Source organism: Epibacterium sp. Ofav1-8, from assembly GCF_022348185.1.
Lineage (GTDB): Bacteria > Pseudomonadota > Alphaproteobacteria > Rhodobacterales > Rhodobacteraceae > Epibacterium.
Genome location: NZ_JAKRFD010000015.1, coordinates 1 through 53,255, shown reverse-complemented (window position 1 = coordinate 53,255; position 53,255 = coordinate 1). Strand labels below are relative to the sequence as shown.

64 protein-coding genes, 1 tRNA gene and 1 pseudogene (1 of these 66 running past the window's edge) are annotated in these 53,255 nt (G+C 61.7%); 35 read left to right on the top strand and 31 right to left on the bottom strand.

Translation table 11 applies throughout. The features are described from left to right. Nucleotides 1-335, bottom strand: the 5' portion of a protein-coding gene (locus MHM97_RS19790) for a CatB-related O-acetyltransferase (RefSeq protein ID WP_239324766.1). The gene continues 307 nt to the left of window position 1, outside the view; 335 of the gene's 642 nt are visible here — the first part of the coding sequence; it begins with the start codon at nt 333-335; its stop codon lies beyond the left edge, outside the window. 1 nt (nt 336) lies between these two features. Beyond that, a complete protein-coding gene (locus MHM97_RS19785) occupies nt 337-942 on the bottom strand; it encodes a flavin reductase family protein (protein ID WP_239324765.1) in 606 nt (201 codons plus the stop codon). A 111-nt stretch (nt 943-1,053) separates the two neighbouring features. Between MHM97_RS19785 and MHM97_RS19780 the strand changes: the two genes are divergently transcribed. The 6 genes from MHM97_RS19780 to rpiB all read left to right on the top strand — a co-directional run bounded on the left by MHM97_RS19780 (nt 1,054) and on the right by rpiB (nt 4,984). Further along, nucleotides 1,054-1,554: a GNAT family N-acetyltransferase gene (locus MHM97_RS19780; protein WP_239324757.1), complete on the top strand. Its 501-nt coding sequence runs from the start codon at nt 1,054-1,056 to the stop codon at nt 1,552-1,554. A 90-nt stretch (nt 1,555-1,644) separates the two neighbouring features. Next, the gene (locus MHM97_RS19775) at nt 1,645-2,421 is read left to right on the top strand and encodes an EcsC family protein (protein WP_239324755.1); all 777 of its coding nucleotides are present in this window, start codon (nt 1,645-1,647) and stop codon (nt 2,419-2,421) included. Between the two features lie 220 nt (nt 2,422-2,641). Further along, a complete protein-coding gene (locus MHM97_RS19770; RefSeq protein WP_239324753.1) occupies nt 2,642-3,100 on the top strand; it encodes an NUDIX hydrolase in 459 nt (152 codons plus the stop codon). A gap of 98 nt (nt 3,101-3,198) precedes the next feature. After that, on the top strand, nt 3,199-3,687 hold the full coding sequence (locus tag MHM97_RS19765; RefSeq protein ID WP_239324751.1) for a DUF1178 family protein: 489 nt from the start codon (nt 3,199-3,201) through the stop codon (nt 3,685-3,687). A gap of 79 nt (nt 3,688-3,766) precedes the next feature. Further along, nucleotides 3,767-4,408, top strand: a complete 642-nt coding sequence (locus tag MHM97_RS19760) for an SDR family NAD(P)-dependent oxidoreductase (RefSeq protein ID WP_239324749.1) — start codon at nt 3,767-3,769, stop codon at nt 4,406-4,408. 126 nt (nt 4,409-4,534) lie between these two features. After that, entirely contained in the window at nt 4,535-4,984 is a 450-nt protein-coding gene (rpiB, locus tag MHM97_RS19755) for a ribose 5-phosphate isomerase B (RefSeq protein WP_239324747.1), read from the top strand. Between the two features lie 112 nt (nt 4,985-5,096). Here the strand turns inward: rpiB and MHM97_RS19750 are convergent, their stop codons facing one another. Further along, on the bottom strand, nt 5,097-6,869 hold the full coding sequence (locus tag MHM97_RS19750) for a trypsin-like peptidase domain-containing protein (protein ID WP_239324745.1): 1,773 nt from the start codon (nt 6,867-6,869) through the stop codon (nt 5,097-5,099). A gap of 296 nt (nt 6,870-7,165) precedes the next feature. Between MHM97_RS19750 and MHM97_RS19745 the strand changes: the two genes are divergently transcribed. The 8 genes from MHM97_RS19745 (at nt 7,166) to glmM (ending at nt 18,038) form a co-directional block, all read left to right on the top strand. Beyond that, nucleotides 7,166-8,116: a glycine--tRNA ligase subunit alpha gene (locus MHM97_RS19745; protein ID WP_239324743.1), complete on the top strand. Its 951-nt coding sequence runs from the start codon at nt 7,166-7,168 to the stop codon at nt 8,114-8,116. A gap of 22 nt (nt 8,117-8,138) precedes the next feature. Beyond that, nucleotides 8,139-8,666: a DUF6446 family protein gene (locus tag MHM97_RS19740; RefSeq protein WP_239324741.1), complete on the top strand. Its 528-nt coding sequence runs from the start codon at nt 8,139-8,141 to the stop codon at nt 8,664-8,666. 76 nt (nt 8,667-8,742) lie between these two features. Then, nucleotides 8,743-11,025, top strand: a complete 2,283-nt coding sequence (gene glyS / locus MHM97_RS19735) for a glycine--tRNA ligase subunit beta (RefSeq protein ID WP_239324739.1) — start codon at nt 8,743-8,745, stop codon at nt 11,023-11,025. Between the two features lie 162 nt (nt 11,026-11,187). Beyond that, entirely contained in the window at nt 11,188-13,752 is a 2,565-nt protein-coding gene (locus tag MHM97_RS19730) for a putative PEP-binding protein (RefSeq protein WP_239324737.1), read from the top strand. Nucleotides 13,753-13,923: 171 nt separating this feature from the next. Next, nucleotides 13,924-14,568: a cell wall hydrolase gene (locus tag MHM97_RS19725; RefSeq protein ID WP_239324735.1), complete on the top strand. Its 645-nt coding sequence runs from the start codon at nt 13,924-13,926 to the stop codon at nt 14,566-14,568. A 152-nt stretch (nt 14,569-14,720) separates the two neighbouring features. Continuing rightward, nucleotides 14,721-15,641, top strand: coding sequence for a dihydroneopterin aldolase (locus tag MHM97_RS19720; protein WP_239324733.1), 921 nt, complete (start codon nt 14,721-14,723; stop codon nt 15,639-15,641). After that, the gene (folP, locus tag MHM97_RS19715) at nt 15,638-16,633 is read left to right on the top strand and encodes a dihydropteroate synthase (RefSeq protein WP_239324731.1); all 996 of its coding nucleotides are present in this window, start codon (nt 15,638-15,640) and stop codon (nt 16,631-16,633) included. Before MHM97_RS19720 ends, folP begins: the two co-directional genes overlap by 4 nt. A gap of 61 nt (nt 16,634-16,694) precedes the next feature. Further along, a complete protein-coding gene (gene glmM, locus MHM97_RS19710) occupies nt 16,695-18,038 on the top strand; it encodes a phosphoglucosamine mutase (RefSeq protein ID WP_239324920.1) in 1,344 nt (447 codons plus the stop codon). A gap of 151 nt (nt 18,039-18,189) precedes the next feature. Here the strand turns inward: glmM and MHM97_RS19705 are convergent, their stop codons facing one another. Together MHM97_RS19705 and ilvC are read right to left on the bottom strand one after the other, a co-directional pair. After that, entirely contained in the window at nt 18,190-19,089 is a 900-nt protein-coding gene (locus tag MHM97_RS19705; RefSeq protein ID WP_239324729.1) for a DMT family transporter, read from the bottom strand. A 194-nt stretch (nt 19,090-19,283) separates the two neighbouring features. After that, a complete protein-coding gene (gene ilvC / locus MHM97_RS19700; RefSeq protein WP_239324727.1) occupies nt 19,284-20,306 on the bottom strand; it encodes a ketol-acid reductoisomerase in 1,023 nt (340 codons plus the stop codon). Nucleotides 20,307-20,443: 137 nt separating this feature from the next. On the opposite strand from ilvC, the gene MHM97_RS19695 reads away from it, so the two are divergent. The 3 genes from MHM97_RS19695 to MHM97_RS19685 all read left to right on the top strand — a co-directional run bounded on the left by MHM97_RS19695 (nt 20,444) and on the right by MHM97_RS19685 (nt 22,601). After that, nucleotides 20,444-20,899: an Lrp/AsnC family transcriptional regulator gene (locus MHM97_RS19695; RefSeq protein WP_009176894.1), complete on the top strand. Its 456-nt coding sequence runs from the start codon at nt 20,444-20,446 to the stop codon at nt 20,897-20,899. Then, nucleotides 20,896-21,354, top strand: a complete 459-nt coding sequence (locus tag MHM97_RS19690) for an Lrp/AsnC family transcriptional regulator (RefSeq protein ID WP_009176804.1) — start codon at nt 20,896-20,898, stop codon at nt 21,352-21,354. Before MHM97_RS19695 ends, MHM97_RS19690 begins: the two co-directional genes overlap by 4 nt. A 122-nt stretch (nt 21,355-21,476) precedes the next feature. Beyond that, nucleotides 21,477-22,601 (top strand): aminotransferase class V-fold PLP-dependent enzyme, encoded by a 1,125-nt coding sequence (locus tag MHM97_RS19685; protein WP_239324725.1) that lies wholly within the window; start codon nt 21,477-21,479, stop codon nt 22,599-22,601. Nucleotides 22,602-22,670: 69 nt separating this feature from the next. Here MHM97_RS19685 and MHM97_RS19680 read toward each other — a convergent pair whose 3' ends face one another. From MHM97_RS19680 to MHM97_RS19670, 3 genes are all read right to left on the bottom strand, one after another. Next, entirely contained in the window at nt 22,671-23,867 is a 1,197-nt protein-coding gene (locus tag MHM97_RS19680; protein ID WP_239324722.1) for a UbiH/UbiF family hydroxylase, read from the bottom strand. A gap of 83 nt (nt 23,868-23,950) precedes the next feature. Further along, complete coding sequence (locus tag MHM97_RS19675; protein ID WP_239324720.1) at nt 23,951-24,199, bottom strand: hypothetical protein; 249 nt, start codon at nt 24,197-24,199, stop codon at nt 23,951-23,953. 84 nt (nt 24,200-24,283) lie between these two features. Then, nucleotides 24,284-24,928 (bottom strand): pyrimidine 5'-nucleotidase, encoded by a 645-nt coding sequence (locus MHM97_RS19670; protein ID WP_239324718.1) that lies wholly within the window; start codon nt 24,926-24,928, stop codon nt 24,284-24,286. A gap of 121 nt (nt 24,929-25,049) precedes the next feature. Here MHM97_RS19670 and MHM97_RS19665 point away from each other — a divergent pair, with 121 nt between their 5' ends. Then, a complete protein-coding gene (locus MHM97_RS19665; protein ID WP_239324716.1) occupies nt 25,050-25,700 on the top strand; it encodes a GntR family transcriptional regulator in 651 nt (216 codons plus the stop codon). 3 nt (nt 25,701-25,703) lie between these two features. Here MHM97_RS19665 and MHM97_RS19660 read toward each other — a convergent pair whose 3' ends face one another. Continuing rightward, nucleotides 25,704-27,500 (bottom strand): glycosyltransferase family 2 protein, encoded by a 1,797-nt coding sequence (locus MHM97_RS19660; protein WP_441316276.1) that lies wholly within the window; start codon nt 27,498-27,500, stop codon nt 25,704-25,706. A 151-nt stretch (nt 27,501-27,651) separates the two neighbouring features. After that, on the bottom strand, nt 27,652-28,812 hold the full coding sequence (carA, locus tag MHM97_RS19655; protein ID WP_239324712.1) for a glutamine-hydrolyzing carbamoyl-phosphate synthase small subunit: 1,161 nt from the start codon (nt 28,810-28,812) through the stop codon (nt 27,652-27,654). Between the two features lie 186 nt (nt 28,813-28,998). Between carA and MHM97_RS19650 the strand changes: the two genes are divergently transcribed. Then, nucleotides 28,999-29,472 carry a GatB/YqeY domain-containing protein gene (locus MHM97_RS19650; RefSeq protein WP_239324710.1) on the top strand — a complete coding sequence of 158 codons (474 nt, stop codon included), beginning with the start codon at nt 28,999-29,001 and terminating at the stop codon, nt 29,470-29,472. An 80-nt stretch (nt 29,473-29,552) separates the two neighbouring features. Here the strand turns inward: MHM97_RS19650 and MHM97_RS19645 are convergent, their stop codons facing one another. Both MHM97_RS19645 and MHM97_RS19640 read right to left on the bottom strand, forming a co-directional pair. Next, entirely contained in the window at nt 29,553-30,062 is a 510-nt protein-coding gene (locus MHM97_RS19645) for a DUF2244 domain-containing protein (RefSeq protein WP_239324708.1), read from the bottom strand. Nucleotides 30,063-30,206: 144 nt separating this feature from the next. Continuing rightward, a complete protein-coding gene (locus MHM97_RS19640; protein WP_239324706.1) occupies nt 30,207-31,865 on the bottom strand; it encodes a cytochrome c oxidase subunit I in 1,659 nt (552 codons plus the stop codon). Nucleotides 31,866-32,151: 286 nt separating this feature from the next. Here MHM97_RS19640 and MHM97_RS19635 point away from each other — a divergent pair, with 286 nt between their 5' ends. Next, on the top strand, nt 32,152-32,568 hold the full coding sequence (locus tag MHM97_RS19635) for an HIT family protein (RefSeq protein WP_239324704.1): 417 nt from the start codon (nt 32,152-32,154) through the stop codon (nt 32,566-32,568). Nucleotides 32,569-32,666: 98 nt separating this feature from the next. Here the strand turns inward: MHM97_RS19635 and MHM97_RS22915 are convergent, their stop codons facing one another. After that, entirely contained in the window at nt 32,667-33,455 is a 789-nt protein-coding gene (locus MHM97_RS22915) for a LytTR family DNA-binding domain-containing protein (protein WP_239324702.1), read from the bottom strand. 141 nt (nt 33,456-33,596) lie between these two features. Here MHM97_RS22915 and MHM97_RS19625 point away from each other — a divergent pair, with 141 nt between their 5' ends. Continuing rightward, complete coding sequence (locus MHM97_RS19625; RefSeq protein ID WP_239324700.1) at nt 33,597-34,097, top strand: DUF2306 domain-containing protein; 501 nt, start codon at nt 33,597-33,599, stop codon at nt 34,095-34,097. Between the two features lie 19 nt (nt 34,098-34,116). Here the strand turns inward: MHM97_RS19625 and lipB are convergent, their stop codons facing one another. Next, on the bottom strand, nt 34,117-34,791 hold the full coding sequence (gene lipB, locus MHM97_RS19620; protein WP_239324698.1) for a lipoyl(octanoyl) transferase LipB: 675 nt from the start codon (nt 34,789-34,791) through the stop codon (nt 34,117-34,119). Between the two features lie 123 nt (nt 34,792-34,914). On the opposite strand from lipB, the gene MHM97_RS19615 reads away from it, so the two are divergent. The 3 genes from MHM97_RS19615 to MHM97_RS19605 all read left to right on the top strand — a co-directional run bounded on the left by MHM97_RS19615 (nt 34,915) and on the right by MHM97_RS19605 (nt 37,912). Beyond that, nucleotides 34,915-36,540, top strand: a complete 1,626-nt coding sequence (locus tag MHM97_RS19615) for a peptidoglycan-binding domain-containing protein (protein WP_239324696.1) — start codon at nt 34,915-34,917, stop codon at nt 36,538-36,540. A gap of 153 nt (nt 36,541-36,693) precedes the next feature. Then, a tRNA-Leu gene (locus tag MHM97_RS19610) sits at nt 36,694-36,780 on the top strand. A gap of 163 nt (nt 36,781-36,943) precedes the next feature. Then, nucleotides 36,944-37,912 carry a tyrosine-type recombinase/integrase gene (locus tag MHM97_RS19605; protein WP_239324694.1) on the top strand — a complete coding sequence of 323 codons (969 nt, stop codon included), beginning with the start codon at nt 36,944-36,946 and terminating at the stop codon, nt 37,910-37,912. On the opposite strand, the gene MHM97_RS19600 is transcribed toward MHM97_RS19605, so the two are convergent. The 16 genes from MHM97_RS19600 to MHM97_RS19525 all read right to left on the bottom strand — a co-directional run bounded on the left by MHM97_RS19600 (nt 37,892) and on the right by MHM97_RS19525 (nt 46,584). After that, nucleotides 37,892-38,158 (bottom strand): helix-turn-helix domain-containing protein, encoded by a 267-nt coding sequence (locus MHM97_RS19600; RefSeq protein ID WP_239324692.1) that lies wholly within the window; start codon nt 38,156-38,158, stop codon nt 37,892-37,894. The genes MHM97_RS19605 and MHM97_RS19600 overlap by 21 nt on opposite strands. 49 nt (nt 38,159-38,207) lie before the next feature. Then, on the bottom strand, nt 38,208-39,179 hold the full coding sequence (locus MHM97_RS19595; protein ID WP_239324690.1) for a phage Gp37/Gp68 family protein: 972 nt from the start codon (nt 39,177-39,179) through the stop codon (nt 38,208-38,210). Continuing rightward, on the bottom strand, nt 39,172-39,396 hold the full coding sequence (locus MHM97_RS19590) for a hypothetical protein (RefSeq protein ID WP_239324687.1): 225 nt from the start codon (nt 39,394-39,396) through the stop codon (nt 39,172-39,174). The genes MHM97_RS19595 and MHM97_RS19590 overlap by 8 nt, the downstream gene beginning before the upstream one ends. Beyond that, the gene (locus MHM97_RS19585) at nt 39,396-39,956 is read right to left on the bottom strand and encodes a hypothetical protein (protein WP_239324685.1); all 561 of its coding nucleotides are present in this window, start codon (nt 39,954-39,956) and stop codon (nt 39,396-39,398) included. The genes MHM97_RS19590 and MHM97_RS19585 overlap by 1 nt, the downstream gene beginning before the upstream one ends. A 267-nt stretch (nt 39,957-40,223) precedes the next feature. Beyond that, on the bottom strand, nt 40,224-40,442 hold the full coding sequence (locus tag MHM97_RS19580; RefSeq protein ID WP_239324682.1) for a hypothetical protein: 219 nt from the start codon (nt 40,440-40,442) through the stop codon (nt 40,224-40,226). A 24-nt stretch (nt 40,443-40,466) separates the two neighbouring features. Beyond that, the gene (locus MHM97_RS19575; protein WP_239324680.1) at nt 40,467-40,667 is read right to left on the bottom strand and encodes a hypothetical protein; all 201 of its coding nucleotides are present in this window, start codon (nt 40,665-40,667) and stop codon (nt 40,467-40,469) included. Beyond that, nucleotides 40,664-40,843, bottom strand: a complete 180-nt coding sequence (locus tag MHM97_RS19570; protein ID WP_239324678.1) for a hypothetical protein — start codon at nt 40,841-40,843, stop codon at nt 40,664-40,666. The genes MHM97_RS19575 and MHM97_RS19570 overlap by 4 nt, the downstream gene beginning before the upstream one ends. A gap of 27 nt (nt 40,844-40,870) precedes the next feature. Next, nucleotides 40,871-41,671, bottom strand: coding sequence for a phosphoadenosine phosphosulfate reductase domain-containing protein (locus tag MHM97_RS19565; protein WP_239324676.1), 801 nt, complete (start codon nt 41,669-41,671; stop codon nt 40,871-40,873). Between the two features lie 47 nt (nt 41,672-41,718). Further along, the gene (locus tag MHM97_RS19560) at nt 41,719-42,021 is read right to left on the bottom strand and encodes a Gp49 family protein (protein WP_239324674.1); all 303 of its coding nucleotides are present in this window, start codon (nt 42,019-42,021) and stop codon (nt 41,719-41,721) included. A 91-nt stretch (nt 42,022-42,112) separates the two neighbouring features. Then, nucleotides 42,113-43,111, bottom strand: a complete 999-nt coding sequence (locus MHM97_RS19555; RefSeq protein ID WP_239324672.1) for a DUF2303 family protein — start codon at nt 43,109-43,111, stop codon at nt 42,113-42,115. Between the two features lie 36 nt (nt 43,112-43,147). After that, nucleotides 43,148-43,564, bottom strand: a complete 417-nt coding sequence (locus MHM97_RS19550; RefSeq protein WP_239324670.1) for a hypothetical protein — start codon at nt 43,562-43,564, stop codon at nt 43,148-43,150. 34 nt (nt 43,565-43,598) lie between these two features. Further along, nucleotides 43,599-44,285, bottom strand: coding sequence for a hypothetical protein (locus tag MHM97_RS19545; protein ID WP_239324668.1), 687 nt, complete (start codon nt 44,283-44,285; stop codon nt 43,599-43,601). Continuing rightward, complete coding sequence (locus tag MHM97_RS19540; protein WP_239324666.1) at nt 44,278-44,571, bottom strand: hypothetical protein; 294 nt, start codon at nt 44,569-44,571, stop codon at nt 44,278-44,280. The genes MHM97_RS19545 and MHM97_RS19540 overlap by 8 nt, the downstream gene beginning before the upstream one ends. Before the next feature lie 590 nt (nt 44,572-45,161). Further along, complete coding sequence (locus MHM97_RS19535; protein WP_239324664.1) at nt 45,162-45,431, bottom strand: hypothetical protein; 270 nt, start codon at nt 45,429-45,431, stop codon at nt 45,162-45,164. A gap of 344 nt (nt 45,432-45,775) precedes the next feature. Further along, nucleotides 45,776-46,090, bottom strand: a complete 315-nt coding sequence (locus tag MHM97_RS19530) for a hypothetical protein (protein ID WP_239324662.1) — start codon at nt 46,088-46,090, stop codon at nt 45,776-45,778. A 134-nt stretch (nt 46,091-46,224) separates the two neighbouring features. Then, nucleotides 46,225-46,584: a helix-turn-helix domain-containing protein gene (locus MHM97_RS19525; RefSeq protein ID WP_255730001.1), complete on the bottom strand. Its 360-nt coding sequence runs from the start codon at nt 46,582-46,584 to the stop codon at nt 46,225-46,227. A gap of 97 nt (nt 46,585-46,681) precedes the next feature. Between MHM97_RS19525 and MHM97_RS19520 the strand changes: the two genes are divergently transcribed. Then, nucleotides 46,682-46,885, top strand: a complete 204-nt coding sequence (locus MHM97_RS19520; protein WP_239324660.1) for an XRE family transcriptional regulator — start codon at nt 46,682-46,684, stop codon at nt 46,883-46,885. A gap of 325 nt (nt 46,886-47,210) precedes the next feature. Here MHM97_RS19520 and MHM97_RS19515 read toward each other — a convergent pair whose 3' ends face one another. Continuing rightward, nucleotides 47,211-47,642: a hypothetical protein gene (locus MHM97_RS19515; protein WP_239324658.1), complete on the bottom strand. Its 432-nt coding sequence runs from the start codon at nt 47,640-47,642 to the stop codon at nt 47,211-47,213. 112 nt (nt 47,643-47,754) lie between these two features. Here MHM97_RS19515 and MHM97_RS19510 point away from each other — a divergent pair, with 112 nt between their 5' ends. The 10 genes and pseudogenes from MHM97_RS19510 to MHM97_RS19465 all read left to right on the top strand — a co-directional run. Then, complete coding sequence (locus MHM97_RS19510; RefSeq protein WP_239324655.1) at nt 47,755-48,081, top strand: hypothetical protein; 327 nt, start codon at nt 47,755-47,757, stop codon at nt 48,079-48,081. 26 nt (nt 48,082-48,107) lie between these two features. Next, on the top strand, nt 48,108-48,749 hold the full coding sequence (locus MHM97_RS19505; RefSeq protein WP_239324651.1) for a hypothetical protein: 642 nt from the start codon (nt 48,108-48,110) through the stop codon (nt 48,747-48,749). Continuing rightward, the gene (locus MHM97_RS19500) at nt 48,743-49,144 is read left to right on the top strand and encodes a hypothetical protein (RefSeq protein WP_239324649.1); all 402 of its coding nucleotides are present in this window, start codon (nt 48,743-48,745) and stop codon (nt 49,142-49,144) included. The genes MHM97_RS19505 and MHM97_RS19500 overlap by 7 nt, the downstream gene beginning before the upstream one ends. 205 nt (nt 49,145-49,349) lie before the next feature. After that, nucleotides 49,350-49,760, top strand: coding sequence for a hypothetical protein (locus MHM97_RS19495; RefSeq protein WP_239324646.1), 411 nt, complete (start codon nt 49,350-49,352; stop codon nt 49,758-49,760). Continuing rightward, the gene (locus MHM97_RS19490; protein WP_239324644.1) at nt 49,757-50,374 is read left to right on the top strand and encodes a hypothetical protein; all 618 of its coding nucleotides are present in this window, start codon (nt 49,757-49,759) and stop codon (nt 50,372-50,374) included. Before MHM97_RS19495 ends, MHM97_RS19490 begins: the two co-directional genes overlap by 4 nt. A 193-nt stretch (nt 50,375-50,567) precedes the next feature. Then, on the top strand, nt 50,568-51,146 hold the full coding sequence (locus MHM97_RS19485) for a hypothetical protein (protein ID WP_239324643.1): 579 nt from the start codon (nt 50,568-50,570) through the stop codon (nt 51,144-51,146). Continuing rightward, nucleotides 51,143-51,922: a hypothetical protein gene (locus tag MHM97_RS19480; protein ID WP_239324642.1), complete on the top strand. Its 780-nt coding sequence runs from the start codon at nt 51,143-51,145 to the stop codon at nt 51,920-51,922. Before MHM97_RS19485 ends, MHM97_RS19480 begins: the two co-directional genes overlap by 4 nt. Next, entirely contained in the window at nt 51,892-52,410 is a 519-nt protein-coding gene (locus tag MHM97_RS19475) for an HNH endonuclease (protein WP_370645770.1), read from the top strand. Before MHM97_RS19480 ends, MHM97_RS19475 begins: the two co-directional genes overlap by 31 nt. Nucleotides 52,411-52,524: 114 nt before the next feature. Further along, nucleotides 52,525-52,962 (top strand): P27 family phage terminase small subunit, encoded by a 438-nt coding sequence (locus MHM97_RS19470; protein WP_239324641.1) that lies wholly within the window; start codon nt 52,525-52,527, stop codon nt 52,960-52,962. Beyond that, nucleotides 52,949-53,255, top strand: a pseudogene (locus MHM97_RS19465) (terminase large subunit); the annotation flags it as partial. The gene MHM97_RS19470 and the pseudogene MHM97_RS19465, both read left to right, overlap by 14 nt.

Below are 53,255 nucleotides of genomic sequence, written 5' to 3'. Positions count from 1 at the left end.
GGCTGAAACCCGGCCATCTGCGCCGGATCAAAGACCGGGAAGGGGTAACAGCTGAGGCCCTCCTGAGCATGGTTGGCCGAGGCGGTGATGAATTTCACCCCATGGGCGATCTGGCAGAACCGGCCGATCTTGAGCCGCTCGCGCGCCCCCGCAAACAGATAGGGTGCAAGGTGGCTGCCCCAGTCGCGGGGTGGGTCGAAATCCGACGCATAGGTGTAATCGCCGACAATGAAATTCGGGTTGTCGACCGCCTGTGCCAGCTGCACGGTCCCTGCATGGGGTGTCCCGTCCGGCAGCACAATCGGATGGCGTTGTTTGGGATCAGGAAGCGGCATCTCAGTCGTCCGGGCGCGACAGGGAGAACAGGTCGTTGACCTTGGCATAGTCACGATAGCCAAGGCGCGAGAGCGGCTGGTATTTGGTCACGTCAAAGATCCCGTCCACAAGGCAATCATCGCGCAAATGCACGCCAACCACCTCGCCAAAGGCCACCTTGTTGGCTTCGCCGGGCAGGTCGATGATCTGCGTGAGTTTGCACTCCAGAGCAGCAGGCACGCCTGCGACACGGGCGCAATTGATCGTTTCGCACTCGACCGCCTCAAGCCCCGCATGGGCAAACTCGTCGACGCCCTTATCAAGCGCTGCAGAGGATTTGTTCATTTGATCGCGCATGGCATATTCAACGATATTGACGCAAAAGACGCCAGTCTCGCGGATATTGGCCATGGAATCCTTGGTACCGTCCTGATCCGCCTTGGTCGAGGTGGAGGCAAACATCACCTGTGGCGGCACATAGGCGACGGCGTTGAAAAAGGAATAGGGCGCGAGATTGTTGACGCCGGCGCCGGAGCGGGTGGAGATCCAGCCGATGGGGCGGGGGGTCACGACGGCGTTAAACGGATTGTGGGGCAGGCCGTGGCCATCCTCGGGGCGGTAGAACATTCTATGTCTCCAAGTGTTTGCCCCAGACTTACGCCCGTGCTAGGGCGAAATCCACCCCCGCGTCGAGTTGGCCCCGTGGTCGCAGAGCGCAGCTGACGGAGCCAGAGACACGTGATCACCATCGCGCCGGAGATGCCGGAGGATTCCTGGGAGGTGGAAGCCCTCTATGACCTGTGCTTTGCGCCGGGGCGGACGGCCTTGTCGTCCTATCGGTTGCGCGACGACGTCGCCCCGGTGCGCGCGCTCAGTCAGGTGGCGCGCGACAGTGGTGGCATTCTGGCAGGCGCGATCCGGTTCTGGCCGGTGCATGTGGGGGATCGTGACGCGCTGCTGTTGGGGCCGGTGGCGGTCCATCCGACCCGGCAGGGCGAAGGCATCGGTGCCTCGTTGATCCGCGACAGCCTGTGGAAGGCGGAGCACAGCCACTGGCAGCGAGTAATCCTGGTTGGCGATGCGCCCTATTACCGGCGGTTCGGTTTTGAGCGGCTCGAAGGCGTTGAAATGCCGCCTCCGACCAACCCGGAACGGGTGCTGGGGCTCAGCCTCTCGGAGGCGGGGTGGCACGGGGTGCAGGGGCCGGTCACCCGCTGGCACGGTGCGGCGCAGGGGTAACGCGTGTGCCCGGTTGCGATGGCCAGACCTTGAAACCGTGCCCTAGGCTGCTGATCTCTTGTAGCAGGCGCAATGGGGACGAGGTCGCACATGGGCGAACTGCCGGGTGAAATTCTGGAACAGAGCGGGCGCAGCCTGACGGTACGGGACGTCGAGGCCGAGCTGACTGCAATTGCCGCGCGCTACCGGGCGGCGGGCAGTTTTGGCATGCGGCTGTTGAATGCGCTGGGCGGGCAGGGCGAAGACCTGATGCGTCGACTGCCGGGCCCCATGCGTGGCGCGGTGGAAGGCGCGGTGTTGCAGGCGCTGCATCTGTCGGTGCGCGGCGCGGCGCTCAGTCGGCGGATGGTGCCGGACCAGCCGGCCCAGACCAATCGCTGGGTCAGTACCACGATGGGTCTGGTGGGCGGCGCGGCCGGGCTGCCGGGGGCACTGGTGGAATTGCCCGCGACGACGACGTTTTTGATGCGCAGCATTCAAGGCGTCGCAGAGGAATACGGCTTTGATCCCGATGCCAAAAGCGTGCGGTTCGACGCGGTCGAGGTCTTTGCCGCCGCCGGTCCCATGGCCCATGACGATGGCGCGGACACCGGGTTCCTGACCCTGCGGCTGGGGCTGTCGGGGGCCGGGCTGTCGCAGTTGATCGCAGTGGTTGCCCCGCGTCTGGCGGTGGCGCTTGGGCCCAAGCTTGCAGCGCAGATGGTGCCGGTGCTTGGGGCCGTGGCGGGGGGCAGCGTCAACTACGTCTATTCCGGGTATTATCAGGAAATGGCGCATGTACATTTCGCGTTGCGCCGGTTGGCAATCGAGGCGGATGTGCCTTATCCCGACATGGTGAACCGGCTCCGGCAGAGGCTGTCGCCGTGATCCGCGCGCCCCGGGCCCGCGGGTGTCATCCCGATGTCATACAGGGCTGTCAGAGCGGGCGAGATATGCCACCGGCGTGTCGCCATGCGCCTCGACCGGAGTGGTGGTAAAAGAATTGTTAACCAATGCTAGGCACGCTCTGGCTGCGGCCCGGGATGTCGGCGCGCCGGGCTGACACCGCTCCGCCGGTGCCGCTGGGCGAGAGAGGATGGGACCCGCCATGGCGTTGGTCTTGGATGTGAGTGATCCGCAGGACGACCGGCAGCTGCACCCGCAGGTGGGGGCATTGTGCTATCGGATCACCGCCAAGGGGCGGGTCAAGGTGCTGCTGGTGACCTCGCGGCGGACCGGTCGCTGGATCATCCCCAAGGGCTGGCCGATGGACGGCAAAACTGCCGCCGAAGCGGCCACGATCGAAGCCTGGGAAGAGGCTGGCGTGCGTGGGCAGGCGCTGGACGGGCGGATCGGCAGGTTCAGCTATGTCAAAACGCGCGAGAACGCGACCGCACTGGCCTGCCGGGTTGATGTTTTTCCGCTCCGCGTGCGCGGTCTGGCGACGCAGTTCCCCGAGCGGGGGGAGCGCAGGCGGGCATGGATGTCGCTGCGGCGTGCGGCGAAACAGGTGGCCGAACCGGAGCTTGCGGCGCTGCTGTCATCCTTCGCGCCACCGGGGCCGTGACGTCACCTGCGGTGGCAGAAGCCGGGGCGGATGGCAGGGGGGCCTTGCAAACGCCGCTCAGCCGTATTTAATCGGCGCCTCTGAGGACGAGACAGAACATGATACGTTACGCACTGAAATGCGCCGAAGGGCATGGGTTCGAGAGCTGGTTCCAGTCCGCCGAGGCCTACGAAAAACTGCGCGGCGCAGGCCTGGTTGCCTGCACCGAATGCGGTTCGACCAGCGTCGAGAAGGCTCTGATGGCGCCCAGAGTGCGCTCTGGGCGCGCGGCCACCACCGTCGCCACCCCCGAAGAGCCGGGCGAGACGCAACCGGCGGTGGCGGGAACGGCGCCGCCCGCGCCGACGTCGCTTGCCGCACCCGCAAACGAGCTGGAGGCCGCGATCACCGAGCTGAAAAAGCAGGTCGAGGCGAATTCAGACTATGTGGGCACCGATTTTGCCAAACAGGCGCGTGACATGTATCTGGGCGAGACGCCGAAACGCTCGATCCATGGCGAGGCAAAACCCGAAGAGGCCAAAGCCCTGATCGAAGACGGGGTGCCGGTGCTGCCGTTGCCCTTCGCCCCGACACGCAAGACAAATTGAGGCATCTCCGTCCCGCAGATTGGTGGACCCGATCGCTGGCCGGTGTATACAGGCAAAGCAGACAGGAAGGAGACCGCCAATGCATGTGGTCGTGACAGGCAGCAGCCGCGGGATCGGACGCGAGCTGAAAACAAGGCTGGCCGCCCGCGGCGACCGGGTGACCGGGACCTCGCGGGATCATTCCTCGGGCACGCGGCTCGATGTGAGCGACCCGGGCCAGCAGGCGCGCTTTGCGGCGCAGATCAAGGGCGATCCGGTCGACCTGCTGATCTGCAACGCGGGGGTGTATCTCGATAAATCCATGGCGTTGAATGACTATACTGCCGAAGTCTGGGCAAAATCCCTGGCGGTCAATGTGACCGGCGTGTTCCTGACCGTGCAGGCGATGCTGCCGAACTTGAAGCTGGCAGAGGCGCCGAAGATCGCGATCATTTCGTCGCAGATGGCCAGCCACGCCCGCGCACCGGGGGGATCCTACGCCTATCGCGCGTCAAAGGCGGCGGCGCTCAATATCGGGCGTAATCTCGCCACCGACCTGAAACCCGAAGGCATCGCCGTGGGCATCTATCACCCGGGCTGGGTGCGTACCGATATGGGCGGGCAGGACGGCGAGATCACGGCGCAGGAGAGCGCGGTGGGGCTGATCCGTGAATTCGACGTGCTGTCGCTTGATACAACGGGGTGTTTCCACACCTGGGACGGGCGCGTCCACGCCTACTGATCGGGCGTGGCGCGGCGGATTGGGGGCTTTGCCCCTGTGTTGAATCCGGGTAAGGGACGGGTGAACCCCACCTGATCCACCTAAACCGGGGCCGGGATCGGCCCTGGACCATGGGATGACCGCATCATGACTGCCAGTAACCGCATCGTACTTTCCAGTGATCACGCCGCCATTGCGCTGCGCCAAACCATCGCCAAACACCTGGAGGCGCGTGGCTTCAGCGTGACCGACCTCGGGCCGACCTCTCCGGAAAGCACCCATTACCCGACCCATGGTGAGGCCGCCGCACGTCATGTGGCCTCAGGCGAGAGCGACCTCGGAATTGTCCTCTGTGGCACCGGTCAGGGCATCATGATGGCCGCAAACAAGGTCAAGGGCATCCGCTGCGGTGTCTGCTCTGATACATTCTCTGCGCAGATGATCCGTGCCCACAACAACGCCAACATGCTGTCGATCGGCGCACGCGTCGTTGGCGAAGGCGTGGCGCTTGAGATCGTCGACGCCTTTGTCGATGCCGAGTTCGAAGGCGGCCGCCACGGCACCCGTGTCGACATGATTACCGCCATCGAAGGCTGATCGCGGCCATAAGAGCCGGGGCTGCCCCCGGTCTCTTCGGTGATCGTGCATAATAAAAGAGGCTCCCGAAGTTCGCTTCGGGAGCCTCTTTTTTATTTGTTGTTGTGCGGAATCAGTCCCAGCAGCTCACCAGGGTGGTGAGGCCGGTGGCCTCTTTTTGCAGCAACGACATCGGCAGCTCGCCGGTGGCTGCGGCCTGGGTGGCTGGCATGCCGACGCCGGCCTTGTCGAGCGCCATGCGGATCACCTCGCCCTTGAGCGCAAAGCGCACGCCCTCGGGCAGGGTCGGCCCGTCCGTGGCTTCGGGCAGCAGCATGCCATGCACGGTCCCGTCCTTGTCCAGCAGCGGCCCGCCGGCATCACCGGGCTGAGCGGTCAGTTCCAGACGGGCCAGGTGGCTCTCGCCCTGAAGGCCGCTGAGGTCGCTGAGCGCGCCCCAGGTCAGGCTGGGAGCACCAAGCACACCACCGTAGGAATAGCCCGATACCGCAAGCGCGCTGCGCAGGCGCGGGGCCGTGGCCGCAAGCGGGGCCGTGGCCATCGGCGTCAGCGCCTGCTGCGGCTTCAGGACCGCGATGCCCGCCTCGGCATCCGCCAGCAGCACATCGGCAGTCACGTCGCGGTCGATGGTGACGCGGCCACATCCGTTCACGACGTCTGCCGTGGTGACGGCGATCCCGTTTGCAGTCACGAAGAACCCGGAGCGCGACAGGCGCGGCTTGCGCACCTCCAGGCCGGAGACGAGGTCGATCGACTGCGCGTCATCCATGCCGGCGGCCGGGTCGAGAACGTTGTCCAGCCGGGTAAAGCTCTGTTGCATGGCCGACAGCACCCGGGTGCGGCGTGCCTCGTCACCGGCGGGCCAGACCAGAGTGAAGCCCTTGATCTCGCCATTGTCCAGACGCGCTTCGGTATAAGAGACGATCTCGTCGTTGCGCCCCTCCAGGGTGAAGCGATCACCGGAGCGTTCGCGCGGACCGTCCAGCGGCACGATTTCCAGCGTCTGCATGATGTCATAGAGACCATAGAGCGTGCGGCGGTTGCCCGGCTGGGAAATCAGCAGAACCTGCACGCCGAGGTCTCCGGCGGGTTCGAAATGCGCAAAGGGCGGCTCGTAGCGGCTGAAAGCAACCTCGCCCAGGGGCAGGTCCAGTGCGATGCCGGCACGCGCATCGGTGTGGCGCGCCATCCCGGTGGAGATCAGCGGCGCATTGTATTCATCCATGAGCGCCTGGCGCTGCCCGGTGGTGAGCACGCCGGTGGGCTCATAGCCGCGCGCGGCCTGCCAGTCGGACATGGAGGCCCGGGTGCCACGGCCAAAGGCACCGTCGATGCCCGCGGTATAGAACCCTGCGGCCTTCAGCGCGATTTGCAGATCCATCCGTTCGTCACGGGTGAGGGCGCGTTCGCTCTGGCGGGCTTGTGCCGGGGTTTCATCCGGCACCGTGGTGTCCACGGGCGCAGCCTCGGCAACAGGGGCGACCTCTTCCTCGGTCTCGGTGTTGGTCAGCGGCGCGGTAGACGGCACGTCCGCCTCGGCCCCGACCGGGTAGAAGCGGGTGCGCAGATTGCCCGAAAAGGTGATGAAACTGTCACGTGGGATCTGGCCTTCGGCGCGGTAGACGCGCAGCACCTGTTCGGCGTCGGGGCGGGCATAGGGGCCGATGACGATGCCGTACCAGCCGCCACCGAGCGCATATCCCGACACATCGGGCAGGCGAGAAGCGAAATCGCGGGCCTCTTCCTGCGCTTCCTGGAGCGAGGGGCGGGCGGCCACCTGGATCCAGACGCCGCCAACGCCCGACTGTTGGGCCTGCGAAACGCCCGGAAGTGCTGCGAGGCACATGGTCAATGCCCACAACACCGAGGCAATTAGGTTCTTCATTGCTCAACCTCTGTACGAAGAAACGGATTTTGTTCGCCGCGCAGGTAACCACTTTGTGACCCCAAAGGGAACGGCGATGATCCGCACATTGACGTGTAAAGTGTAAATGTTTCTCATCTTCGACACATCCCCGGGATTTTTCCCCGTGTCATGGTGGCCACAGTGCCCTGCGGCGCACGGGGCCGTTGACCCCGCCGGGGGGCTTGCATAGGAAGACGGTCGAACATTGCACCGTCCATGCGGGGCCCCTGCGGTCCGGCCAGGGCGGGCGCGCCGATGCCCTAAAGGGAAGAGACATGACCCAGACCACCGCCCCGCGTTCGTTTCAGGAGATCATCCTGCGTTTGCAGACCTATTGGGCCTCCAAGGGCTGCGCCATCCTGCAGCCCTATGACATGGAGGTGGGCGCGGGCACCTTTCACCCGGCAACCACGCTGCGCTCGCTCGGCTCCAACGCATGGGCCGCGGCTTACGTGCAGCCCTCGCGCCGCCCCACGGACGGGCGCTACGGTGAAAACCCGAACCGCTTGCAGCATTACTACCAGTATCAGGTGCTGATCAAACCCAGCCCGCCGGACTTGCAGGAGCTGTATCTCGGCTCCCTGGAGGCCATCGGCGTCGATATGGAGCTGCACGATATCCGCTTTGTCGAGGACGACTGGGAAAGCCCGACGCTGGGGGCCTGGGGGCTGGGCTGGGAAGTCTGGTGCGACGGTATGGAAGTCAGCCAGTTTACCTATTTCCAGCAGGTCGGCGGCCATGATTGCCACCCGGTCTCGGGCGAGCTGACCTACGGTCTGGAACGTCTGGCGATGTATATTCTGGGCATCGACCACGTGATGGACATGCCCTTCAACGATCCGCAGTCGCCACAACCGCTGACATATGGCGATATCTTCAAGCAGACCGAAGAAGAATACGCGCGCTGGAATTTTGACGTGGCCAATACCGAGGTGCTCTTGCGTCATTTCGAGGAAGCCGAGGCCGAATGTGCCGCGATCCTCGCCCAAGAACATATGGACCCCAAGACCGGCAAGCGCATCATCATGGCGCATCCGGCCTATGACCAGTGCATCAAGGCCTCGCATATCTTTAACCTCTTGGATGCGCGCGGTGTGATCTCCGTGACCGAGCGTCAGGCCTACATCGGGCGCGTGCGCACGCTGGCAAAGCAATGCGCCGATGCCTTTGTGCTGACCGAGGCGGGCGGACACACCGGCGAGACTGCGGGCGAAACAGCGGCCTGAGCGGCGCAAGGGAGCATCTGACATGACCGGAAAGATCCTGTCGATCATCCTCGTGGTCTCTGGCCTCGTGGCGGGGATCGCGATGTATTATCTGCAAGTCTACGGCTACTACGACGAGGTCGCCGCGCAGCCCGGGCAGGACGTGGTGTTGATGCCTCTCGGCGGCGAAACCCCGGAGCCCATCGCCTATGGCGATTTCCAGGCCATTGACGCCGACAGTTCCCCGATCCGCTATCGCGCCTGTTTCACCACGCCGCTGAAACCGGCAGAGGTGGCGCAGCTCTATCAGCTGTCGGAAGCGCAGGATCCGCGCAATGCGCCGGGCTGGTTTGACTGTTTTGATGCCGCAGAGATCGGCGCGGCCCTGAAAGACGGGCGCGCGCAGGCGTTTATCTCTGAAAAGAACATCGAATTTGGTGTCGACCGGATCGTGGCCATCACCGAGGATGGGCGGGGTTACGTCTGGCACGAACTGAACAACTGTGGCGAAAAGGCCTATGACGGCACCATTGTGGGCGAGGAATGCCCCAAACGGCCGCAAACCAACTGACGGGCGCAGGCGCGTCTGTTGCCACATCCCTTATTGCCGTGAACGCACGGCAGATCCGAACCGTTGAGGACTCGTAATGGCTGATCTTCTGATCGAACTTTTCTCCGAGGAAATCCCCGCCCGCATGCAGGCGCGCGCGGGCGAAGATTTGAAGAAGCGGATGACCGACGGTCTGGTCGAGGCGGGTCTGACCTATGCCGGCGCACATGCGCTGACCACGCCGCGCCGCCTGACGCTGGCCATTGAGGGGCTGCTCGATCATTCCCCCACCGTGCGTGAAGAGCGCAAAGGCCCCAAAGTAGGCGCGCCCGACAAGGCGATTGAGGGTTTTTTGCGGGGCGCAGGTCTGAGCCGCGATCAGCTTGAGGAGCGCGACACCCCCAAGGGGGCGGTCTATTTCGCAATCATTGAGAAACCGGGACGGCCTGCGGCAGAGATCATTGCCGAGGTGCTGGAAGACACCATTCGCAACTTCCCATGGCCCAAATCCATGCGCTGGGGTGCTGGGTCTTTGCGCTGGGTGCGGCCCCTGCATTCGATTCTGTGCGTGTTGACGCGCGAAGACGGCAACGAGGTGGTGCCGCTGGATATCGACGGCATCACATCCGGCGATACAACCTGCGGCCATCGCTTCATGGCGCCCGCGCGGGTGTCTGTCACCGGATTTGAGGACTACGCCGCCAAGCTGAAACGCGCCTTTGTGCTACTCGACCCAAAAGAACGCGAGGCGGCGATCTGGCAGGATGCCACCAATCAGGCTTTTGCCTCGGGCCTTGAGGTCGTCGATGACAAGGGCCTTCTGGCTGAGGTTGCAGGGCTGGTGGAATGGCCGGTGGTGCTGATGGGCTCGATTGATGCGGAGTTCCTCGACCTGCCGCCGGAGGTGCTGCAAACCTCGATGAAGGAACACCAGAAGTTTTTCTCGGTAAAGAACCCCAAGACCGGGCGGATCGAGAAGTTCATCACCGTGGCCAACCGCGAAACCGCCGACAATGGCGCCACCATTCTGGCGGGCAACCAAAAGGTGTTGAGCGCGCGTCTGGCGGATGCGAAGTTCTTCTGGGAGAACGACTTGCGCATCGCGAAATCCGAGGTCGGCATGGAAGGCTGGCTGGAGAGCCTGTCCAATGTGACGTTCCACAACAAGCTCGGCACGCAAGCCGCACGGATCGACCGGATCGCGGCGCTGGCGCGCGAAATCGCCCCCGTTGTGGGCGCGGATGCGGATCTGGCGGAACAGGCGGCGAAGGTCGCCAAGGCGGACCTCAGCTCCGAGATGGTCTATGAGTTCCCCGAACTGCAGGGTCTGATGGGGCGCTATTACGCTCAGGCCGCCGGGCTGCCGCAAGAGGTCGCCAAGGCCTGTCAGCTGCATTATTCGCCGCTGGGCCCCAGCGATGAGGTGCCGACAGAGCCAGTATCTGTGGCTGTGGCGCTCGCGGACAAGATCGACACGCTCACGGGGTTCTGGGCGATTGATGAAAAGCCCACCGGGTCCAAAGACCCTTACGCGCTGCGCCGTGCCGCGCTTGGTGTGATCCGCTTGGTGCTATCGAATAATGTGCGGTTTACTCTATCCAGTACTCTCTTTTCGCTAATTCGAAGCACTGAGACCAATCAAAGACGTTTAAAGTGCTCCAGCAAGGAACGTGACTTGGAAGCTGCCATAGAGGTATTGAGAAAGCGCGAAGAGTTGCCACTAGCCTTTCCAAATAAGGAAGTCTTGGTGGATGAGGCTGCCTCCTCGGTCGAGTTTGCGAAGACAAAAGTTAAAGAGGCGAAAGCTCACCTTGAAGATACCCCAAGCATCAAAGAGGTATCATCATGCAAATCGAACCACCTCCTCTCCTTCTTCCACGACCGCCTAAAAGTCTTCCTGCGCGATCAGGGAATTCGTCATGATGTGATCGACGCCTGTATTGCGATGGAGGGCAATGACGACCTGACGCTCTTGGTGAAACGGGCGCGCGCGCTGGAGGCGTTCATGTCGTCGGAGGATGGCGAGAACCTGCTGCAAGGGTTCAAACGCGCCAACAACATCCTGTCGCAGGCCGAGGAAAAGGACGGGGTCGAATATTCCTACGGGGCCGACAAGAAATTCATCGAGGATGCGGCGGAAGCAGCGCTGTTTGATGCGCTTGCAGCGGGCGAGGGGGCGATCTCCTCGGCCATCGAGGCCGAGGATTTCGCGGCCGCCATGGGCGGCATGGCCGCATTGCGCGCGCCGGTGGATGCGTTTTTCGAGGCGGTGCAGGTGAACTCCGACAATCAGGTGGTGCGCCGCAACCGGCTGAACCTGCTGAGCCAGATCCGCAAGGTCTGCGGTCAGGTTGCCGATCTCAGCCGTATCGAGGGCTGATCCTCCGCGCCTTTTTGCCAGACCAGCGGCCCTCTCCAGTCTTGGTGAGGGCCGTTTTTGTCACAACAGCGGCGCGCTTCCCCCTTGCGGGCGTGTGGGCGCGCCTTATGCTCGGGGTCAGGGAGGATTGCTGCATTGCAGAAGCACAAAGGGGACGCACCGATGGAGACTACCCCGAAGGCCACTTTGATCACCGCGACCGCGCCGATTGCCAATCAGACCCATGGCGGACGGGCGAAATGCTTGCAGCGGCTGGTGCGGCTGGACCTGCCGGTGCCGCAGACCGTGGCGCTGTCCTTTGACGCGGTGCATGAAATCGCCGAAGGCTACATGGTCGACGTCAAGGCGATCCTTGCCGATCTGCGCCCCGATGCGCTGCTTTGTGTGCGCCCGTCGTCGGAAGATCCCGATTGGGGTGGCCCCGGTGCGGTGCTGAACATCGGCATGAATGATGCGCGCTATGTGGATCTGAGCGACACGCTTGGCCCCGAGGCGGCGGCGGCGCTTTATCTGCGGTTTGTACAATCCTACGCGGTGCATGTGGCGCGGCTGGATCCGGATGTGTTCGAGGATGTCGAGGACGGCGGCCCGGATGCGCTGAGCGAAATGTTGCAGGCCTATGAGGCCGAAGCCGAAGAGCCGTTCCCGCAGGATCCGGGCGAGCAGCTGGCGGCAGTCCTGCGCACGATGGCGCGGGCCTGGGAGGGCACCTCGGCGCGGCTGTTGCGGGCGGCCAAGGGCGCGCCGGCGGATGCGGGGCTTGGCCTGATCGTGCAGGAAATGGTGCCGGGGCTGGGGCAGGGCGAATGCGGCTCCGGCGTGTTGCAGCTGGTGGATTCGCAGACCGGTCTGCCGCAGATCACGGGGCGTTACCTGAGCCAGAGCCAGGGGCGCGACGCATTGGGCAGCGATGCGGAATCGATCTATCTGGAACGGGACGAACGCGGCCCGTCGCTGGAGGAGCTGGCGCCAGAGGCCTTTGTCGAGCTGAAGGCGCATGCGGCGCTGATGCGGGTCAAGCTGCGCGCCGAGATGCAGGTGGAGTTCGTGATCGAGAACGGGCGCGTGCATATCCTTGACGGGGTGCGGGTGGCGCGGTCGTCGCGGGCGGCGGTTCGGATCGCGGTGCAGCTGGCCGAGGATGGTATCATCCCGCCGGAAGAGGCGGTGATGCGGGTGGACGCCCATTCGATGAACGAGTTGTTGCACCGGCAGGTGGACCCGGAGGCAAAACGCGATGTCATCGGCAGCGGGATCGCCGCCAGCCCCGGCGCGGCGACCGGACGTCTGGTGTTCACCGCGGCGGAGGCCCAGGCCAGCAAATCGCGCGGTGAGCCCTGTATCCTGGCGCGGCGGGAGACCTCGCCCGAAGATGTGCGCGGCATGCATGCGGCGGCGGGGGTGTTGACCGAAAAGGGGGGCATGACCAGCCACGCAGCGGTGATCGGGCGCGGGCTTGGCCTGCCGTGTATCGTGGGCGCGTCCAGCCTGCGGTTCGACAGCCGGCGCAAGCAGTTGACCGCTCCGGATGGGCGCGTGTTCAAGGCGGGCGATACGATCACGGTGGACGGGACCTCCGGTCAGGTACTGGCAGGGGAGCCTGCGATGCTGGAGGCGGCGCAGGACGATGCGTTCCAGACATTGATGGGCTGGGCCGACCAGGCGCGCGACATCGACATCCGCGCCAATGCCGATACGCCGGCGGACGCGCAGACCGCGCGCAATTTCAACGCCCAGGGCATCGGTCTGTGCCGGACCGAGCATATGTTCTTTGATCCCGGTCGTCTGACGGTGATGCGTGAGATGATCTTTGCCGAGACCTCTGCCGGTCGGGCGGCGGTATTGGCGCGGCTGTTGCCAATGCAGCGCAAGGACTTCCGCGAGCTGTTCCGGATCATGGAAGGGATGCCGGTCTGCATCCGCCTGTTCGATCCGCCGTTGCATGAATTCCTGCCCACCACCAATGCCGGCCAGCGCGAGCTGTCCGAAGCGCTGGGGCTGCCGGTGAGCGATGTGACCCGCCGGGTCGAGGAAATGGGCGAATACAATCCCATGCTGGGCCTGCGCGGCGTGCGCCTGGGGGTGACGGTGCCAGAGATCTACGACATGCAGGCCCGGGCGATTTTCGAGGCCACGCTGGAGGCCTCGCATGAACGCGATCCGGTGGTGCCGGAAATCATGATCCCGCTGGTGTCGGCCAAACGCGAGGTAGAACTGGTCAAGACCCGCATCGATGCGGTGGCGGCGGCGGTGAAATCCGAGCGTGGCGTTGATTTCACCTATCGGCTGGGGGTGATGGTGGAAACGCCGCGGGCCGCGTTGCGCGCGGATGAGATTGCGGTGCACACGGCGTTCATGAGTTTCGGGACCAACGACCTCACGCAGATGACCTACGGTCTGTCGCGGGACGACGCCGGGCGGTTCATGTCGGCCTATGTGCAGCAGGGCGTGTTCCCCGAGGACCCGTTCCATGTGCTTGACGTGGACGGCGTTGGGGAGCTGTTGCAGCTCGGCGTGCAGCGCGGCCGCATGGCAAAACCGGAAATCACCCTGTCGATCTGTGGAGAGCACGGCGGCAACCCCGAATCGATTGCGTTTTGTCGCGCGGCGGGCTTTGATTACGTTTCCTGTTCCCCGTTCCGGGTGCCTGTTGCACGGCTTGCAGCAGCGCAGCTGGCGATCTCGGACAAAACCGGCCAAATTGCGCCGACATACCTAAAAAGCTAACAATTTCAGGCGCTTTGAAATGCGCTTGGAAGATCGATACTCTGGCATGATCCTCGGAGCATAGCGGGTATACCTTCGGCTGACTGGACGTTTTGATACATTTCCGTTACGCGGTGCCGTCGTCTGCGTCCGTTTGGTCGCGGCACGCTGTAGGACCGGGGGTACCCTGAAATGAAACGAACTCTGATGTGGGTCGCTGTGATCGCGGCAGCACTAGGCGGTCGCATGGCCTCTGCGGATGTGGGGCTGGATGCGCTTTTCAAGCAGGAGCAAACCACGCTTCAGGCGGCACCGAAGGAACGCATGCTGCGGTTCCTCGGGGGCAAGCGCCAGGCGCGGACCAAAAACGTGACCAAGGTGCAGTTTACCCGCGCCTTTCTCGACAGCCGGCCCGAGGCCTCGGGCGGTAGCGAATTCGCCTGTCTGGCAGAGGCGCTCTACTTCGAAGCGCGGGGCGAGACCGTGAAGGGGCAGTTCGCGGTGGCCGAGGTGATCCTGAACCGGGTCAAGAGCGCCCAGTTCCCCAATACGGTCTGCGGTGTCATCAACCAGGGTACAGGACGCAAGTACCAGTGCCAGTTCACCTATACCTGCGATGGCCACAAGGAAGTGATCCGCGAGCCGCGCGCCTTTGAGCGGGTGGCCAAGGTGGCGCGGCTGATCCTGGATGGGGTGAACCCGAAACTGACCCAGGGGGCGACGTATTATCACACCACGGCGGTGAAACCGCGTTGGTCGCGCTCGTTCACCAAGACCGCACGCATCGGTGTGCATCTTTTCTACCGGGACGAGCGGTTCCGCACCGCGTCGAACTAAAAGACCGTTTTGGGGTGCGTCTGCGGCGTAAATGCGCCGCTTTCCGTCTCTGGCACGGCGACTCTGGGCCTGTTATGCGAATAAAACGCGCATAAACCTGTGACTCCTGACACAGGTCGCCTACGATCCAAAGCCAGCCAAAGGCCACGCCCATGAGTTCTGACATTCACCTCGCCTTCGCACATCCCTCCGAACGGTCGGCTGCAACAGCCCGCCCGGGTCCGCTGGACCGCATCTCGCTGCGGGACCACATTGTCGACGTCGAGATCGGCGCGTTCCAGCAGGAGCGGGGCACCACGCAGCGCGTCTGTTTCAACGTGGTGGTGGAAATCGCGCCGCTGCCGGCGGACCTCGATGACGACGTGGATCGCATCCTCTCCTACGACAAGGTGACAGAGGCGATCGCACATGAACTGGCGCGCGAACGGCTGGCACTGCTGGAAACCCTCGCCGAACGGGTGGCCGAACGCATCCTCTGGGAGCCGCAGGCGGTGCGCGCCTTTGTGCGGATCGAGAAGCTGGATCGCGGCCCTGGCGCCCTGGGTGTCGAGATCGTGCGCTCCGCCGATCAGATCTCGCATGACGTCGAAGAGGACATTCGCCCACATCCCCGACTGATGTTCCTGTCGAATACCGCCATCGACAGTGCCAATCTGACGGGCTGGATCGACCAGATGGAATGCCGCGAGCGCCCCCTGATCCTCTGCGTTGGGGCGCATGATCTGGCGCTGCCGCAGACCGGGCACAAATGGACCCAGCGCCGTATCGATCTGCTGGCGATCGAGCAGAACGCCTGGCGTCTGGCGGCGCGGGATGACCGCTGCGTGGTGGTCGCCACCCGCACCGAGCTGGACTGGGCGATGAAGAACGGGCAGATCTGCGTCTGGGCGCCGTCGAAGATCGTGCTGGATGCGGTCGAGGGGCCGAGCGAGCCGCCGTCGAATGCGGTTGCACTTGCGGCCTGGTTCGCGTCTACTTTCGAAGCTGAAGAAATGATCGTGATTGGCGCCGATCTGCCGGAAAACCCCGGCGTTCCCCTGCGCGCCCATGCTGAGGAGCAACAAACCCTGTGAGTTACTACCGCCCCCTGGTTCGTCACGGTGAAGCACGTCCCGAAGGGGCGCTTCATCTCGCCGGAAGCGCGCTCTGGTTTACCGAGGTCGAAGTTCTGGATCGCAACGGCCCGCCGCGGATTGTGCCCGCGGGCCTGTTGCCCGAAGAGGTCCGGTTTCGCCTGATGAGCCGCCGCGCCGCCATCGCCGGGCTGGACATGACGCAGCCGCACATCATGGGCATCCTCAATGTCACGCCCGACAGTTTCTCGGACGGTGGCAAACACGACGAATTGGCAGCGGCCCGCGATGCTGCCCTGCAGATGGCAGCAGATGGCGCTTCGATCATCGATGTGGGGGGCGAAAGCACGCGCCCGGGCGCGGTTGAAGTTGAGGAAATGGAAGAGATCGCCCGAACCGCGCCGGTGATTGCCGCGATCCGCGAGGCAAGCGATGTGGCGATTTCCATCGACACCCGCAAGGCCACTGTCGGCATGGAAGCACTTGAGGCGGGCGCGTCCCTCATCAATGATGTGTCGGGCTTTACCTTTGACGCCGCCCTGGCGCCGCTGGCGGCACAGGCCGGGGTGCCGGTCTGCGTCATGCATGCGCAGGGGGATCCCAAGACCATGCAGGAAAACCCGAATTACGACAATGTGGTGCTCGACGTCTATGATTTCCTTACCGCGCAGGTGGACCAGCTGGAAGCCATCGGTGTTTTGCGTGAACAGATTGTCATTGATCCGGGCATCGGGTTTGGCAAGAGCGAGGCGCATAATCTTGCGCTGCTGCGCAATCTGAGCCTGTTTCACGGTATTGGCTGTCCGATCCTTCTGGGGGTCTCGCGCAAGGGATTCATCGGCGCGATTGGCAAAGAACCGCAGGCTGCACGGCGTGCGCCGGGGTCAATTGCCGTAGGACTTGCGGGATTTGCCCAAGGCGTGCAATTGCTACGGGTGCATGATGTGGCGGAAACGGCGCAGGCGCTGCGCCTGTGGCAAGCCACGAGATAACGAGATCACGGCAGCTGTTGGACCCTCCTCCGGCGGTGTGCCGGACAGGGGAGCAGCTATGGTGCGCAAACTTTTTGGAACCGATGGGGTGCGTGGCAAGGCCAATCTGCATCCCATGACTGCCGAGATGGCGTTGCGCATCGGGGCCGCCGTCGGTCGGTATTTTCGCCGTGAAAAAGACACCGTGCACCGGGTGGTGATCGGTAAGGACACACGGCTGTCTGGCTATATGTTTGAAAACGCGCTGACGGCGGGGCTGACCTCGACGGGGATGAATGTGCTGCTCCTGGGGCCGGTGCCAACGCCTGCGGTGGGGCTGATGACTCGGTCGATGCGGGCGGATCTGGGGGTGATGATTTCCGCCAGCCACAATCCGGCCGAAGACAATGGCATCAAATTCTTTGGCCCCGATGGCTACAAACTTTCCGATGAGGTCGAGCTGGAGCTGGAGGCGCTGATCGAGGCCGGGGTTGAGCCTGCACAGGCGGATCATATCGGTCGGGCCAAGCGGGTGGATGAAGCCAGATATCGGTACGGTGAACGGGTCAAGAGCTCTCTGCCACGCGATATGCGGTTTGACGGGTTGAAGGTGGTGATCGATTGCGCCAATGGCGCGGCTCATCGGGCTGCTCCTGAAATATTGTGGGAACTGGGCGCTGATGTGATCCCGGTGGGTGTGTCGCCGGACGGCAAGAACATCAACCGCGGCTGCGGCTCTACCAAGCCCGCTGTCGCTGCAGAAACCGTGGTGGCGCATGGTGCCCATGTGGGGATCTGCCTTGATGGCGATGCGGACCGGGTGGTGGTGATCGACGAAACCGGCACCGTTGCGGATGGCGATCAACTGATGGCGCTTCTGGCGTCCGCCTGGGCCGCGGACGGGCGGTTGAGCGGCGGCGCGCTGGTGGCAACGGTGATGTCCAACCTCGGTCTGGAACGGTTCCTGAATGATCGTGGCATCGGCCTTGAACGCACAGGGGTCGGTGACCGCTATGTGGTGGAGCGGATGCGGCAGGGTGGTTTTAACCTCGGTGGTGAGCAATCCGGCCACATCGTGATGAGCGACTATGCCACAACCGGCGACGGGCTGATGGCGGGGCTGCATTTCCTGGCTGAGATGGTGCGCCGGGAGCAGAAAGCCTCTGAGTTGGCACAGCAGTTTGAACCGGTGCCCCAACTGTTGAAAAACGTGCGCTTTGAGGCAGGGCAGGTCCCGCTGGAAGCGGATGCGGTGCAGGATGCGATTGCGCATGCGGAAGGGCAGCTCAATGGGCATGGGCGTCTCTTGATCCGGAAGTCCGGCACCGAGCCGCTGATCCGGGTGATGGCAGAGAGTGAGGATCCCGACCTCCTGAACCGCGCGGTGGATGATGTGGTCGCGGCTGTCGAGGCGGCGACGCGTTGAGGTTTTTCCGCCCGGGTGCCCGGGCGGACCCGCGCGCCGAGCCTTTGGCTCGGCGCGCGAGAGGGGGCGCTGCCCCCTCGGGCGAAGCCCTCACCCCCGAGATATTTCTGAAAAGCTGAATAAGTGGGAATTTTGCCTTGGTGCTTTAGCCTCAGGTCAGGCCAAACAGGCGTTTTAAGGCGCCGTATTGGCTGAGTGCTACTCCTGCGAGGATCAGGGCCAAGGCCCACAGCAGCGTGCCGGGCAGGGCTTCGCTGAGGAACACCGCACCAAAGAAAACGGCGCAGACAGGGACCAGATAATTGGTGAGGCTCATGAAGGTCGGTCCTGCACCGCGAATGACCAGGACGCGCAACAGGTTTGCTCCGGCGGTTGGGATCAGACCCAGAATTGCCAACCACATCCAGGTTTCTGACGAGATGACGGGCGGCGGGCCTTCGACCACCCAGGCGGCGGGGACTATGCCAAGGGCACCGATCAGCAGGAGCACTGCGGCAAGGCCAACGGAATCGACCTCCGGCAGGCGGCGAACAGAGATCGAAGAGACCGAATAGCAGGCCGCGGCACCGAGGCAGGCAAGACGGCCTGCCCATTCCAGATCGGAGCCATTGCTTTCAAAGGCCTGGCCGCCAATCAGCAGGGCGACCCCGAAAAAGCCGATGACCACCCCGATCAGGCGACGCAGGGTCAGGGGTTCTGAGGCGAAGAAATGCGCCAGCGGCAGAACCATCAGCGGGATGGCCGACATGCTGACCCCTGCAAAACCGGAGGTCACATGCTGCAGGCCCCAGCTGATCAGGATGAAGGGCAGTGTGGAGCTCAGAATACCCACGTAGATCACGACGGGCCAGTTGGAGCGCCCTTCAAACAGGCGAAACCCGCGCAGGCCCCAGATCGCGGTCAACAACAGCGCCGCAAATCCGATCCTCCCGGACGCGAGCCAAAACGGGGTGATCCCGCGCAGTGCCAGTTCGACCACCATGAATGTCCCGCCCCAAGTGAGACCCAATGCGGCCACCATGGCCCAGTAACGGGGGGCGATTTCCGGCATGGTTTTCTCCTGACAATGGGCGCTGACTGAACTTGGGTGCCGTGCGGGCAGATGACCTCTGGTGCGAGGACAGGTCAATGCGGCATGTTTCGTTGCAGAACGACGCCTGTGACACCGTGAAAAAGGCGCCCCGGTGTCCCGAGGCGCCCTGCAGAGGTCCGGGCTGCGGAGCCTTGGCTCCGCAAACGGGATCCTTAGTTTTTGGACTTGTCGACCATCTTGCCGGCAGAGATCCAAGGCATCATTTCACGCAGTTTGGCGCCGGTGGCCTCGATCGCGTGCTCGTCGTTGGCACGACGGGATGCTTTGATGGTCGGCTGACCCACGGCGTTTTCCAGCATGAAGTCGCGCACGAATTTACCCTGCTGAATGTCGGCGAGGACTTCTTTCATGCGGGCTTTGGTTTCGTCGTACTTCAGGATGCGCGGGCCAGTGACATACTGGCCGTACTCGGCGGTGTTGGAGATCGAGTAATCCATGTTCGCAATGCCGCCTTCGTAGATCAGGTCCACGATCAGCTTCACTTCGTGCAGGCACTCGAAATAGGCCATTTCCGGCGCGTAGCCTGCCTCAACGAGGGTTTCAAACCCGCAACGGATCAGTTCAACCAGACCGCCACAGAGAACGGCTTGTTCGCCGAACAGGTCGGTTTCGCATTCTTCGCGGAAGTTGGTCTCGATGATGCCGGAGCGACCGCCACCGATGGCGGAGCAATAGGACAGCGCGGTTTCCAGCGCGGAGCCGGATGCGTCGTTCTCGACTGCCACGAGGCAGGGCACGCCGCCGCCTTTGGTGTATTCGCCGCGCACGGTGTGGCCGGGGCCCTTGGGCGCCATCATGATGACGTCGACGCCTTCTTTGGGCTCAATCAGGCCGAAGTGCACGTTCAGGCCATGGGCGAATGCAATCGCGGCACCCGGCTTGATGTTGTCATGCACGTATTTCTTGTAGGTCTCGGCCTGAAGCTCGTCGGGCATGGTGAACATGATCACGTCACACCAGGCCGCCGCTTCGGCGATACCCATCACTTGCAGGCCTTCGCCTTCGGCTTTCTTGGCGGAGGGGGAGCCTTCGCGCAGGGCGATGACAAGGTTCTTTGCGCCGGAATCACGCAGGTTCAGCGCGTGCGCGTGACCTTGCGAGCCATAGCCGAGGATGGCGACTTTCTTTTCTTTGATGAGGTTCACGTCGCAGTCGCGGTCGTAGTACACACGCATCGGATCAATCCTTTGACCTGAGTTTCTATCTGACAGCGATCATAGACGGCAGGGCGGGAGATGCGAGAGCGATTGGTATACGAGTTGACTGTTTTTTGCAGTGTCTATTCGCAAAAATGTAGATTACCGTAGTAATCATGCTTGATGATCTCGACAGGCGCATATTGCGCAACCTTCAGGAGGACCCGACCCAATCGCTGCCGGATCTGGCAGACCGGCTGGGACTCACCGCCTCGCGCCTGTCGCGCAGGCTGGAGAAGTTACGTGAGGGCGGTGTCGTAAAGGGCACGCGCGCGGTCATCGACTGGCAGGCCTTAGGCTATGCGGTTGAGGTCTCACTGCGGGTGACGCTTGATAAGACCAACCCACGCGCTTTTGATGAATTCATCCCCGCCGCGCGTGAAATCCCGGAGGTGCTGGAGATCCAGACCTTCCTTGGGCAGGTCGATGTGCGCCTCAGCGTGATTGCGCGCGATATGGCCCATTATCAGGCGCTGTATCGGGATCGCATCCTGCAACTGCCGAATATCACCGATATTGAGGCGCTGATGCATGTGGCGCGGATCACCACACGGACGGCGCTGCCGCTATGACCGAATTGGACGAAATTGATCTGGCGCTCCTGCGGGCCCTGTCGGAGGACGCAACCCAGACCGCAGGCGCACTTGGCCGCGCGCTAGGCCTCAGCCAGCCCGCTACATGGCGACGCATCAAGCGGCTGGAGGAGGCAGGGATTTTGTCGCATCGGGTGCTGGATCTTGATCTGGAGAAACTGGGGTTCGGTGTCACCGTTTTTGTCGGCGTCAAACTGGCCACCAAAGGGCGTGTCAGCCTTGATGACTTTGAGCGCGCGGTCTCGGCCATCCCGGAGGTGCAGACGGTGGAGCATGTGCTGGGGTTTTACGACTATCGCCTGCGGGTGGTCGCCCGCGACATTGCCGATTTCGAACGCGTCCTGCGGCGGCGGATCATGACCTTGCCGGGGGCGGGTAATGTGGACGCCAATGTGCTCCTGTCCGAAGAACGCCGCCCCGGCCCCTTGGGCTGATGCGCATTTAACGGCTTTTGCGACAAGAGCTGTAGCCACGTGGCGCTTGAGCCAGAGGGGCGGCTCTGCCATGACAGAGACAACCGGCCCCAGCCGACCCTATTGCAGCAAGGAGATTTCTCATGGCCCTCTTGGAGACAGTCGACCCTGATGGTCTGGATGAGTTCTCGGTGGTGTTCACCGACCGGTCCCTCAATCACATGTCAAAGGAATTCCAGCAGGTGATGCTGGACATCAACGCCATGCTGAAAGAGGTCTACAAGGCGGATGCGACCGCGCTGGTGCCCGGTGGCGGGACCTATGCGATGGAGGCCGTCGCGCGCCAGTTTGCCCGCAATCAGGACACGCTGGTGGTGCGCAATGGCTGGTTCTCCTATCGCTGGAGCCAGATTTTTGAAACAGGCGGCCTGACCAAATCCGCCAGTGTCATGAAGGCGCGCCAGACCGGCAATACCGCGCAATCGCCCTTTGCTCCGGCCCCCATCGATGAGGTCGTCAAGGCGATCCGCGACCAAAAACCCGCCGTCGTTTTTGCGCCCCATGTGGAAACTGCGGCCGGTGTGATCTTGCCGGATGACTACGTGACCCAAATGGCCACAGCCGCCCATGAGGTCGGCGCGCTGATGGTGCTGGACTGTATCGCCTCCGGCTGCGCTTGGGTCGATATGAAGGCCACCGGTGTCGACGTGCTGATCTCTGCTCCGCAAAAAGGCTGGAGCGCGTCGCCGTCTGCTGGGCTGGTGATGCTCTCCAAACGCGCGCTTGCCCGACTGGATGAGACCACCTCCGACAGCTTCGCCCTCGATCTCAAGAAATGGCGCGCGATCATGCAAGCCTATGAGGACGGCGGTCATGCCTATCACGCCACCATGCCCACGGATGCGCTGCGCATGTTCCGTGATACCATGGCGGAGACCAAAGAATATGGTTTCAAACGCTTGCGCGAGGCGCAGTGGAAACTGGGCAATGGCGTGCGTGAAATGCTCGCGAAAAAAGGCGTCATTTCTGTGGCGGCCGAAGGTTTTGGCGCGCCGGGTGTGGTGGTCAGCTACACCGATGATCCGCAGATCCAGAATGGCAAGAAATTCGCCGACCAAGGCATGCAGATCGCCGCAGGCGTGCCGCTCGCGGTCGACGAGCCTGAGGGGTTTATGACCTTCCGCCTTGGCCTCTTTGGTCTTGATAAGCTCTATGACGTCAACGGCACGCTGTCGCGGCTGAAAACCGTGCTCGACCAAGTGCTCTGACACGGCTTCATCTTTTCAAAAATACCTCCGCCGGAGGCACGGGTCTGTCCCATAGGACAGGCCCGTTTTCTATCGCACGCCAAGCCCCATCTGCATCAGCATCTTGCGCACCTGCGGCAGGGAATACAGCGCGTTCAGCCCACCGGCCCGCAAATCCCTGAGCGGACGGGCCTCGATCATCGAGGCACGATTCAGCAGATCAATACCGCTGACCCGCAATCTGATATCGCTGTGGCGGGCTTTCTCATAGGCATCCAGCATTGCCTGATCGCCCAGCCCCTCGGGGCGCGCCTCCACCAGATCCATCAGTACCCGCAAATCCGCCAGCGACATATTAAGCCCCTGTGCCCCAATGGGTGGCACCACATGTGCCGCTTCGGCCATCAATGCCAGACGCTCGCCCACCAGCCGTTCGGCGCGCTGGCTGATGATAGGCCAAAGGGTGCGGCGCGAGGCCAGTCTCAGCGTCCCCAGCACCCCGCAGGAGCGGGTGTTCATCTCGCCTTCAAATGCGGTTTCATCAAGGGCTGCGAGCCGGTCGGCGTTGGCATTTGTTTCCATCCAGACAATCGCCGATGAGGGCCGCCCGTCCAGATCCGGCAGGGGCACCAGCGTAAAGGGGCCACCGGTGCGGTGAATTTCGGTCGACACATTCTCATGCGGCAGATCATGGGTGACCGCAAAGGCCAGCGCCTTTTGTCCGTAACGGGTGGTCTGCACGTCGATCCCTGCCGCCTCGCGCATGGGAGAGGCGCGCCCATCACAGGCCAGCACCAGTTTGCACCGCACACGCGCGCCATCACTCAAGGTCACACGGGCCTCGCTCGTGCGGGTGAACAGGCTCTGGGTGCCAACGCCGGGGCGAAACTCCGCATTGGCCAACTCTTTGATGCGCGACAGCATTTCGCGGCGCAGCAGCCAGTTGGGCAGGTTCCAGCCAAAGGGCAGTTCGGAAATCTCTGCAGCATTGAACTCTCGCACCACACGCGGTTCGGGTTCGGCACCGCCCGCGTCGATGATGCGCATGATCTGCAAAGGTGCGGCATAAGGGGCCAACCGCGCCCAGAGCCCTGCATCCTCCAGCAGAGATTTTGCCGGTTGCAGAAACGCTGTGGTGCGCAGGTCCGCGCCCGCGTCCTCGCGCGTGGTCACAGGGGCCGTCGGGTCGACGCAGATCACGGAAAATCCGCGCGCTGCAAACGTCGCCGCAGCGGTCAGCCCGGCAATGCCGCCGCCTGAAATCAGGATATCACATGTCTCGCTCATCACCTCGGCCCCGCGCTGTTCCTATGGGAGGAGACATAGGGCGCGGGGCGGACGAATGACAAGCGGCTCTGTGCCGCAGGGGATCAGCCGCGCGAAATCAGGATCAAAATGATCCACATCACCGGCACCAGAGCGAGCGCAGGCAGGTAAAGGCCGGGCAGGCCAAACAGCATGATGGAGATGCCCCAGAGGCTGATGAACGTGGCAATCGCGTAGTAGACATTGCCCTCATCGCCATAGCTCACCTCTTTCCAGATGCGGCCCAGCACGGGCACGCGAAAGATGATGCGCTCAAAGGTCGTGAGCTTCGGTGGCAGGGTATAGGCGGTCATGTCAGGCTCCGTGATATCGTCTTAACCGGCGATATAGGGTGCGAAACATGACTGTGACATGTGCATTTTGGTCGCTGCGACAGGCTATCGCAGCTGGCCCAGGAACTCTGTCAGATCCATGGTGTGATGGTGGATATGATCGCCGGCAAAGGCCTCGGGCGCGACGTGTACCGTGCGCATGCCCATCGCATGCGGGGCGGTCAGATTGCGCGGGTCATCCTCGAACATCGCCGCCTTGGTGGTCTCGACGCCGGCCTGCGCAAACACCCGTTCAAAGGCGCTGCGCTCTGGCTTCGGGCGGTACTCTGCGTGTTCCACGCCGTAGATGCCGTCAAACAGCCCCGACAGCCCCCGCGCGGCCAGAACGCGCTCCGCATAGGGGGCAGAGCCATTGGTGTAAACGATCTTGCGCCCCGGCAAGGCCTCGATATGGCCGGCCAACATCTGATCGGGCTCCAGATGGTCAAGCGAAATGTCATGCACCGCCACCAGAAACGGATCGGGGTCGATGTTGTGCTCCTGCATCAATCCCGCCAGCGTGGTGCCGTGGTTGCGCCAATAGTCGCCGCGCAGCTTGTCCGCCGCGCCATGATCCACCCCGAGTGTGTCCATCACATAAGCGATCATCTTCGCCTCGATCTGATCGAAGAGACGGGCGGAGGGGTGATAGAGCGTATTGTCGAGATCGAACACCCAGTGTTCGATATGAGAAAAGGACTGCTTGACCATGGCGCGAGACCTAGGCCGCAATGCCCCGATTTGCAATGGGGCAGGGGTGGAAACGCCGCAGGCTTGATCGGGGGCGAGGGGCGGCGTAGACAGATGCGATGCGAGGGAGGTCACAGCCGCAATGAACCAGACGAAGAGCAGCACGCAGAAGGATGCCTACGGGCTGATCCTCGACGCGATCGACGTGGGCATGTTCAAGCCCGGCGACCGGTTGGTGGAAAGCGATCTTGCGGATCGCTTCGGCGTGTCGCGCACGCCGATCCGCGAGGCCCTGCAACGGCTGGAAACCCAGAGCCTGCTGGAACGCGATGGCCGCTCGCTGATCGTGGCCTCGCTCGATCATAACCAGATGGCCGAACTCTATGTGGTACGGCGCGAACTCGAAGGGCTGGCGGCGGCGCTGGCGGCGCGGCATGCCACCGAGGAAGAAATCCAGGTCCTGCGCGACATGGTGGCAGCGGATGATGCGCTGGTGGACAATCCGGTCGAACTGGCAAAGGCCAACCGGCGCTTTCACCAGCAGATCCATCTGGCGTCGCACAACCGCTATCTGGTGCAGCAGCTGGATCTGGTGCATCGCTCGATGGCGCTGATGGCGACCACCTCGCTGGCGGCGGAGGGGCGCGGGCGCATCGCCCAGACCGAGCACAAGCAGATCGTGGCAGCCATTGCCGACCGCGATGAAGCGGCTGCGGGGCAGGCGCTGAAGGATCATATCTCGGTGGCGTTCACCACGCGTCTGAAGCAGGACGCCGGCACCCGCGGGGGGTGAGGTTCAGCTGTCGCTGATGCCGCCGTGTTCGCCATGTGAGGTCTTGTCCCAAAAGAAGGGCGCGACAAACACCTCCCAAAGCGCCTTGTAGGCGGCCAGACATCCCAGCATGAAATAGATCGGCATCACCGGTGCCCAGAGCGCCAGCCGCGCGCGCCCCGCGGCGCGGGCGCCGAATATCCAGACGCAGATGTTCAGGGCCTCGAAGAGGATCAGACTGGCGGTCGCCATCACCACGACCTGTTGCGGTATGACCGTGGCCGCAGGGTGCGGCAACCCCAGTGCCACCAGCCAGAAGCTCCACACCACCGGCGCCAGCAGGAATTGTCCCAGCGTGCCGAGAAAGAACGCCTGAAAGCCGAGGAAGCGGCGCCAGCCCAGATGCTTGAACAGATCGCGGGGCGCCCGCATGTGGACCAGATAGGTCATCATGAACCCCTTGAGCCACCGGGAGCGCTGTTTGATCCATGGGACAATGCGGCTGTTGGCTTCCTCATAGGTCGCGGTGGGCATCATCTCGGTCCGGTAGCCGGCGCGGGCCAGACGGACCCCGAGATCGGCATCCTCGGTCACGTTGTGGGCGTCCCAGGCGCCAAGCTGTTCCAGTGCAGCGCGCCGGATGAACAGGGTGGTCCCGCCCAGCGGCACCACCAGGCGCAGCCCCGAGATGCCTTGCAGGAGCACCCGGAACCAGCCTGCGTATTCCAGGGTGAAGCAGCGGGAGATCCAGTTTCGGGTGGGGTTGTAGAAATCCAGCACCCCTTGCAGGCAGACCACATCCGGCGGCGCCTGGTCAAAGGTGCGGGCGACCACATCCAACTGGTCGGGCTCCGGGGCGTCTTCGGCATCCCAGACGCCGATGATCTCACCGCGACAGAAATGGAGCGCATAGTTCATTGCGCGCGGTTTCGTGGTCAGGGGGCCGTCCCGGGGCACTTCGACGACCCGGAACCAGTCCGGCAGGTCGGCGCAGTTCACAGCCTGCCGCGTGACGTCGTCGGCTTCCTCCAGCACCAGAAGGACTTCCATTCGATCACGCGGATAGGTCAGGCGGCACAGGCGGCGCAGCAGGTGACGGCCTATTTCCGCTTCACGGTACAAAGGGACCATCACCGAAATCATCGGCAGTGTCGCCGGCGTTGGGGCACGGTGGCGCGGGGGCGCACGCTGGCGCAGGGCGGCGGCCAGGCCAGCCACGCGCAACAGGGTGAACAGCAGCAGCGTGACCAGCGCGAGCGCGCCGAGCCCCACCAGCGTCGCGCCCGGGGCCAGCACGCCCAGCATCACCAGCAAGGCCGCAACCAGGGTCGCCGGGGCGCGGGCGCGCTGGCTGTCAAAGCTGCGGCAGCTCAGCCGGGCCGGGACGCAGCGCGCCGCATCACGGGTCATTTGGGGGCTGAGCTGCCGGACAAGACTGGTTTCGAGCCCCTCGGCGGGGGCAGGCACCGGGATCACCTCGTCAAAGTGATCAGAGAGGCTGGCTTGCACCTCCGCATGCCGGTCGGGCTCGGCCATCAGCATCATCACCGTGCGTCCCAGCCTGTCGATCGGCGCCGCGCGGTGCCGCAGCCAGAACCCTGGCGGACGCAGCGACAGGATGCTTGTATGAGGCGTGTGGGCAGCGGCAATCCGGGTGGCGGCGGATCTGATCGCATCGAGCCGGGCCAGGTTGTCCAGATGATCCTGATGCAGCTGGTCCAGGTCAAACACATCGAGGGACCGCCGTCCGGCTGGCACGCGGGACGGGCGTCGGAACAGAACGCGACTGCTCCGGTGCAGATCGGGGTGATCCTTGCCCATATGTCATGGCTACCAGCGCGGAGCCAAGGCACCAAGTAAATCGCCCGTAAGCGGCCCGGATCAACAATAAACCCCCGGCGCGATGTCATGCGCCGGGGGCAAGGATCAGTTCATGGTTCCCCGATTTCAGCCGAGGGATTGTCTGGACTGTTCAGGCTTTGCGCGCGCTCATGGCGTCTGCAAAACGCTCAAACAGGTAGAAGCTGTCCTGCGGGCCGGGGCTGGCTTCGGGGTGGTGCTGGACCGAATACACCGGGCGATCCTTCATGCGGATGCCGCAGTTGGAGCCATCAAACAACGAGACATGCGTCTCTTCCACACCCTCGGGCAGGGTCTGAGCATCGACCGCAAAGCCGTGGTTCATGGAGGTGATCTCAACCTTGCCGGTGCCGTGTTCCTTGACCGGGTGGTTGGCGCCGTGGTGGCCGTGGTTCATCTTGGTGGTCTTTGCCCCCAATGCCAGTGCAAGCATCTGGTGGCCAAGACAGATCCCAAAGACCGGCAGGTCGGTCTTATCAAGGATGTCCTTGATCATCGGCACCGCATATTCACCGGTTGCTGCCGGGTCGCCGGGGCCGTTGGAGAGGAACACACCATCGGGGTTATGTGCCAGCACTTCCTCGGAGGTCGCCGTGGCGGGCAGCACGGTGACGTCACATCCGGCGGACGCAAGGCAGCGCAGGATGTTGCGTTTGGCGCCGTAGTCGATGGCGACCACCTTGTGCTTGGGGTCCTCCTGACGGCTGTAGCCATCGGGCCAGGCCCACCGCATCTCGTCCCAGCGGTAGGATTGCGCGCAGGTCACGTCCTTGGCGAGGTCCATGCCCTCAAGGCCGGGCCATGCACGCGCAGCGGCGACCAGCGCTTCGAGGTCGAAATTCCCCTCAGGGTTATGCTCCATCGCCACATGCGGCGCGCCTTGCTGGCGGATGGCGCGGGTCAGGCGGCGGGTGTCGATGCCGCCGACAGCGATACGGCCGGTGCGGGTGAGCCATGACTTCAGCTCTTCGGTGGCGCGCCAGTTCGACGCCAGGGTCGGGTCCCATTTCACCACCATGCCAGCGGCGACGGGGTCGGCGGTCTCGTCATCCTCGGGGGTGACGCCGGTGTTGCCGATGTGGGGGAAGGTGAAGGTGACGACCTGGCCCGCATAGGAGGGATCGGTCATGATCTCCTGATAGCCGGTCATCGCGGTGTTGAAGCACAGCTCGGCCACGCATCGTCCGGTGGCGCCAAACCCGTGTCCGTAGAACACGGTGCCATCAGCAAGGGCCAGGCAGGCGGTTGGCTTCGGCGAAACGGTATCGACCATGACTCGACTCTCCATGCGGGCAAAATTCGCGCATCAATAAGACCGGGACCGCGTCGGGTCAAGCGCTGAACGGTGTACCGGCTTGACAAGGTCGGACGCGGCGGCACGCGCGGCCGGGGATCTTGAAACCACCCCGCAGTTTGATTAATACTGCGCCTTCTTGTTCCACATGGACGAAGAGAGCACATGGATACGCGAACCCGGGTCAACGAGGCCCTCAAGCAGGCAATGAAGGACAAGGCGACGGACCGCCTCTGTACGCTGCGCCTGATCAACGCCGCCATCAAGGACCGCGAAATCGCGGCACGCGGAGACGGTGAAGAGGGCGGCATCGGCGACGAGGAAATTCTTGCAATCCTTGGCAAGATGACCAAGCAGCGCAAGGAAAGCGTGCGCGCTTATGAGGAGGGCGGGCGGCTCGACCTCGCAGAGCGCGAGATGGGTGAGATCGCCATCATCGAAGAGTTCCTGCCCAAGCAGCTGTCTGAGGATGAGGTGTCCAATGCGGTGAAGGCTGCGGTGGATGAAACCGGCGCCGAATCGATTCGCGACATGGGCAAGGTCATGGGCGCGCTCAAGGCGAAATACACCGGCCAGATGGATTTCGGCAAAGTCGGCCCAATGGTCAAGGATCAGCTCTGTTCCGCTGGCGGGTGCTGACCGCGGCACCTGCAGTGTGAACTGCCGATAAGGATACAGACGCCCCGGTTCGAGCATCGAGCCGGGGCTTTTTGGTCGCCTCAGTCGGGAGCTGGCGCGGTGGCAGAGGTCTGACGAATGGCGACGCGCAAGTCATCATAGAGCGCTTTGCGCTCGTCTTCGGACAGGAATGCGCCGATTTCCACTTCGCGCCCCGCGCCACGCAGGGTCACGTAATTGGGGACGGGGCCGCGATCCGGATGCAGGGCGACCTGTGTCCAGTGCCGATTGCAACACCAGCTCTGTGCCGCGCCGCGCCCGTCGGAGCGGATCAGTTCCGCGTTTTCGGGGCCGAGGCGCAGCACTTCGAGCACCTGCGCATTGCGACGGTTCTGATCGAGGGCGTATTTCATCCCGAATACCGCCAGCGTCAGAAACGGGATCAGCCCCCAGAACAGCGGCGTGCCCATCAGTGGCAACAACGGCACCGTGATCAACGCAGCTGTCACCCCCAGAAAGCGTACATAGCCTTCGGGTTTGAGCGATTGATGCGGCCACAGGTGCAGCTCTCCATCCGCATCGCTGGGGGGGCGTGTCCAGTCGTAGGGCATGAGGTGTATTTTATCGCGTCCGCAAGAGGTGTCGAGGGCGCGGCCTGCACATTTCGGTGTGTGGAGGCAGGGGAGGCGGCACGCTAAAAGAAAACGCCCCGAAGCGTGCGGCTCCGGGGCGTCTTGTTTCAGGTCAGGCGCGCCTTAGTGGCTGTGGCCTTTGTCCCAGTCTTCCTGCTTGGGCAGGATTTCAAAGGTGTGCTCCGGCGGCGGAGAGGGCAGGGTCCACTCCAACGTGTCGGCGTATTCGTTCCAGTAGTTGTTCTGGGTCACACGCGCCCCACGCAGCAGCGAATAGATCACTACACCGAAGAAGAAGATGAAGGAGGCAAAGGACAGGAACGCGCCGTAGGACGAGATCTTGTTCCAATATGCAAAGCCTTCCGGATAGTCGATGTAACGACGCGGCATGCCCTGACGGCCCAGGAAGTGCTGCGGGAAGAACGTCAGGTTTGCGCCGATGAAGAACATCCAGAAGTGGATCTGCGCGCCCAGCTCGGAATACTGACGGCCGGTCATCTTGCCGAAGTAGAAGTAGATCCCCGAGAAGATCGCAAAGACCGCACCAAGGCTCATCACGTAGTGGAAGTGTGCCACCACGTAATAGGTGTCGTGATAGGCGCGGTCGACCGCGGCCTGCGACAGCACCACACCGGTCACACCACCGACGGTGAACAGGAACAGGAAGCCGAAGGCAAAGACCATCGGTGCCTTGAACTCGATGGAGCCGCCCCACATGGTCGCGATCCAGGAGAACACCTTCACCCCGGTGGGCACCGCGATCACCATTGTCGCGATCATGAAGTAGGCCTGCTGGTTGAGGCTCATGCCGACAGTGTACATGTGGTGCGCCCAGACGATGAAGCCCAGAACGCCGATCGCAATGATCGCCCAGACCATCGGCAGGTAGCCGAAGACGGGCTTGCGCGAGAAGGTGGCGATCACGTGAGAAATGATGCCAAAGCCCGGCAGGATCACGATGTACACTTCCGGGTGGCCGAAGAACCACAGGATGTGCTGATAGAGGATCGGGTCACCACCACCGGCGGGGTCAAAGAAGGTGAAGCCGAAGTTGCGGTCCATCAACAGCATGGTGATCGCGCCTGCCAGAACCGGCAGGGACAGCAGGATCAGCCAGGAGGTGACAAAGATCGACCAGCTGAACAGCGGCACCTTGAACAGGGTCATGCCCGGGGCACGCATGTTCAGGAAGGTAGTGATCATGTTGATCGCGCCGAGGATCGAGGAGGCACCGGAGACGTGCACGGCGAAGATCGCCAGATCCATCGAGAAACCGCCTTCCTTGACCGAAAGCGGCGGATACAGCACCCAGCCCACACCGGAGCCGAGCTGGTTGTTGCCACCCGGTGCAAAGACCGAGCAGACCGCCAGTGCGGTACCGGCGACATACATCCAGAACGAAAGGTTGTTCATCCGCGGGAACGCCATGTCCGGCGCGCCGATCTGCAACGGCATGAAGTAGTTGCCGAAACCGCCGAACAGGGCCGGGATGACGACGAAGAACATCATCAGGATGCCGTGGCCCGTAATCAGCACGTTCCAGAGGTGACCGTTCGGGGTACAGGGGTCGGAGGCAAAACCTTCCAGACACATGTACTGAACACCGGGATCCATGAGCTCCAGCCGCATGTAGACGGTGAATGCAACGGAAATGAAGCCGGTGAGCGCCGAAACGATCAGGTAAAGGATACCGATATCCTTGTGGTTCGTGCTCATGAACCAGCGGGTGAAAAAGCTCCGCTCGTCCTCGTGGCCGTGACCTTGAATGGCTGCGTCTGCCATTTGGGTGCCTCCTGTTTATACTCCACAGAGACCGCACGGGGGATTCCCGGCAGTCCTGGTCTCGTCTCGGTTTTAGAGCGGCCTTTCGTGCCCTTCAATGGCCGAGTTTGATCTGGATCAAGATTAATTGTCGCGCCCCCTTGTGTTTTTTGCCCCGCTTACGGCTGGCGCACCGGTGCAATGCGGCAAACCGGTCACTGGCGGCAGCAGGGCGTGCCGGCTTGACCTGAACCGGGTGGGCTGCAAAACCTCGGGTCACGGTTCGAGACAGGGGAGACCGAAACTGATGAGCGCTTATGATTCCGACAATATCTTTGCCAAGATCCTGCGTGACGAGATTCCGTCGACGCGGGTCTACGAAGATGACGACACGCTCGCCTTCATGGATATCATGCCGCGTGCCGACGGGCATCTGCTGGTGATCCCCAAAACACCCTGCCGCAATCTGCTGGATGCGACGCCTGCCCAGTTGGAGGCGGTGATGCGCACGGTGCAGAAGCTGGCGCAGGCCAGCAAGGCCGCCTTTGACGCGGATGGGGTGACCATTCAGCAGTTCAACGAAGCGGCCGGAGGGCAGGAGGTGTTCCATTTGCATTTCCACGTGCTGCCGCGCCATGAGGGGGTGCCCTTGCGGCCCGCCGGTCAGATGGGGGACATGGACGCCATCGCGCAGCATGCCGAAAAGATCCGCGCCGCGCTGTGATCCCTGTCTCGTCCGGGGGCAGGGACCAATCGGCCCGGCTGTAGCAGCATGCCGCCCGAGATATGCGAGCCGGTCAGGCTGGGACTGACAAGAAGGCGTTACGGCAGCAGTCCGCGTTGCCGTAACTCCGGCACATAGGTGCGCGAGACCGGCAGCTCCCGCCCGTCGGTCGTGGTCAGCCTCGCGGCGGAACCCGCGCGCACCACGCGGGTGATCGCATCCGAGGCCACCCAATGCGAGCGGTGGATCTGAAACCCGTCGCCCGCTTCTCTGATGGCGTCCGACAGGCGCAGCAGCAGGACATCGCGGCCCGACGTGGTGGTCACTTCGACATAGTGGTCCTGCACAGACAGGGAGATCAGCTTGCCCCTTTTGTCGAGTGGCAAGCGCGACAGCAATGGCGGCGCGATGTCATTTGCGGTGGTCTGCGTCCTGTCTGCGGTGTCGGCGGAGGGGCGATCCCCAAACCAGGATGCCGACAGGTTCACAATGACAGAGATCGCAATCGCGTTCAGCGCAAGCGACAGCGCATAGGCGGGCGCGAAAGGGGATTGGCCGAAGATCAGCCAGTTCAGCATCAGCACCTCGACACTGACGCAGGCGCCAATCAGCACCCCCGTTGCAGTGACACCGCCCCACCGCCGACGCGGCGGCTGATCCGATGTTGGATTGAGCAGGGTTGCAATCAAAGTCCCGGTCAGCAGCGTGATCTGCACGACGGCGGTCCAGTAGAGCAGCCGTGCAAAAAGCCCGAGATAGGCATCGGTGCCAAAGGGGGCTGCAAATCCCAGCACCAGACCCGCCGCCGTCGCACCGACCCAGATGTTCCGGCTGGTCAGAACGGCTTGCAGTTCACGCTTCGCGAGTTGCCAGGAGGTGATAGTCACGAAGTTTTGGCTCCGTTTACGAAGCAGGCATAGCCCGCTGGGCGGGGTGTTTGGCAGGCAGGGCGGGGCCTGTCCCGGCAGGTTTCCACTCACAAAGCCTATCGGAGTGTATCCGATGGTGAAACAGCAAAGGTCTTCGTTTTGGCAAGCTTTCCGTTGCTCCCGGACGCCGCGCCCGTCCTCTCGATCCATATCTGCGCCGCGCTGACAGCGGTGTGCGTGACCCCTGCGGTGCTGTGGCGCAGACGCCGCGATGCGCTGCACAAGGGACTGGGCTATATCTGGGTGTCGGCCATGGCGGTGACCGCCCTGTCTGCGTTCGGGCTATCGGGCAGCGGGCTCATGGGGCCGGTGAGCCCGTTGCACGCCCTGTCGTTCCTGACCCTGTGGGGGCTGTGGGTGGCGATCAGAGCCATCCGGCGTGGTGACCGGCACCGGCATCAGGCGACGCTGCGCGGGCTTGCCACCTATGCGCTTGGGGTGCCGATGGTGCTGATCTTCCTGCCCGGGCGCCGGTTCTCCAACACGTTCTTTCCCGACACCCCATGGGCTGGCCTGATGTTGGCGGCGCTTGCATTTGCCGGGATTGTCGCGTGGCGGCGCTGGTGGGCGCATCCACGCGCGCTCAGCCCGGAGCGCTAACCAAAGGCGCAGGGCCGTGTCAGCTGGGGCAGGTCGGCGCAGCATCGGCGGCAAAGGCGATCTCGAACGTGCGTTTCAGCGCCACGTCCACATCCGCCAGCGTCACCGGCAGGCCAAGATCGACGAGGCTGGTGACGCCGTGCTCGGTAATGCCGCAAGGCACGATACCGGTGAAATGCTCCAGATCCGGCTCCACATTGATCGAGATGCCATGGAAGCTCACCCATTTGCGTAGGCGGATGCCGATCGCCGCGATCTTGTCTTCGGTGATGGCTCCGGTCGGGGTGACTGGCTTTTCCGGCCGTTCAACCCAGACGCCGACCCGCCCGTCACGGATGTGGCCGGTGACGTTGAATTCCTCCAGCGCCAGAATGACCCAGCGCTCCAGCTGGCGCACAAAGCAGCGCACGTCCTTGCCGCGTTCAGCCACGTTCAGCATCACATAGATCACCCGCTGGCCCGGCCCGTGATAGGTGTACTGGCCGCCGCGCTTGGTGGTGTAGACCGGAAAACGGTCGGGATCGGTCAGGTCATCGACCCGGGCCGAGGTTCCGGCGGTATAAAGCGGCGGATGCTCCAGCAGCCAGATGCATTCCTCGGCCTCGCCCCGGGCGATCGCCTCGGCGCGCGCCTCCATGAAGGCCGTGGCCTCCTCGTAAGAGACCAACCCCTCAGAGGTCTTCCACTCCACCATCGCGCCTGCTCCTCATTCATCTTTTCTTCGTCTTGCCGGAAGACCCGACTCGCAATGAGAGGGGTCTGTGGTATTCTGGTTCTCACATAGGTTCCCTGTGGGGTGAGTGCGAGGTATTATTCCATGTCTACAAAATTCATTCGAGCTTTAACGGCGGCGTCTCTTTTGACCACAACAGCGGCGGCCCCTGTGGCGGCGGATAACCTCGGCGCAGCCCTGGTTGGCGGCCTGCTCGGGGGCGTGATCGTCAATGAGGTCAACAAGAACAAAAGGCGCACGGTGGTGCGGTCCACATCCAGCAGCGCCACACGGGCCCACAATCGGGAAACCCAGACGGCGCTGAACTATTTCGGGTTTCCCGCGGGCACCCCGGATGGTGTGTTCGGGCGCCGCTCGCGCGAAGCGGCGCGGCAGTACCAGATGCACATGGGCTTTCCGCAGACCGGCAACCTGACTCAATATGAGCGGGATTTCCTGGTGACATCCTACAACCGCGCCCTGGTCGGCGGCCCACAGGTCGCCAAGGCAATGCAGAGCCCGCAGGGCATTCGCGCGGTGCTGAAAACCTGGCATGGCGCCCCGGCGGGGGGCTCTGCCGGTGGCTATGGCTACGCAGGGCTGCCGATCGAGGTGTCGAACACGGTGGATGAAATCGCTGCCGCAGGCGATCCCACGGGAGAACAGCTGTTGCAGCGCAGCGGCTTCATGCAGCTCGCGGATCTGAACCGGGATGGGCGCAACGATTATCTCATCGATACGGCTGCTGCGGGTATTCCCTACTGGTGCAGCAACGGCGGTGCCTCCTGCACGGTGATGGTGTTTGCCTCGACGCCACAGGGCTACGAGCGCAATGATTTCACCGCCAGCGGCATCACCACGGCGGATTTCACCTGTACGCGCGGCGAATGTGACCGCGTCGAAGCGCCCACGGTTGTGGCGAGTGTTGCGCCACAGGCGGTGGCACCAGCGCCGGCTCCAGCGCCGCAAGGCAATGGCACCGTTCTGGCGTCCGGCGGCGCGCAGGGGGGGCTCGGTGGCCTCACGCTCTTTGACGCGCCCGCACCGCAGGCTGCATCGCTCACCAGCCATTGCAGCAAGGTGAGCCTGCTGACCAGTTCCAACGGCGGCTATATGACGGTGTCCAACATCACCGACCCCGAGCTGGCGCTGGGAGAGCAGTTCTGTCTGGCCCGGTCCTACGCGATCAACCGTGGCGAAACACTGGTCGCCGGGCTTCAGGGCGTGACCTCGTCGCAGGTCGATGCGCAATGCGACCAGTTTGGTCCGGTGTTGCAACCTCATGTGGCGCAGTTGGGCAGCAAGGACAGCGCCTCCGTGGTGGCCAATGTGCAGAAGTTCATCCTGCAGTCCAATATGTCGGTCGAGCAGTTGCAGAACACCGCCGAGATCTGCCTCTTCTCCGGGTATCGCCGCGACAACATGGACGTGGCGCTTGGGGCGGGGCTGCTGCTTGTCGGGCTTGGACAGCAACCCTACGCGGAGCTGATTGGTCACCATATGGCCTTGGGTTTTGGGGCAGCGGTGGACCATGGCCGCGCCCAGGCCTGGTACGGCACTGCGGTGTCCGCGCTGGAGGCCGGGTCCGATCCCGTATTTGCGCCGGGCCAGCCGGAGCGTGTCGCGTTGGTAAAGGCCGCGTCCGAAGGCTTGACCCAGCCGACGCTGCCCAAACCAGTACAGGCATCAAGCGGGGCCTCGTCGTTGCCGACCTTCGGTGACGGGAACTGAATTTAGACTTCCCATCAAAGTCTTAGAAGCGCCCCGGCCGGTTTGGCTGGGGCGTTTTTTCAAGCACCACAGAAAACACGAGAAATTTTCGTTTTCCCTCTTCACATCCCGGAACGCGTGTTCTATACGCCCCTTCACCAAGTCACAGACAGTGCGGTCGTGGCGGAATTGGTAGACGCGCAGCGTTGAGGTCGCTGTGGGGTAACTCCCGTGGAAGTTCGAGTCTTCTCGACCGCACCAACTACTTTCCTAGAAAGCCCCCTAATGTCCTGTGGTATATAGACATATAGCGGATTTAGGCGAGGCGGCGGGTGTGAACTTCTAGTGAACAACCGGGTGGTTTTGACAATCCATTACGACGAAATTACGATTGCTGGGCTATACACAGCTTAGGAAATCGCACTTGGCTACGTTCAAGAAACTTGAGACAGGGCGCTGGCAGGCTCAGGTCGCCCGGCAGGGTGTTCGCAAGGCCAAAAGCTTCAAGACAAAGCGCGAGGCGCAGGATTGGGCCAACCGTCAGGAATTCCTCATCGCAGAAGGCGAAACTGGCGGCTCCAGCCAGCCGCTCAGAGAGTTGTTTAGTCGATACGCTAGAGAGGTCTCGCCAAAGAAGCGTGGTGCAAGGTGGGAGATTATCCGACTTGAGCGCTTATCGAAAGACAAGATCAGCGAGATTCGGCTTTCCGACTTAACCCCCTCTGATTTTGCAGATTGGCGAGATCGGCGGCTGAGCGAAGTAGCTCCAGCCAGCGTAAATCGCGAAATGGTTCTTATGTCCGCAGTGTTGACACAAGCGCGCAGGGAGTGGGGATTGATTTCATCAAATCCTATGGCAGACGTAAGCAAGCCGAGCAAACCACCCCCTCGTGACCGCCGTGTGTCTCAAGATGAAGTAGATAAACTGGTCGTCGCGGCTGGAGCGGATCTGACCAAGATTCGTGCGCGGGCGGTCCACGCTTTTCTGTTCGCCATTGAAACCGCAATGAGGTCTGGTGAAATCATCAGCCTGACCAAAGAGACCGTTGACTGTGAAAGCCGTGTCGCGACTTTGCCAAAGACCAAAAATGGCACGTCGCGCAAGGTTCCTCTCTCAAATGCTGCCCTTTCGCTTCTGAGTGAGCTTCCCGAAACTGAGGGGGCGCTGTTTGGCCTCACAAGCCAACAGATCGATGCGAATTTCAGAGCGGCCCGCGACAAGGCAGAACTTAAGGATCTTACGTTTCACGACAGCCGCCATGAGGCGATAACCCGGCTAGCCAAAAAGCTGGATGTTCTCTCGCTGGCACGAATGGTCGGTCACAGGGATATTCGGATGCTCCAAGTGTACTACAACGAGACGCCGGAAGAACTAGCCCGCCGTCTCGATTAAGCTGGCATATGTAATAAGCTTTTTGTGACCGTCTCGGCGCACTTCAAGGCGACCGCTATCACAGTAGCGGTGCACCGTTTTTTCAGTGCATTTGAGGATTTTCGCGGCCTCTTTGACGGTCACATATTCGGGCTGCGCATCCTTGCTTTGCGCTTCAACTATCCGGCGCAAGTCGGATAGCTCGCGCATCAGCGGGGCGGTAGCTTCTTGGACCGCAGCTTTAATTTCGGCTTGAAGAGCGTTCATTGGTGTTTCCCTCCCCGCATCGAGCCAGATCGAAAGACTTGTAAATCTGTCATGCTGGCACCTCGCTCCACTCTCGCCCGTCCAGTGTTCGACCGGCGACCTTCTTCGCGGCCCGTTTCATCAGGTGCACACGGTCACCGTGGAAGCCGATGCCGCCGTCCGCGTTTAGAATTGCCCATTCGTCGCGCTTTGTTTTCGAGTAGTCCGCCCGCCAATCTGGATCATCCCTGTCGCGGTCGATCTCGGCAATCCAGTTTCCCCACTGCTTAAAAAAGAAGAGGGTGCCTGCGGCAGTGCATTGGTCGCGTAGCGATCGCGCCCAATCGGGATGCATGGGGCGCGCCTTGGCGCCACTCTCACCGCCGCAGATAACCCAATCGAGGCGCGAAATAGGTGCGGGCACTGGCTTGCCTGTCAGGTCTTCCTGAGCCTCGCCGCGCAGTGCATCAAGCGTGATGTTTCCTTTGATCTTGAGCGCGTTCAATTGGACCTTCTCCAGAAGCGGTTCCGCGCTCACGAAATGTACCGCAGCCGGGATCGCCAACAGGTGCGGGATATTGGTTTCGGCGGTCTTTTGCGTCCCTGCGCTGGTTCCAAGCCAGACGTTTGGCCAGCCACTGCCCCAGTCGTCAGGCAGCATCGCCGCAATGTTCTGCGGGCGTTTGGTTAGCAGCAACCAATCCAGGCGATCACAGGAGCGGATCAGCGCCCACAGGTCGGCGCGCCACTGCGGGTCTACCGCGTTATCGAACACATCGGCCAGTGAGGCGCAGAACACACGCTGACGCCGCCCATGTTGAGCCGCGAAGGCACGGGCCTGTTTGTTCCACCGCAGAGGCTTGTTCCAGTTGGCGATGCCGGTCCTGCGGCGCGGTGCCTTTGGCCCCCAGTGGTTGCCGCCGTTAAAGCGCTGGTCGCGAACTTCGGCATAGCAGTGGTCACATTCGGGCGCGACACGCTGGCACCCTTCCCAAGGATTGAACGTGTGGTCTGTCCATTCGATATTCGACTGTTCAGCCATGATCTTTCCTCCGGGCTGCACTAAGTGACAGGATCTGCTCTGCCTGTTCCATGGATTTCCGGGCGACATCTTCAAGCTGCATCGCGAGCCTGTCGCGCTCGGCCACCAGTGCCCGCAACCGCTGGGCGTCCTGGCGGTGGGTGCTCATTGCGCATTGATCGATATGATCTGCGCGCGCCAAGATCGCAGCGGTGCTGATGTCGATCTGAGTTCCCATCACATCTGTTCCGGTTTCTGGATTTCTTTCACAGGCTTGGCTTCGCGTTCACGTGTGCGGCGATCAATCTCGGCCGCGATCAGAGCGCCAGACTTTTCAAGGTTGCGGATTGGGTCATCGGACGGCTTCCACCATTCCTTGTCCCACGGCCAGAAACTGGCGATGGCCTGTTCCTGCGCCCAATGTTGGGTGCATGCGAGCGCGTAGCAGGCTGCGGCACCTGCCATTTCCCCAGCGCTATGCTCGTTGTCATGCTCGGGCGTCCAACCCTCACCTTCGACCTGCCGCTTGCGTTCTGCGGCGATGCGTTCAATTCCGTTAGTGGTTCCTTCGGCGATTTTAGGATCGGGCAAGGCTGCGACGATCTCTTGCTCGATCAGATCGCTATTGGCCCATCTGTGACCGTTCTCATCGGGCTGCGTTTTGTTCAGCTCACGGATGTTTTCAAGCGCGCGCTTCATCGCGGTCGCGCGATCAAGAAGCGGCTGGAACATGATGCACATGGCCTCATGCTGCTGTTCCATCGACAGGCCGTTCCAAAGCTCATCGGCCTCGGCCATGTCGATAATGAGTTTTCCGTCTTTGATGCCTGTGTTCATGGGATGCTTGATCGGCATATCGACCTCCGGGGTTAGCTGGGCTGAATTGGTGTGGCGGCTCCGACGGTGCGCAACACGGTGACGTGGTGGGTGCCAAATTCCACCCCGTTGTCATCCCCAGTGCGAGCCTTTTCACGGGCCTCGGACTTGCTGTCCGCGTCGACAGTGACGCTGAACTCGTGAGTCTCCCTGCACGTAACTAGGAAAGTGGGCATATCGTCCTCCGGGCTAGCTGGACAGTTCGCGCATCCAGTGTTCGATGCGCTCCTTCTGATAATTGTTCGCCGCTTCGAAGTTCTCGGCAGTGATGGCCGGGAATTTCGCTTCGCGCTCGGCGGCAGCGCACTTACATGCCTCGATGTGCGCGGCGCGCTCGGCGATGGCCTCTGGCCGGTTCTTCAACTCCTGAGAGCGCAGGTGTTTTCTGAGCATGTAGGTCGCGGCCATTGGTGCCTCCGGGGGATTGTTGGATTACTCGTGGTTCATCGGGCTTTTGGGCATGTCACGCCAAAAGGTCGGCCAGGTCTGAATGTGCGTTCCGGCCAGAACCCAAGCCTGCTCCGGTTCGAGCCAATGCCCGGCCTCGACCTCAGACTTATGAGGGTGTGCCAGTAGCACTTGCCGCTCGTCGTCCGGTTTTTTCGTTTCGCAGAGGGTCCACTTGGCGATCATTGGATTTCTCGTGGGGTTTGGGGCTGGGCGTCCAGGTGGATTTCGGTAATCGCGTCGATTACGCCAGCGGATGCCGTGATGACATCCCGCACTTCGGAAGGGATGCGGTGATCCATCGCCATTCCCCGAAGGGCGTTCGCGACCCTCTCCAGCGACTCTATCTCTTTGTCGTTCATTTCGGCCTCCTGGGTTTAGGGTTGGAGTCATGCCGCATCTGCGAGCTGAGCGCGTCGGATGCGGTCTTGGAGCGACATTCCGTTGAACATGGTGAAACCTGTGCGCCCCTCGATATCGGTGATCTCTTCCACCAGATCGGGCCGCTGCTCTGCGCCGTGCAGAATGTCGTTCTCACACCCCATGATGCAGATGACGCACGAGAGCCGTTTATTGCGGGCGTAGGCGGCATGGGGTTGCTGCCCCGCCTGCTGGATGATCCAGAACACATTCTGGGTCGTCAGGTGATGGATCGGCATGTACTCGTAGACCTCACGGCCCGGAACGACCTTTCCAGATTTCAATTTGCGCTCTTTCAGGCATAGGGAGTCGAGCAGCTTGAAGGGGGCTTTCTTCTTCCGTGCAGCGCTTTCCTCTGCCCGAATACCCGTGCAGTTGACCGCCAGAGTTGCACCGCGCGCTTTCATGTCGTTGCGGATGAACTTGTGAATGGGGCCGCGCTTTAGGTCGCTGGTACACTGGCGGGTCGCGCTCGAAGGCCAGGGCGGTACGTCTGGGCGTGTTCTGGCGCGGTGTTCCACCATTTCAAAGAAGGTCTTTTTCGCGCGCACGACATTCAGCGGGTGCATTATGGTGGCGTTGATATGGTCCTGGACGCCGTCCCATTCGACCTTGCCCAGGTCCGCATGTACGACCACGATTTGATCGTGGGGGACGATGCGACGCAGGACGATGTACATCGCCTGGCTGTCTTTGCCCGCGCTGTGGGAGACGTAGAAAATCGCTCCGCGCGCGATCAGATCTTCAACCTTCTTCCGTTCCAGCAGCATATCGTCCTCCGTGATAAGTGGGGTCGGGCATAACCCGGCCCTCAATATTATGCGGTGAGTTGGTCGCGCAGGCGGAAGCCCAGCAGTGGCCAGATCTTTTCGCGGGCCTTGTTGCGGGCGATCTTCCGGCCAATCTCGGCATTGAAGTTCTCGGGGCTGGCGCAGGCGCTTTCGCCCGTGACCGTAAAGCCGTTTTTAAGCGTCAGGCAGCAGACCGTCAGGCAGGAGCCGGGGAAAACGTGGTAATCGTCATCCTCGATCTCGGCGTCCAAATCCTCGGGCGTGATGCGCTTGGCCGTCAGGCCCTTCTCTTTGATTTCGGCCTCGATGGCCGCTTCGTCTTTGCTCATGGGGGTCTCCTTTCGAGCGGTGGGTGGAGGCGGGAAGGTGTCGCTGGGGTATCTCTGCCGCCCGATCATTGTGGGACGGCAGAGAGAGGAATCACTGTTCCGGTGAACCCATGAACGTGGGCAGTTCGGTTTCCTCGGTCGCCTGATCTACCGCTTCCTTGAAGGCGGCTTCGAACACCTTTTCCGGGTTGTAGATCGAGAGGATGAACTTCACCGACTGGCCGGATTTGCGGTAGCGGAAGCGCACCGCCATGCGGTACGGAGCGCCGCCTTGGAAGACAGGAATGGCGATGATGATCAGGTTGGGGAGATTCAGCTTCTCGCCGTTCTCGTCCTTGTGTTCGTTCAAGAACTTAACTTCGGCCTCGCCCGTGTCGCGGTTGGTCACCACCTTCAGGTCACTGGTTTCAAAAACCTGAAACTTGCGCGACATCGCCAGCAGCTGGGCCAGTTGACCAAAACGCCCATCGATCTGCTGGGCGATCTCGATCAGGCGATTTTCCCAAGGCTGGTTCTGGTCGGAGATCTCGCCATTCAACACGGCGGGGGTTGGGTCCATCACGTCTTTGGCTTGCGCCTCGATGAATTCGCCCATCTCGTCCTTGTCTTGTGCGCTGCCGGAGACTTCCATCCAGGCTTTCCATTCCTCAGACAGGGGGAAGTCATAGATCGCCTTGTGGTGACAATGACGCGCGCTGGGATCGCCAGCGGGGTTAGTGATGTTTGCAGCGCCCTCGGCATGGTAATCCGCGATGCAGGTCAGGGCGGGGGCTTTCAGGTCGGCCTTGGCGAACAGGGCAGAGGTTTCGCCCTTGAAGCGATTGGCCCATGCGATAAGGCTGGCAAGGTCCGTCATCCGCGCAGTGCCTTTGCGCTGGAACGGTTTTTGAATTTGTGCCGCGCTGAGGTGATACCTCGAAAGATCTTCAACCTTGCGATGGTTTGGCAGTGTGACCAGATGCGCCTTTGTCAAATCGAAGGTTTCGGGCGTCGGGACGTCATTATGCTGGCCGATGTCCGCCATAAGATCGCGGACGGTCTCTGCCGGGTTCTCCAGGGTGAGGGCGGCGGTATCTCGTTTCGAGTCCATTTGGTTTCCTTGTGCGTTGAGGGTGAGGTTTCAGGGTCAGACGTCGCGCACTTCACCCGTTTCCGGGTCGTGCGGGGTGACATCGCGGACGCCGCCATGCATGCGCTTCATCATGGGGCTGTAGAGGGTCATCTGCCCTTGGCCGTCCACGTATGCGGCGGCGTTGCTGGCGGGTTTCTTCGGGCCTTTGAAATCGGCCGAGATTTTCATGCCCAGATCGCCTGCGCCGCCGAGTTCATAGGCAACGCTGATCGAGAAAGAGCCTTTTGCGCCCTTGTGGCCGTACTGGTCGTTGTGATCCTGCAATTCCACCAGAAGGTCGCGGTGGTCTGACATGAAGGTGCTCAGGAATTCACCGCCGTCGAACAGGCTGAAAAGCTGCTCAATACTGCGGATCGAGTACGGGTCGTTGTTCGTGACCTCAGCGGGAGGTAGGGGTGTTCGTTTTGTCATCACGGGTTTGATCCTTTCGGGTCTTGGGGTGAGGTTACGCGGCGCGGGAAAGGCGTCTGTCCGCCTCGTCGCCCCATTGGCGCGCGGCGGCGTTCATCATGCCCTCGAAGGAGCGACTGCGCAGGCGGGTGCGTTCTGGTCCCGGTGGCATGCGATGCACGCGGTTCCAGCGCTTCCATTCGGCGGATAGCCGTTCCGGTTCCGGCAGGCGATTTGTCTCGCGCAGCGGTGACAGCCCGTCCAGATACCAGCCCGTTGCCTTGTAGGCCGGATCGCCAAACTGGAACGGTTGCACGATGCTGGGCGCGGGCAGGTCCGCCGGCATGCGGTCGCGGGCGAGGTCGTTCATTTCCGGGTTTTCAATGGCCCGGCATGGGATGGGTGCTTGCCAGCAAGCGGTGAAGATGCTGACGCCCAGTTCAAACTCTGCTTTGAGGTCCGCCCAGCTCCGCCCCTTCGGCAGCTTCTTGGGGTGAGTCCATTTGCCCGGCCCGGACATCCAGCGGCGACCAGAGCGGCACAGACGCGTGCAGGGCGGGTGCATCACCGCCAACAGATCCCAACCCTCATTCAGGATACCGTCACGGACGTCGCAGATGATGTGTCGATTGGTCCGATCCTCGGCGGGTTCGATGTCGCAAGACCAGACGTCATGGCCGAGGTCCAGCAGAGCGCGACGCATGATGCCGCTGGTTTCACAGGCGACCAATGCTTTAGCCATTGCGATACCCTGCGCGTGGCGCTGCAATCCGACCGCTCCAGGCATCAAAATCCGTGCGCAGTGCCTCGAACCGTTTGAATGCCTCGCCGCGCAGGTCGAGGTCGCGGCGGGTGACGATGCGGCAGACGGTGCGCAGGTATTCAGCGGCGGCAGTCGGGCAAAACTGCTGATCTGGAAGGCCGCAGCGCATCGCTGCAAAGCGCTGAAACTGCGGATCATTGCAGAGGATACCGGCCAGTTGTGCCGGGGATTTTGCAGAAACGGATGTGTGCTGATGCTGTGTCATGGTCTCACCCGCGCCCTGAAATGAGGGCCAGCAGTTTCTGCAGCACAGACGGTTCGGGTGTCTTGTTGGGTGTTTGGTGATGGTCGAGGCCGGGGCAATCGGGAATTGTGGTGCCGCCGGGGCAGCCGCATCCAGGCCAGAGAGGGCAGTCAAAATCTGCTGTGACAGACAGCATGGGCGCGGGCGTGGTGTTGCGTGCGTGAGTGGTGGAAGCCGCGCGCACCCCGGCGGTGATCTGGTCGGTCTGGGAAGTCGAAACTGTCATATCTGTCTCCGCAGGCGTGGGCAGGAGTTGCCGGGTTCCGAAGAAAAAGGGCCGAAGCCGGAGCTTCGGCCAGTTGGTCACGGGCAGGTTTCAGGCCGCGTGATGGGGAGTTTGTGAGCGCGGGCGGCTTGCAATTTGGAGGATTGAACCGCCCGCGCCTGATCCGCACCGCAAGACGGGTGCGAAACTTCGGGGGCCGCATGGTCAATCCTCAAACCCATGTGGCCGGTGGTGTTAGTGGTGCGCGGGCGGTGCCCTGGGGATCTGGCCGAAGTGCGCCATGTCGGCTGTGAGATAGGGAGGGGCATTCCGGCTGCGCCTTGCGTTACGCCGCATGGCGGCGATGTGGCTGGATCCCCCGGTCCTGCATGATCTCGCGAACCTTCTGCCCGACGCGCTCCAGAACCATATCGGTCGGTTCAGGCGAGGGTGCTGGCCCTTCGATCAGATGCTGGGGGCGCAGGCGAGCGGGGTTGAACCCTTCGCCGCGCGCCGCCTTCATTGCTGCCCAAGCGGACGTAAACAGGTGGGTTTCGTGGATGTGCTCTTCGGGTGAGCCGACGATCTGCCGGGCAGTTTGAGTAATGTCTTGCATTCAATCCTCCATCGGTTGATGTTTCTATGTAGATAGTCTAATAGAACTATGTCAATACAAAAATAGTCCCAAAGGACTATGCTTAAATGAACGTTGGAGTGATTGCGTGCCGGACTGATTCCATCGGTGCGGAGAGCGCGCAAAGAAAAACCCCGCCAGAGCGGGGTTGGGAGACGGGTGAGATGTATGGGTTGGTGGTAACCGGTTTCAACTTGGTAATGATGTTCTGTGTGCTAAGTTGTCGCGGCGAAATGAGTATCCTGAGGTGGGTGCGCGGAGCCTATGCGCTGAGCCTTGTGCTGTACTCGATATTGAGTTTTGCTGGCCGTTGACTGTCGGCCAATTCAGTTATCGAGTATTTGGTCACTGAAAACTTTCAGTAGATAGATGTAGAGGAGTGCCGCTGGCAGCACAGCAGCCCAGAGCGTTTCAAGTATTAGAAACGGTGATCCCATGTCCTCTCCGCTTAGGAGTGGCGCTGCAAATCCTCCGATACAAAACATGACCCATCCAAAGCACGCAAGGCCTAGGTTTAGCTTAATGCGTTCTATGAGGTGGCGCACTTTTTGGGGGTTGTTGGTGTTTATCCCGAGGGCAAAGGGGGCTCCAAGAAGCGCGGCGAGACAGGTTATGGCGAGGCCCTGAAGTATTGTGTCCATCAGTTTTCCTTGTTGGAGTCAGGCGTGATTTCAGCAAGGCGGATGGTCAGAAGGGTCATATTCTTGCCCAGCCCCATTTCCATGGTCACGCCCTGTGGGTGGAATTTGGAGATCAAAATTGACCGATCAGGAAATCATTCATCATCTTCTACGCCTTTTGGCCGAGACCGATCCGCAGCGGCAGCGAGACCTCGTCCATAGCCTAGAAGCTCTTGCTTTAGCGGATCGGGTAGCTGAGCAAATAGACGCACAATTTCTCGCTCTTCTGCGGTCTGGGCGTTACTCATAAACTCTTCTAGCGTCGTCCCCAGGGCGGCGCATATCTTTCTCATCGTTGCCACTCTGGGACTCTTGTTGTCCCTGAACATTGCTCGAATTGTGCTGTTGGCGAGTCCTGCTCTCACTGCGAGGTTCGAAACATTCAGTTCCGGGTCCGCTTCAATAGCAGTCTCTAGGCGCACCAGGAAAGGTTCTGTGACAGGTTGGTTTGGCATGTAGTTATTTAGAACTATCACTGCTCTACTCGCTATAGGTTTATAGGACTTGACCGATGTAGTCCTTTGGAACTATTTCGGGTGTATGGAACAGTTCATGGCAGAGGTTCGGGAATATGCAGCCCGTGTGGGGGTGAAGCCCACAACCGTTATTCAGCGGGCCAAGGCTGGTGGCGGCGGGACGTGGCGGAAGTGGGAGGAAGGCGAAAGCAGCCCGACCCTGATCACCGCTGACCGGGTGCGCCGGTACATGGCAGAAAATCCGCCTGCGGTCATGAACGACGATAGGAGCGTTGCATGATCCGTTCGCGGTTAACACTGGTTGTGAACAATGATGCGTCATACCCCGACGATGCGCGGGGTATGGCGCAAAAGTCTTGGTCAAATCAGTTTGACCCCTACGCGCTAAAGACAAACGCGCCGGATCTGTGGTCCGGCTACTTTCGCGCCCGGTTCAGCAGCCCGCGCGAGGTCGCGCTTTATTGTGACGTATCGTTTCAGACCGCGCTAAACTGGTGGGGTGCAGTGACCGCTCCCGCCAGTCACGTCGCACTTCTGGTCATTCTCACCGACCCGGGCGCGTCTGAGTATTTTAGGACAGAAGTAGCGAGGGCGGCGTGATGTCATCAGCTGCAATGGTCCTTCGCTTCGAACATATTAATGTATGCATCGAGCGTGTAGGGGCGAAAGTTCCCTTTCTGCAAGGCTCCAATAAACGTCCTAAATCCGACGTAGGCTCCGAAGCTGTTTTTGGAATTGACCTGACCACAGGCCACTGTGACCGTTTCGCCGCTCTGGAGAGTTCGCTTTTCTACTCTCAGGTTGCGAAAGTGAGCGCTGAAGGGGTCCTTCAGAACGTTCTTTACGCCATCTTCGATTTGCCGTGCCTGCTGCGCGGTTGGTTCGCTGGACTGTCGGGAGACAACGGGGTTGGGGGGCGTGCAGGCGGCGGTCAAAAGCAGCGCTGCGGCGGCGATCATGCGGAAAAGCAATACGGAATCCTTCTGCTGAAAAAACTCAATATCTCTCAGAGTGGCGTTGTTGGTGTCGCCAATCAAGCGCCTTCCTTCTCCCTGAACGCTGACTTCTCTGGCGGTCCCGGCGACACGTCTGAACTGCCGGAGTTGGGCTCTTGTCAGACCTACTCACCGTTTCTTGTGGGGGTCTCCGATGCCCTTCGCTGATCTCGACCGGAACCAAGTGGAAGAGTCCGAGTGCAGCCCGGAGGCCTGCCGCGCGCTGTGGTGCGCTGTGATTGCTGAGCAGCTTTCGATGGCGCTGCGCCCTCGGAAGGTTCACGGGGACAATGACGTTGCGCGTGCGCGGGATTGGTTCGGATCTCGTGACTTTCACACCGTGTGCAGCCTGATCGGGTTGGACGGTCATTGGGTAAATTCGCAGATCCAGATCAAGATTGCCGAGGCCGCTGATCGTGAGGCCAATGGTGTCAGCCTCAAAGGCATTTTGCCCTCGCAAATGATGAGGGCCAGAGCATGACGGGGCCGAACAGGTCCACAGCGGTCATGCAACGCCGTGTCGAGCCGCATGATAGCCTCGATGACTTCCCCACTCCGCCCTGGGCTACGCGGGCGCTGTTGGAGTTTCTGGTACAGCAAGGGTTCACTGCGGGCGGAGTCGCGCGGGAACCTGCGGCAAACCGGGGGCATATGGTGCGCCCCCTGTCGGAGTTCTTTGATCGCGTCGAAGCGTCGGATGTTCATGATTATGGCGTCGGCTATCCGGTGCAGGACTACTTGTTCGGACCAGATCCTGACGCAGTTGACTGGACCATCACCAATCCGCCATTTCGTCTGGCTGAGGCGTTTATCGCGCGGGCCTTGCGCACAAGCCGCGAAGGGTGTGCTGTCATCGTGCGCAGCGCCTTCCTTGAGGGGATCGGGCGTCATGATCGCCTGTTTTCCGTCAGGCCCCCTGCGTTTGTCCTGCAATTCTCCGAACGCGTGGTGATGCACAAGGGGCGGTTGTCGGCCAAAGGATCAACTGCGACCTCGTATTGCTGGATTGTCTGGTTGCATGAGGATCAGCACCTGTCCGGGACGACAGAGTTGTTTTGGGTGCCGCCGTGCCGCGCGCGTTTGGAGCGCTCGGAGGACTACCCCGAAAATACGCCCACAGAGGCCCATGAGGAGGGTTTGCAGTGGTGACGGTCGAAAAAAGTCAGCTCGCAAATGGCGTGCCACGTCATTTGAAGGTCGAGGATCTCCGCAGCTTTGCAACGGTAGAACTGGCGGTGGCGACGCCGTGGCAGGCGGGCGTTTGCTTCCTTCCCGAATGTGGCCGCAGGTTCCAGCCCGCGCGCGATTGGCAGATGTATTGCTGCACAGAGTGCGAGCGCGCAGGCACGGCGGAAATGCGCAAGTGGGGTCATCGCATGGCGTTGTCGGCGCTGACCTGGCGCATGGGCAAGTATGAGAAGCACGACACCGCAATTCGCGATTTAACCCGTGCGGCGCGGCGGCACGTGACGCACGTGCAGTCGGCGTGGCTGTCGGATCGACAGTCACGCGCGGCAGCGTCTGGGGGCGGCGATGGCATTTGAACCTGTTCGTGACGGTCGGGGCCAGCCTCGGTTTTTGTGCACCTGTGACGATTGCGGTCGCGAGGACACGGTTGCAGCGCGCCATGGTCGGGCTGGCAGCGATGGGCACGGTCAGGCGGTTTCCAAGATTCAACGGTTGGGGTGGTCCTACATCGGCAAGCGCCTGCGTTGCGGGACGTGTGAGGCGAAAAGGAAGGTGGAAAAAATGGCGGCGAAAACAGAGCAGAAAACACCGGCTCAGACGGCTCCGCGTGAACCGACGCGGATGCAAAAGCGCGAAATCATGGACCTATTGAGCGAAGTCTATGACGACGAAAAGCAGTGTTACTGTGGCGGTGAGACCGATGACACGGTGGCCAAGGTGTTGAATGTCATGCCCGGTTGGGTTGCTGGCATCCGCGAAGAGTTCTTTGGGCCAGATGGCAGCAATGACGACATGGCCGCGCTTGGCGATGAAATCCGTAAGTTCATGCAGGACACGCAGGCGCGCTTGGCCGCTGCGAAATCCGAGGTGGAGAGCCTGGAGGCCGCCATCGGTCGCGTGACCTCGATGTCCAAGACGCTGGATCAGATCAAAGAGGCCGTTGGCCCGCGTAATCTGGCGAGGGTCAAATGAGTGAGGAGCGTGCCTTTCGTCTGGTCGAGGCTGAGACAGTAGAGGTTTATCCGATCTCCTCAACGGAGCGTCTGGATGCGCATTATTTCGTCGCGTGGAACCTCAAGCGTTGGCGCGGCAGCGACTTTCGGCGGCATGGCTACGCAGATCCCGAAGTGGGGTTCTTTGGGGTCGAGCTGTTCCATTTGGCACAGGATGAAACGCCGGTGGGCACGTTGCCGTGTGATGATGAAGCGCTCGCCTTTCTGTTGCGGATGCCCATTGGCCGGTGGCGAGAGCTGCGGGCGCGGGAGGTCACGCCCCTGCACGGCTGGCGTCAGGTCACTTGCGACAACGGTCAGGTGCGGTTGGCGCACCCTGTCGTGACGGAGGTGGCGCTGGCGGCGCTTGGGTCAAAGAAGCGGAACGATACCAAGAATGCGGATGACCGGATGCGGAAGCGGCTCGGCACGATTGTTGGCCATTTGACCGGCCTGCCTGGTGGCGCGCGCATGGCGGAGAATGATGAGGTCGTGAACAAGATCAGCGACTGGATCGATGGGCAGTACCCCGGCGGTAGCGCCACGTTGAAGCGCGTTAGGGAAGCGCTCAACGACCTGTCGCGCCAACACTGATTTCTTCCCAAAAACTTCCGCCGGAAGAAACAGGAATTTCCAAAACCGTTTTTGGAAGTTTTCATTTTTTCCAAAAACCGCGCGGCTGAAAGGAAAGGAGAAGAAATCAAAAGAAATGAAATCTTCCGAACGGTGGCCGTTTTTGACGGATTTGCCTGTGGATAAGTCGGATTGCTGAGAAAGGGGCAGGGCCATGGAGGGGCAGGAACTACAGGAAGGCAAGGAACGGGTCAGGGTGCATTTGATTGATCCATTGGAGCGGCGCGGGCTGGAGCGCAGGCGTGGCGTCCGTCTTGAGGATCATCAGGCGTTCTTGACCAGCCTGGAGGCGCGGCTTGCATACATGCAGCCGGATAAGCTGATCGCATTGGCGGAGGTGATTGAGCGCCACGCCACTGGCAAGCTCAAGACGAATTGGCCCACTGAGGTGAGTATCATGAATTGGGCGCGTCTGATGCAGGTTCCACCAGCGAGCGAAAGCCGTTTGGTGCGCACCTACATGCAGTCCGGCGCAGGTTTGGCGGCACGTGATGGTGGCTATTTGGTCGAGCTGTTCGGATACCTCAAGAAGTGGGGCGCGCCGCCGAATAGCTATTCCATGTCAGAGATCCGAAAAGAGGCGGATCACAACCGGGGCAAGTTGGCTGCGATCCGGCGGGCGGTTAGCGCTGGCCGTGCCACCGCCTCAGAAATCCAGTGGCAACAGGGCTATCTGAGCACCGAGGCGCGATGTCTCGACATCATCAATGCGAAAGGGAAGGTGGACGCATGAGCGTTGTGATTGTTGGGACAAATGGCGTGGCGCGTTTGTTGGAGGAGGCAGAGCGGGTTGCGATGGTGAAGGCGCGCGGCGTTGTCCCGGTTGCTTGCGGTGACAGTATCCCGGAGGCTCCGGCGCGTGGTGCTTTCCGCGTCTTTGATCCGGTTGCGCTCTACCCTGACGGCAGCGATTACGCAGTGAAGTCGGCGGGCTATCGCGGGCGCAAGGCCATTCGTCTGGCTGATGCGTTCGATAAGATGGAAGGTCAGGCGCGCAAGGTTCTGTTCGAGCCGCATCAAAAGGCTATCGGTCGCAACTATGGTGCCTTGTTTGAGAAACTGGATGCGGCAGGTGTTCGGTGTTCCTCCGTCGAGGCTATGCAGCAGCAGGCATCGGGCGGAGGTGGTGAGTACATGGACGCGCTGCTTAGGGATCGGCAGCGGCTGGATGATATGCAAAACCGTGTCGGCTATGGGGTGGCATTGTCTGTGCGGCGGGTACGGCCTTCGGCGCGGGGCAAGGTTGGTCTCATCAAAGATCGTAGCTTGATCGATATGGTTTGCGTTCAGGATCTCACTTTGTCGGAAGTGTTGAGGAAATGCGGCTGGGTAGCTGATGGGCAACGGGCGCAGGGTAAGCACATCAAGTCCTTGCGGTTGGCTTTGCTGTCTGCGCTTGATCGTATGGCTGGGGTGTCCCGTTCGGGCCGTGTTGCCCCCTATCATAGCGGTGCTGCTCCGGGCATTGCGTCGGAGCAATGGCGCAACCGCCCGAAGAATGGGGATTGACGTTAGTACGACCGACTGCCTATGAATATGCATCATCGACAATTGCGCCCACGGGAAACCGGCGGGCGCTTTTGCGTTGGTATATCCAGAAAAGAGAAGGTTATCCCGTGGCGCGGTTGAAGATCTGCGCGGCATCAGGTTGTGAGGAATTCGCTCTGCCTGGGCAGTCGCATTGCGAACAACATGAGGCAGAGCGGCAGAACAAGCTGAAGGTACGGCGTGCGAAGGCACAGACCTCGGAGGCGGCGATTGCGGCGCGCGTTCTCTACGCCGATCCCAGGTGGAAGGCGGCGCGTATCGCTTACCTGCGGCAGCACCCGCTGTGCGTTGACTGCGGCGAATTGGGCGTGATTGAGCCCGCCACCGATGTTGATCACATCATCCCGCACAAGGGTGATCGGAAACTGTTCTGGGATCGCTCCAATTGGCAGTCCCTCTGCCACTCCTGCCACAGCCGCAAGACTGCGCGCGAGGTCTTCCACGGGTGACCGGGGGTATCTGAAAATCGAGCGCGGTACTGCCGAAACCGGCGGGGATACCTTTGTTTTCGTGCGCGTCGAATTGGGAAAAAAAGCCCACTTTTTATGATGAAAGGAGGGGGGATGAAAGGGCAAAATCCGAAACTCGGAAACATCATCCCCATGCGCGGGGATGCACAAAAACCGGTTCCGCCTGCGCCGGATCTGCTGTCCGATGGTGCCAAGAAGGTCTGGGAGCGACTTGCGCCTGAGATGGTTCGCAAGGAACGGCTTGAAGCGATTTACGAGGACATCTTCGCGCAGTTCTGCGAGGCGGCCAATGACGTTATTGAACTGTCTTCGATCATAGCCATGGAGGGGCGCACCTATACGGTCCAGACTCGAAACGGTTTGCAGCAGAAGAAAACAGCGGCGTGGCAGGCGCGGCTAGACGCTCTGGCAACCCTCAAGACGCTTGGCGGGTTGTTCGGTATGTCGCCTGTTGATGACAAGCGGTTAGCGAATCCGGGGCAGGGTGACATGTTCGATAATCTGACGGCAATGCTAGATGGAACCGATTGACCACCCGGTTTCGCGCTATGCTGTTGGGGTTGTAGAGGGGGACATCGTCGCTGGTGATATGGTCCGCATGGCGTGCGATCGTCATCTGCTAGATCTGGAAACTGGCGCAGATCGTGGCCTGTATTTCGACTGCCAAGCGGCAAGCCGGATCATCCGCTGGGCCGGGATGCTGCAGCACACTACCGGCCCGATGGGGGGCAAGCCCTTGGTTCTGGAGCCGTGGCAAGAGTTTCGGCATGGGTCGGTGTTCGGCTGGAAACATCGCGAGACCGGGTTGCGGCGGTTCCGGTCCA

What these genes read in the sequence shown, in the direction of transcription:
- MHM97_RS19475 (WP_370645770.1), top strand. Translation starts at nt 51,892, where the DNA reads ATGGCGCAACCGCCCGAAGAATGGGGATTGACGTTAGTACGACCGACT.
- MHM97_RS19600 (WP_239324692.1), bottom strand. Translation starts at nt 38,158, where the DNA reads ATGAACGCTCTTCAAGCCGAAATTAAAGCTGCGGTCCAAGAAGCTACC.
- MHM97_RS19705 (WP_239324729.1), bottom strand. Translation starts at nt 19,089, where the DNA reads ATGCCGGAAATCGCCCCCCGTTACTGGGCCATGGTGGCCGCATTGGGT.
- MHM97_RS19495 (WP_239324646.1), top strand. Translation starts at nt 49,350, where the DNA reads ATGGCGGCGAAAACAGAGCAGAAAACACCGGCTCAGACGGCTCCGCGT.
- ilvC (WP_239324727.1), bottom strand. Translation starts at nt 20,306, where the DNA reads ATGCGTGTGTACTACGACCGCGACTGCGACGTGAACCTCATCAAAGAA.
- MHM97_RS19550 (WP_239324670.1), bottom strand. Translation starts at nt 43,564, where the DNA reads ATGACAAAACGAACACCCCTACCTCCCGCTGAGGTCACGAACAACGAC.
- MHM97_RS19725 (WP_239324735.1), top strand. Translation starts at nt 13,924, where the DNA reads ATGAAACGAACTCTGATGTGGGTCGCTGTGATCGCGGCAGCACTAGGC.
- MHM97_RS19560 (WP_239324674.1), bottom strand. Translation starts at nt 42,021, where the DNA reads ATGAGCAAAGACGAAGCGGCCATCGAGGCCGAAATCAAAGAGAAGGGC.
- MHM97_RS19640 (WP_239324706.1), bottom strand. Translation starts at nt 31,865, where the DNA reads ATGGCAGACGCAGCCATTCAAGGTCACGGCCACGAGGACGAGCGGAGC.
- MHM97_RS19590 (WP_239324687.1), bottom strand. Translation starts at nt 39,396, where the DNA reads ATGGGAACTCAGATCGACATCAGCACCGCTGCGATCTTGGCGCGCGCA.
- MHM97_RS19565 (WP_239324676.1), bottom strand. Translation starts at nt 41,671, where the DNA reads ATGCTGCTGGAACGGAAGAAGGTTGAAGATCTGATCGCGCGCGGAGCG.
- MHM97_RS19760 (WP_239324749.1), top strand. Translation starts at nt 3,767, where the DNA reads ATGCATGTGGTCGTGACAGGCAGCAGCCGCGGGATCGGACGCGAGCTG.
- MHM97_RS19505 (WP_239324651.1), top strand. Translation starts at nt 48,108, where the DNA reads ATGCAACGCCGTGTCGAGCCGCATGATAGCCTCGATGACTTCCCCACT.
- MHM97_RS19480 (WP_239324642.1), top strand. Translation starts at nt 51,143, where the DNA reads ATGAGCGTTGTGATTGTTGGGACAAATGGCGTGGCGCGTTTGTTGGAG.
- MHM97_RS19530 (WP_239324662.1), bottom strand. Translation starts at nt 46,090, where the DNA reads ATGGACACAATACTTCAGGGCCTCGCCATAACCTGTCTCGCCGCGCTT.
- MHM97_RS19525 (WP_255730001.1), bottom strand. Translation starts at nt 46,584, where the DNA reads ATGCCAAACCAACCTGTCACAGAACCTTTCCTGGTGCGCCTAGAGACT.
- MHM97_RS19665 (WP_239324716.1), top strand. Translation starts at nt 25,050, where the DNA reads ATGAACCAGACGAAGAGCAGCACGCAGAAGGATGCCTACGGGCTGATC.
- MHM97_RS19485 (WP_239324643.1), top strand. Translation starts at nt 50,568, where the DNA reads ATGGAGGGGCAGGAACTACAGGAAGGCAAGGAACGGGTCAGGGTGCAT.
- MHM97_RS19585 (WP_239324685.1), bottom strand. Translation starts at nt 39,956, where the DNA reads ATGGCCGAGGCCGATGAGCTTTGGAACGGCCTGTCGATGGAACAGCAG.
- MHM97_RS19570 (WP_239324678.1), bottom strand. Translation starts at nt 40,843, where the DNA reads ATGAACGACAAAGAGATAGAGTCGCTGGAGAGGGTCGCGAACGCCCTT.
- glyS (WP_239324739.1), top strand. Translation starts at nt 8,743, where the DNA reads ATGGCTGATCTTCTGATCGAACTTTTCTCCGAGGAAATCCCCGCCCGC.
- MHM97_RS19770 (WP_239324753.1), top strand. Translation starts at nt 2,642, where the DNA reads ATGGCGTTGGTCTTGGATGTGAGTGATCCGCAGGACGACCGGCAGCTG.
- MHM97_RS19555 (WP_239324672.1), bottom strand. Translation starts at nt 43,111, where the DNA reads ATGGACTCGAAACGAGATACCGCCGCCCTCACCCTGGAGAACCCGGCA.
- carA (WP_239324712.1), bottom strand. Translation starts at nt 28,812, where the DNA reads ATGGTCGATACCGTTTCGCCGAAGCCAACCGCCTGCCTGGCCCTTGCT.
- MHM97_RS19745 (WP_239324743.1), top strand. Translation starts at nt 7,166, where the DNA reads ATGACCCAGACCACCGCCCCGCGTTCGTTTCAGGAGATCATCCTGCGT.
- lipB (WP_239324698.1), bottom strand. Translation starts at nt 34,791, where the DNA reads ATGGTGGAGTGGAAGACCTCTGAGGGGTTGGTCTCTTACGAGGAGGCC.
- MHM97_RS19750 (WP_239324745.1), bottom strand. Translation starts at nt 6,869, where the DNA reads ATGAAGAACCTAATTGCCTCGGTGTTGTGGGCATTGACCATGTGCCTC.
- MHM97_RS19535 (WP_239324664.1), bottom strand. Translation starts at nt 45,431, where the DNA reads ATGCAAGACATTACTCAAACTGCCCGGCAGATCGTCGGCTCACCCGAA.
- MHM97_RS19740 (WP_239324741.1), top strand. Translation starts at nt 8,139, where the DNA reads ATGACCGGAAAGATCCTGTCGATCATCCTCGTGGTCTCTGGCCTCGTG.
- MHM97_RS19510 (WP_239324655.1), top strand. Translation starts at nt 47,755, where the DNA reads ATGCCCTTCGCTGATCTCGACCGGAACCAAGTGGAAGAGTCCGAGTGC.
- MHM97_RS19775 (WP_239324755.1), top strand. Translation starts at nt 1,645, where the DNA reads ATGGGCGAACTGCCGGGTGAAATTCTGGAACAGAGCGGGCGCAGCCTG.
- MHM97_RS19635 (WP_239324704.1), top strand. Translation starts at nt 32,152, where the DNA reads ATGAGCGCTTATGATTCCGACAATATCTTTGCCAAGATCCTGCGTGAC.
- MHM97_RS19730 (WP_239324737.1), top strand. Translation starts at nt 11,188, where the DNA reads ATGGAGACTACCCCGAAGGCCACTTTGATCACCGCGACCGCGCCGATT.
- MHM97_RS19675 (WP_239324720.1), bottom strand. Translation starts at nt 24,199, where the DNA reads ATGACCGCCTATACCCTGCCACCGAAGCTCACGACCTTTGAGCGCATC.
- MHM97_RS19520 (WP_239324660.1), top strand. Translation starts at nt 46,682, where the DNA reads ATGGCAGAGGTTCGGGAATATGCAGCCCGTGTGGGGGTGAAGCCCACA.
- MHM97_RS19660 (WP_441316276.1), bottom strand. Translation starts at nt 27,500, where the DNA reads ATGGGCAAGGATCACCCCGATCTGCACCGGAGCAGTCGCGTTCTGTTC.
- MHM97_RS19595 (WP_239324690.1), bottom strand. Translation starts at nt 39,179, where the DNA reads ATGGCTGAACAGTCGAATATCGAATGGACAGACCACACGTTCAATCCT.
- MHM97_RS19575 (WP_239324680.1), bottom strand. Translation starts at nt 40,667, where the DNA reads ATGATCGCCAAGTGGACCCTCTGCGAAACGAAAAAACCGGACGACGAG.
- MHM97_RS19540 (WP_239324666.1), bottom strand. Translation starts at nt 44,571, where the DNA reads ATGACACAGCATCAGCACACATCCGTTTCTGCAAAATCCCCGGCACAA.
- MHM97_RS19680 (WP_239324722.1), bottom strand. Translation starts at nt 23,867, where the DNA reads ATGAGCGAGACATGTGATATCCTGATTTCAGGCGGCGGCATTGCCGGG.
- MHM97_RS19670 (WP_239324718.1), bottom strand. Translation starts at nt 24,928, where the DNA reads ATGGTCAAGCAGTCCTTTTCTCATATCGAACACTGGGTGTTCGATCTC.
- MHM97_RS19785 (WP_239324765.1), bottom strand. Translation starts at nt 942, where the DNA reads ATGTTCTACCGCCCCGAGGATGGCCACGGCCTGCCCCACAATCCGTTT.
- MHM97_RS19490 (WP_239324644.1), top strand. Translation starts at nt 49,757, where the DNA reads ATGAGTGAGGAGCGTGCCTTTCGTCTGGTCGAGGCTGAGACAGTAGAG.
- MHM97_RS19545 (WP_239324668.1), bottom strand. Translation starts at nt 44,285, where the DNA reads ATGGCTAAAGCATTGGTCGCCTGTGAAACCAGCGGCATCATGCGTCGC.
- rpiB (WP_239324747.1), top strand. Translation starts at nt 4,535, where the DNA reads ATGACTGCCAGTAACCGCATCGTACTTTCCAGTGATCACGCCGCCATT.
- MHM97_RS19685 (WP_239324725.1), top strand. Translation starts at nt 21,477, where the DNA reads ATGGCCCTCTTGGAGACAGTCGACCCTGATGGTCTGGATGAGTTCTCG.
- MHM97_RS19650 (WP_239324710.1), top strand. Translation starts at nt 28,999, where the DNA reads ATGGATACGCGAACCCGGGTCAACGAGGCCCTCAAGCAGGCAATGAAG.
- MHM97_RS19765 (WP_239324751.1), top strand. Translation starts at nt 3,199, where the DNA reads ATGATACGTTACGCACTGAAATGCGCCGAAGGGCATGGGTTCGAGAGC.
- MHM97_RS19615 (WP_239324696.1), top strand. Translation starts at nt 34,915, where the DNA reads ATGTCTACAAAATTCATTCGAGCTTTAACGGCGGCGTCTCTTTTGACC.
- MHM97_RS19690 (WP_009176804.1), top strand. Translation starts at nt 20,896, where the DNA reads ATGACCGAATTGGACGAAATTGATCTGGCGCTCCTGCGGGCCCTGTCG.
- MHM97_RS19470 (WP_239324641.1), top strand. Translation starts at nt 52,525, where the DNA reads ATGAAAGGGCAAAATCCGAAACTCGGAAACATCATCCCCATGCGCGGG.
- MHM97_RS19645 (WP_239324708.1), bottom strand. Translation starts at nt 30,062, where the DNA reads ATGCCCTACGACTGGACACGCCCCCCCAGCGATGCGGATGGAGAGCTG.
- MHM97_RS19720 (WP_239324733.1), top strand. Translation starts at nt 14,721, where the DNA reads ATGAGTTCTGACATTCACCTCGCCTTCGCACATCCCTCCGAACGGTCG.
- MHM97_RS19580 (WP_239324682.1), bottom strand. Translation starts at nt 40,442, where the DNA reads ATGGCCGCGACCTACATGCTCAGAAAACACCTGCGCTCTCAGGAGTTG.
- MHM97_RS19695 (WP_009176894.1), top strand. Translation starts at nt 20,444, where the DNA reads ATGCTTGATGATCTCGACAGGCGCATATTGCGCAACCTTCAGGAGGAC.